The organism is Microcoleus sp. MON1_C5, from assembly GCF_036701875.1.
GTDB lineage: Bacteria > Cyanobacteriota > Cyanobacteriia > Cyanobacteriales > Microcoleaceae > Microcoleus.
The window spans coordinates 1-57,671 of record NZ_JAUBRN010000031.1 but is presented as its reverse complement, the minus strand read 5'-3'; the positions used below and the strand labels follow the sequence as shown (position 1 = coordinate 57,671).

At 46.7% G+C, this 57,671-nt stretch carries 49 protein-coding genes and 1 pseudogene (1 of these 50 running past the window's edge); 24 read left to right on the top strand and 26 right to left on the bottom strand.

Annotation, left to right across the window (positions count from 1 at the left end; translation table 11 throughout):
- Both QUA71_RS16525 and QUA71_RS16520 read left to right on the top strand, forming a co-directional pair.
- Nucleotides 1–678, top strand: partial view of a DUF1995 family protein gene (locus QUA71_RS16525; protein ID WP_333286548.1) — the 3' portion only. It extends 69 nt beyond the left edge of the window; 678 of the gene's 747 nt are visible here — the last part of the coding sequence; its start codon lies off the left edge, out of view; its stop codon occupies nucleotides 676–678.
- Nucleotides 679–1,007: 329 nt separating this feature from the next.
- Complete coding sequence (locus QUA71_RS16520; protein ID WP_190660839.1) at nucleotides 1,008–1,778, top strand: metallophosphoesterase family protein; 771 nt, start codon at nucleotides 1,008–1,010, stop codon at nucleotides 1,776–1,778.
- 187 nt (nucleotides 1,779–1,965) lie between these two features.
- Here QUA71_RS16520 and QUA71_RS16515 read toward each other — a convergent pair whose 3' ends face one another.
- Nucleotides 1,966–2,817, bottom strand: coding sequence for a M48 family metallopeptidase (locus tag QUA71_RS16515; protein WP_190660841.1), 852 nt, complete (start codon nucleotides 2,815–2,817; stop codon nucleotides 1,966–1,968).
- Between the two features lie 372 nt (nucleotides 2,818–3,189).
- Here QUA71_RS16515 and QUA71_RS16510 point away from each other — a divergent pair, with 372 nt between their 5' ends.
- Entirely contained in the window at nucleotides 3,190–3,714 is a 525-nt protein-coding gene (locus QUA71_RS16510; RefSeq protein ID WP_333286546.1) for a DUF4330 domain-containing protein, read from the top strand.
- Between the two features lie 334 nt (nucleotides 3,715–4,048).
- Here QUA71_RS16510 and QUA71_RS16505 read toward each other — a convergent pair whose 3' ends face one another.
- Complete coding sequence (locus tag QUA71_RS16505) at nucleotides 4,049–4,954, bottom strand: alpha/beta hydrolase (protein WP_333286544.1); 906 nt, start codon at nucleotides 4,952–4,954, stop codon at nucleotides 4,049–4,051.
- A gap of 530 nt (nucleotides 4,955–5,484) precedes the next feature.
- On the opposite strand from QUA71_RS16505, the gene QUA71_RS16500 reads away from it, so the two are divergent.
- Nucleotides 5,485–6,099 (top strand): hypothetical protein, encoded by a 615-nt coding sequence (locus QUA71_RS16500; protein ID WP_333286542.1) that lies wholly within the window; start codon nucleotides 5,485–5,487, stop codon nucleotides 6,097–6,099.
- Here the strand turns inward: QUA71_RS16500 and QUA71_RS16495 are convergent.
- Nucleotides 6,067–6,999 carry a hypothetical protein gene (locus QUA71_RS16495; RefSeq protein WP_333286540.1) on the bottom strand — a complete coding sequence of 311 codons (933 nt, stop codon included), beginning with the start codon at nucleotides 6,997–6,999 and terminating at the stop codon, nucleotides 6,067–6,069. The two genes, QUA71_RS16500 and QUA71_RS16495, sit on opposite strands and share 33 nt — an antisense overlap.
- A 1,122-nt stretch (nucleotides 7,000–8,121) precedes the next feature.
- Here QUA71_RS16495 and QUA71_RS16490 point away from each other — a divergent pair.
- From QUA71_RS16490 to QUA71_RS16480, 3 genes are all read left to right on the top strand, one after another.
- On the top strand, nucleotides 8,122–9,024 hold the full coding sequence (locus QUA71_RS16490; RefSeq protein WP_333286538.1) for an MBL fold metallo-hydrolase: 903 nt from the start codon (nucleotides 8,122–8,124) through the stop codon (nucleotides 9,022–9,024).
- 243 nt (nucleotides 9,025–9,267) lie between these two features.
- Nucleotides 9,268–10,482 carry a bifunctional riboflavin kinase/FAD synthetase gene (locus QUA71_RS16485; RefSeq protein ID WP_333286536.1) on the top strand — a complete coding sequence of 405 codons (1,215 nt, stop codon included), beginning with the start codon at nucleotides 9,268–9,270 and terminating at the stop codon, nucleotides 10,480–10,482.
- A gap of 163 nt (nucleotides 10,483–10,645) precedes the next feature.
- On the top strand, nucleotides 10,646–11,554 hold the full coding sequence (locus QUA71_RS16480; protein WP_333286534.1) for a MoxR family ATPase: 909 nt from the start codon (nucleotides 10,646–10,648) through the stop codon (nucleotides 11,552–11,554).
- A 253-nt stretch (nucleotides 11,555–11,807) separates the two neighbouring features.
- Here QUA71_RS16480 and QUA71_RS16475 read toward each other — a convergent pair whose 3' ends face one another.
- Entirely contained in the window at nucleotides 11,808–13,016 is a 1,209-nt protein-coding gene (locus QUA71_RS16475) for a glycosyltransferase (RefSeq protein ID WP_333286532.1), read from the bottom strand.
- Between the two features lie 381 nt (nucleotides 13,017–13,397).
- Complete coding sequence (locus QUA71_RS16470) at nucleotides 13,398–13,604, bottom strand: hypothetical protein (RefSeq protein WP_333286530.1); 207 nt, start codon at nucleotides 13,602–13,604, stop codon at nucleotides 13,398–13,400.
- Between the two features lie 114 nt (nucleotides 13,605–13,718).
- On the opposite strand from QUA71_RS16470, the gene QUA71_RS16465 reads away from it, so the two are divergent.
- Nucleotides 13,719–14,045, top strand: a complete 327-nt coding sequence (locus QUA71_RS16465) for an MgPME-cyclase complex family protein (RefSeq protein ID WP_190656658.1) — start codon at nucleotides 13,719–13,721, stop codon at nucleotides 14,043–14,045.
- Nucleotides 14,042–14,779 carry a hypothetical protein gene (locus tag QUA71_RS16460; RefSeq protein WP_333286527.1) on the top strand — a complete coding sequence of 246 codons (738 nt, stop codon included), beginning with the start codon at nucleotides 14,042–14,044 and terminating at the stop codon, nucleotides 14,777–14,779. Before QUA71_RS16465 ends, QUA71_RS16460 begins: the two co-directional genes overlap by 4 nt.
- Before the next feature lie 84 nt (nucleotides 14,780–14,863).
- On the opposite strand, the gene QUA71_RS16455 is transcribed toward QUA71_RS16460, so the two are convergent.
- Both QUA71_RS16455 and QUA71_RS16450 read right to left on the bottom strand, forming a co-directional pair.
- Complete coding sequence (locus QUA71_RS16455; RefSeq protein WP_333286525.1) at nucleotides 14,864–16,960, bottom strand: tetratricopeptide repeat protein; 2,097 nt, start codon at nucleotides 16,958–16,960, stop codon at nucleotides 14,864–14,866.
- 462 nt (nucleotides 16,961–17,422) lie between these two features.
- Nucleotides 17,423–18,364 (bottom strand): NAD-dependent epimerase/dehydratase family protein, encoded by a 942-nt coding sequence (locus QUA71_RS16450; RefSeq protein WP_333286523.1) that lies wholly within the window; start codon nucleotides 18,362–18,364, stop codon nucleotides 17,423–17,425.
- Between the two features lie 419 nt (nucleotides 18,365–18,783).
- Here QUA71_RS16450 and dnaG point away from each other — a divergent pair, with 419 nt between their 5' ends.
- Complete coding sequence (dnaG, locus tag QUA71_RS16445; RefSeq protein WP_333286521.1) at nucleotides 18,784–20,802, top strand: DNA primase; 2,019 nt, start codon at nucleotides 18,784–18,786, stop codon at nucleotides 20,800–20,802.
- Nucleotides 20,803–20,959: 157 nt separating this feature from the next.
- Here dnaG and QUA71_RS16440 read toward each other — a convergent pair whose 3' ends face one another.
- On the bottom strand, nucleotides 20,960–21,484 hold the full coding sequence (locus tag QUA71_RS16440) for a pentapeptide repeat-containing protein (RefSeq protein WP_333286520.1): 525 nt from the start codon (nucleotides 21,482–21,484) through the stop codon (nucleotides 20,960–20,962).
- A 14-nt stretch (nucleotides 21,485–21,498) separates the two neighbouring features.
- Between QUA71_RS16440 and QUA71_RS16435 the strand changes: the two genes are divergently transcribed.
- Nucleotides 21,499–22,068 carry a YraN family protein gene (locus QUA71_RS16435; protein ID WP_333286518.1) on the top strand — a complete coding sequence of 190 codons (570 nt, stop codon included), beginning with the start codon at nucleotides 21,499–21,501 and terminating at the stop codon, nucleotides 22,066–22,068.
- Nucleotides 22,069–22,266: 198 nt separating this feature from the next.
- Here the strand turns inward: QUA71_RS16435 and QUA71_RS16430 are convergent, their stop codons facing one another.
- Entirely contained in the window at nucleotides 22,267–22,656 is a 390-nt protein-coding gene (locus QUA71_RS16430) for a hypothetical protein (protein WP_006632408.1), read from the bottom strand.
- A gap of 148 nt (nucleotides 22,657–22,804) precedes the next feature.
- Between QUA71_RS16430 and queA the strand changes: the two genes are divergently transcribed.
- Nucleotides 22,805–23,944: a tRNA preQ1(34) S-adenosylmethionine ribosyltransferase-isomerase QueA gene (gene queA / locus QUA71_RS16425; RefSeq protein ID WP_333286516.1), complete on the top strand. Its 1,140-nt coding sequence runs from the start codon at nucleotides 22,805–22,807 to the stop codon at nucleotides 23,942–23,944.
- Nucleotides 23,945–23,986: 42 nt separating this feature from the next.
- Here queA and rpmF read toward each other — a convergent pair whose 3' ends face one another.
- Both rpmF and QUA71_RS16415 read right to left on the bottom strand, forming a co-directional pair.
- On the bottom strand, nucleotides 23,987–24,160 hold the full coding sequence (gene rpmF, locus QUA71_RS16420) for a 50S ribosomal protein L32 (protein WP_006632406.1): 174 nt from the start codon (nucleotides 24,158–24,160) through the stop codon (nucleotides 23,987–23,989).
- Between the two features lie 180 nt (nucleotides 24,161–24,340).
- The gene (locus tag QUA71_RS16415) at nucleotides 24,341–24,817 is read right to left on the bottom strand and encodes a TM2 domain-containing protein (protein WP_190656634.1); all 477 of its coding nucleotides are present in this window, start codon (nucleotides 24,815–24,817) and stop codon (nucleotides 24,341–24,343) included.
- A gap of 404 nt (nucleotides 24,818–25,221) precedes the next feature.
- Here QUA71_RS16415 and acsF point away from each other — a divergent pair, with 404 nt between their 5' ends.
- Nucleotides 25,222–26,298, top strand: coding sequence for a magnesium-protoporphyrin IX monomethyl ester (oxidative) cyclase (acsF, locus tag QUA71_RS16410; protein ID WP_190738830.1), 1,077 nt, complete (start codon nucleotides 25,222–25,224; stop codon nucleotides 26,296–26,298).
- A gap of 263 nt (nucleotides 26,299–26,561) precedes the next feature.
- On the opposite strand, the gene QUA71_RS16405 is transcribed toward acsF, so the two are convergent.
- On the bottom strand, nucleotides 26,562–29,741 hold the full coding sequence (locus tag QUA71_RS16405; protein WP_333286514.1) for a tetratricopeptide repeat protein: 3,180 nt from the start codon (nucleotides 29,739–29,741) through the stop codon (nucleotides 26,562–26,564).
- Nucleotides 29,742–30,021: 280 nt separating this feature from the next.
- Between QUA71_RS16405 and QUA71_RS16400 the strand changes: the two genes are divergently transcribed.
- Nucleotides 30,022–31,536 (top strand): phospholipid carrier-dependent glycosyltransferase, encoded by a 1,515-nt coding sequence (locus tag QUA71_RS16400; protein ID WP_333286512.1) that lies wholly within the window; start codon nucleotides 30,022–30,024, stop codon nucleotides 31,534–31,536.
- A 148-nt stretch (nucleotides 31,537–31,684) separates the two neighbouring features.
- On the opposite strand, the gene trmB is transcribed toward QUA71_RS16400, so the two are convergent.
- From trmB to csaB, 3 genes are all read right to left on the bottom strand, one after another.
- Nucleotides 31,685–32,317 (bottom strand): tRNA (guanosine(46)-N7)-methyltransferase TrmB, encoded by a 633-nt coding sequence (gene trmB, locus QUA71_RS16395; protein WP_333286510.1) that lies wholly within the window; start codon nucleotides 32,315–32,317, stop codon nucleotides 31,685–31,687.
- 159 nt (nucleotides 32,318–32,476) lie between these two features.
- Nucleotides 32,477–33,229 carry a Uma2 family endonuclease gene (locus tag QUA71_RS16390; protein WP_333286508.1) on the bottom strand — a complete coding sequence of 251 codons (753 nt, stop codon included), beginning with the start codon at nucleotides 33,227–33,229 and terminating at the stop codon, nucleotides 32,477–32,479.
- A gap of 31 nt (nucleotides 33,230–33,260) precedes the next feature.
- The gene (csaB, locus tag QUA71_RS16385) at nucleotides 33,261–34,304 is read right to left on the bottom strand and encodes a polysaccharide pyruvyl transferase CsaB (protein ID WP_333286506.1); all 1,044 of its coding nucleotides are present in this window, start codon (nucleotides 34,302–34,304) and stop codon (nucleotides 33,261–33,263) included.
- A 291-nt stretch (nucleotides 34,305–34,595) separates the two neighbouring features.
- On the opposite strand from csaB, the gene QUA71_RS16380 reads away from it, so the two are divergent.
- The 3 genes from QUA71_RS16380 (at nucleotide 34,596) to QUA71_RS16370 (ending at nucleotide 39,435) form a co-directional block, all read left to right on the top strand.
- Nucleotides 34,596–34,910, top strand: coding sequence for a DUF2499 domain-containing protein (locus tag QUA71_RS16380; RefSeq protein ID WP_333286504.1), 315 nt, complete (start codon nucleotides 34,596–34,598; stop codon nucleotides 34,908–34,910).
- A 16-nt stretch (nucleotides 34,911–34,926) separates the two neighbouring features.
- The gene (locus QUA71_RS16375) at nucleotides 34,927–35,346 is read left to right on the top strand and encodes a lysozyme inhibitor LprI family protein (RefSeq protein WP_333286502.1); all 420 of its coding nucleotides are present in this window, start codon (nucleotides 34,927–34,929) and stop codon (nucleotides 35,344–35,346) included.
- 189 nt (nucleotides 35,347–35,535) lie between these two features.
- Complete coding sequence (locus QUA71_RS16370; protein WP_333286500.1) at nucleotides 35,536–39,435, top strand: DNA polymerase III subunit alpha; 3,900 nt, start codon at nucleotides 35,536–35,538, stop codon at nucleotides 39,433–39,435.
- Here the strand turns inward: QUA71_RS16370 and QUA71_RS16365 are convergent.
- The 3 genes from QUA71_RS16365 to QUA71_RS16355 form a co-directional block, all read right to left on the bottom strand.
- Complete coding sequence (locus QUA71_RS16365) at nucleotides 39,412–41,502, bottom strand: protein kinase domain-containing protein (RefSeq protein ID WP_333286498.1); 2,091 nt, start codon at nucleotides 41,500–41,502, stop codon at nucleotides 39,412–39,414. The two genes, QUA71_RS16370 and QUA71_RS16365, sit on opposite strands and share 24 nt — an antisense overlap.
- Before the next feature lie 325 nt (nucleotides 41,503–41,827).
- Nucleotides 41,828–42,166: a DUF3593 domain-containing protein gene (locus QUA71_RS16360; protein ID WP_190656609.1), complete on the bottom strand. Its 339-nt coding sequence runs from the start codon at nucleotides 42,164–42,166 to the stop codon at nucleotides 41,828–41,830.
- 297 nt (nucleotides 42,167–42,463) lie between these two features.
- Complete coding sequence (locus QUA71_RS16355; RefSeq protein ID WP_333286496.1) at nucleotides 42,464–43,114, bottom strand: ATP-binding protein; 651 nt, start codon at nucleotides 43,112–43,114, stop codon at nucleotides 42,464–42,466.
- Between the two features lie 170 nt (nucleotides 43,115–43,284).
- Here QUA71_RS16355 and QUA71_RS16350 point away from each other — a divergent pair, with 170 nt between their 5' ends.
- Both QUA71_RS16350 and QUA71_RS16345 read left to right on the top strand, forming a co-directional pair.
- Nucleotides 43,285–43,494 carry a hypothetical protein gene (locus QUA71_RS16350; RefSeq protein WP_333286494.1) on the top strand — a complete coding sequence of 70 codons (210 nt, stop codon included), beginning with the start codon at nucleotides 43,285–43,287 and terminating at the stop codon, nucleotides 43,492–43,494.
- 244 nt (nucleotides 43,495–43,738) lie between these two features.
- Nucleotides 43,739–44,443, top strand: coding sequence for a pentapeptide repeat-containing protein (locus QUA71_RS16345; RefSeq protein ID WP_333286492.1), 705 nt, complete (start codon nucleotides 43,739–43,741; stop codon nucleotides 44,441–44,443).
- A gap of 104 nt (nucleotides 44,444–44,547) precedes the next feature.
- On the opposite strand, the gene QUA71_RS16340 is transcribed toward QUA71_RS16345, so the two are convergent.
- The 3 genes and pseudogenes from QUA71_RS16340 to QUA71_RS16330 form a co-directional block, all read right to left on the bottom strand.
- Nucleotides 44,548–45,606: an alpha/beta fold hydrolase gene (locus QUA71_RS16340; RefSeq protein WP_333286490.1), complete on the bottom strand. Its 1,059-nt coding sequence runs from the start codon at nucleotides 45,604–45,606 to the stop codon at nucleotides 44,548–44,550.
- A gap of 118 nt (nucleotides 45,607–45,724) precedes the next feature.
- Complete coding sequence (gene gatA, locus QUA71_RS16335; protein WP_333286488.1) at nucleotides 45,725–47,185, bottom strand: Asp-tRNA(Asn)/Glu-tRNA(Gln) amidotransferase subunit GatA; 1,461 nt, start codon at nucleotides 47,183–47,185, stop codon at nucleotides 45,725–45,727.
- Nucleotides 47,186–47,814: 629 nt separating this feature from the next.
- Nucleotides 47,815–48,917, bottom strand: a pseudogene (locus tag QUA71_RS16330) (ISAs1 family transposase).
- Between the two features lie 687 nt (nucleotides 48,918–49,604).
- On the opposite strand from QUA71_RS16330, the gene QUA71_RS16325 reads away from it, so the two are divergent.
- The 3 genes from QUA71_RS16325 (at nucleotide 49,605) to QUA71_RS16315 (ending at nucleotide 52,476) form a co-directional block, all read left to right on the top strand.
- The gene (locus QUA71_RS16325) at nucleotides 49,605–50,060 is read left to right on the top strand and encodes a helix-turn-helix domain-containing protein (RefSeq protein ID WP_039886916.1); all 456 of its coding nucleotides are present in this window, start codon (nucleotides 49,605–49,607) and stop codon (nucleotides 50,058–50,060) included.
- Between the two features lie 221 nt (nucleotides 50,061–50,281).
- Nucleotides 50,282–51,583, top strand: a complete 1,302-nt coding sequence (locus QUA71_RS16320; RefSeq protein WP_333286486.1) for a serine hydrolase — start codon at nucleotides 50,282–50,284, stop codon at nucleotides 51,581–51,583.
- 56 nt (nucleotides 51,584–51,639) lie between these two features.
- Nucleotides 51,640–52,476, top strand: coding sequence for an alpha/beta hydrolase (locus QUA71_RS16315; protein WP_333286484.1), 837 nt, complete (start codon nucleotides 51,640–51,642; stop codon nucleotides 52,474–52,476).
- Between the two features lie 132 nt (nucleotides 52,477–52,608).
- On the opposite strand, the gene QUA71_RS16310 is transcribed toward QUA71_RS16315, so the two are convergent.
- From QUA71_RS16310 to QUA71_RS16300, 3 genes are all read right to left on the bottom strand, one after another.
- Entirely contained in the window at nucleotides 52,609–52,887 is a 279-nt protein-coding gene (locus QUA71_RS16310) for a DUF1816 domain-containing protein (RefSeq protein ID WP_333286482.1), read from the bottom strand.
- A 296-nt stretch (nucleotides 52,888–53,183) separates the two neighbouring features.
- Nucleotides 53,184–54,563: a 23S rRNA (guanosine(2251)-2'-O)-methyltransferase RlmB gene (gene rlmB, locus QUA71_RS16305; protein WP_333286480.1), complete on the bottom strand. Its 1,380-nt coding sequence runs from the start codon at nucleotides 54,561–54,563 to the stop codon at nucleotides 53,184–53,186.
- 263 nt (nucleotides 54,564–54,826) lie between these two features.
- Nucleotides 54,827–55,273: a Mini-ribonuclease 3 gene (locus QUA71_RS16300; RefSeq protein WP_006632383.1), complete on the bottom strand. Its 447-nt coding sequence runs from the start codon at nucleotides 55,271–55,273 to the stop codon at nucleotides 54,827–54,829.
- 100 nt (nucleotides 55,274–55,373) lie between these two features.
- On the opposite strand from QUA71_RS16300, the gene QUA71_RS16295 reads away from it, so the two are divergent.
- Nucleotides 55,374–55,685 carry a hypothetical protein gene (locus tag QUA71_RS16295; protein ID WP_333286478.1) on the top strand — a complete coding sequence of 104 codons (312 nt, stop codon included), beginning with the start codon at nucleotides 55,374–55,376 and terminating at the stop codon, nucleotides 55,683–55,685.
- Here QUA71_RS16295 and QUA71_RS16290 read toward each other — a convergent pair.
- Both QUA71_RS16290 and carA read right to left on the bottom strand, forming a co-directional pair.
- Nucleotides 55,672–56,028, bottom strand: a complete 357-nt coding sequence (locus QUA71_RS16290) for an STAS domain-containing protein (protein ID WP_015176627.1) — start codon at nucleotides 56,026–56,028, stop codon at nucleotides 55,672–55,674. The two genes, QUA71_RS16295 and QUA71_RS16290, sit on opposite strands and share 14 nt — an antisense overlap.
- A 160-nt stretch (nucleotides 56,029–56,188) precedes the next feature.
- On the bottom strand, nucleotides 56,189–57,346 hold the full coding sequence (gene carA / locus QUA71_RS16285) for a glutamine-hydrolyzing carbamoyl-phosphate synthase small subunit (protein ID WP_333286475.1): 1,158 nt from the start codon (nucleotides 57,344–57,346) through the stop codon (nucleotides 56,189–56,191).
- On the opposite strand from carA, the gene QUA71_RS16280 reads away from it, so the two are divergent.
- Entirely contained in the window at nucleotides 57,345–57,611 is a 267-nt protein-coding gene (locus QUA71_RS16280; RefSeq protein WP_333286473.1) for a hypothetical protein, read from the top strand. The two genes, carA and QUA71_RS16280, sit on opposite strands and share 2 nt — an antisense overlap.
- The last annotated feature ends 60 nt before the right edge of the window (nucleotides 57,612–57,671 follow it).

The window sequence follows — 57,671 nt, the reverse complement described above, 5'->3', positions numbered from 1 at the left end:
TCGGACGGCAAAACTCTACTGCAAGTCGAATTAGTATTTCCAGAAATCGCCCTGCAAGCACAGTCTATCACCGAACAATTCCTCCCAGAATTTGAAGAAATCTACCCCGGAGTAAAAGTCTTTTTTCCCGACGCCGGTGCGGCAGCCCTCGCGCGCCGCGACTGGGGAGAAACACCGTTTAAAGTCAGTGATTTGGGTAGCAGTCGCAGCCCTGTTGAAGATAAAATAGCACCCGAAGATCAACTTTTCCTTTTGATCAATCCAGCAGCCGTAGAAGTGGCCCAAGTCGAACAACTTTACATAGCTGCGGCCGGTCGTCCAGTAATTCTACTCAACCCGCGCTTGGAAGATGTTGCCACTATAGGTATAGGCTATGCGGGTCGCCAATTGCGCGATCGATTCCTCAGCAAAATTGAATCCTGCTACTACATCAGACCCCTAGACGCTGCTGCTTTATTCCGCTGCTACCCCCAATCGTGGCAAGTGTGGCTGGAAACAAACAACCAATACGAACTAATTTCTGAAACCGCCCAAAAACCAGTCGGAGACGATTTAGAGCGGATTTTAGCCAAAGCTCTGGGAACCGACGATCCTGACTCCACCACACCTGCCAAACCCTTAAAAAAGAAAGGTTTTTTGGCAGAACTCCAGACATTCCTCAAAGCTTTGACTCAGTGACAATCGTTAAGGCTCGCTCGTATTTTAGGGTGTGTCAGCTAGGATTATTTTCGACTTAATCCGTCGCCTAATCGCTGAAGCACCCTAAAGCGTGAAATAACTCACAGCTTTGCCTCACTAACAGCAGTTGCAGAAGCACAATTAACAGCTTGCCTCTGTTTCTATCAGTAGCTACGCAAACAGGTACTGGCGAGCTTTACAGAATCTTTATACAAAGCAGTATAATGGGTGACACCCCTCCACCGTAAAAGAGGAGAGGCAAATAGCAGCAAAATCAGATGCTATAAGGTAGAGATGGGGCTTTTGAGTCAGGGAAGCGGATAAACACAATGGAGCATCGGCGCATTGTTATCGGGGACGTACACGGGCATTACGATGGCTTAATGACCCTGCTAGAGGCACTTGCCCCCAGCTTGAACGATCGCGTCTATTTTTTGGGAGACTTAATCGATCGTGGTCCCAAAAGCGCTCAGGTATTAGATTTTGTGCAGCAAAGCCCCTACCAAACTCTGTTGGGCAACCACGAACAACTCATGCTGGAAGCTTTGTCGGGGACACCGATGGATATGCGAGCGTGGCAATCTTGGCTCTACAGTGGCGGCGATGCGACAGTAGCGAGCTACAGAGATACAGGGATGATGCCGTACAAACACTTAGAGTGGCTGCGATCGCTCCCCACGCACCGGGACTTAGGGGACATCTGGCTGGTTCACGCCGGCGTTGACCCCCATCTGTCGATCGAGGAACAGTCGATCGAACAACTGTGTTGGATTCGCAGGGAATTTCACACCATGTCGAAACCCTATTTTCCCAATAAATTAATTATCACCGGTCACACGATCACCTTTACCTTTCATGGGGTCAGACCGGGCGAATTAGTCAGGGGCGAAGGGTGGTTGGACATTGACACGGGTGCTTATCACCCCAAAAGCGGCTGGCTGACAGGATTTGACCTCAGCTACCGCAGAGTTTATCAAGTAAATGTATTTAACAATCAAGTCCGAATTTTGCCGTTTGACGAAGTTGTCAGGCAATTGAAGCCGCAGCCGATTGCACCCCCGAAACCTGCGATCGATTCTGTTGTTCAACAGCAGTGTTAAATCAAGTTTTCGTTGTAGGGTATGTCAGCTTAAGTCCGAGCTCTTAAATCGAAATTAACTTGGTGCTGACATACCTTAGTAACTGGATTTGTTTTTTAACGAACCGCGAAGACGCGAAGATCGCGAAGTAAGAAAAGAGAAGGGAAGAGAAGAGAAAATAAGAGAGTGCCTGACTGATTTACGTTTGCTACGAACCTAGAAGTCTGCGGATTTCTAGCCTGTAATCCTCATTATTCAAACCTTCACCGCTAGCAAGATCCGGATCTATAGCCTGCGAAATAGCAGCAATACGATCGCCAGTAGCCGGGTGAGTGCTCAAAATGCTAGGAGGAGAAGGTTTGTCGAGCAACTTTTTCATAAAATCAACCATCCCAGATTGAGCGTAGCCTGCTCGCCCCATAGTTTGCAATCCCAACTGATCGGCTTCATACTCAGCTTGGCGACTGTGGGGGCGCCGCAAAGCCAATTCCACCCCTATCTGAACCGCCTGAGATCGATCGAGTCCAGTTGCCGAAGCTACACCTGAAGCTATGGCCATTTGACGCATTTGTTGAATCGCGTGGCGAGCATTAATGTGAGCGATTTCGTGGGCGATCACACTGGCCAATTCTGCCTCATTGTCCGCCGCTGCCATCAAGCCTTTATTCACATAAACAAAACCGCCCATAGTTGCAAAAGCATTAATCGTGTCGTCGTCAATCACTTGAAAAGTATAAGGAATATTTGGGCGAGTGCTTTCTTGAGCGAGTCGTTGACCGATGCGGTTGATATATTCTGTAGTGTCCCGATCGCGGTCAATCTTAAACTGGCTGTTCGTTAACTGCTGATTAATTTGTCTGCCAATAGCCACCTCTTGGCGATCGGACATATTCGACAATTGAATAACTTGAATGCCTCGAAAAATCAGTTCGGGCAACGAAAATGCTTGAGTCGGTTCCGGGGAAACCACCCAGATACCCGCAGCCACCATCAGGGACAGAAACAGATAAATCCCCCGGCCACAAGTACGCCGGCAAGTCAACCAAAAACTTTTTAACATGAGTGATAGGTGCCAGAAGTTAGATAAAATTTGAGGAAAAACTCGAAAAGTCACTAAATAGGCAGACGTAATTTGAGGCTGCTTAGTTGCTATTCTAGCTTTTTGTCAATTTTTAACGGCGCCATCAGCTTCTGGGCGATCGAGCCAAGGCCAACCAACCGCCGTCAACTGCCTTCTGGGTTAAGTGCCCCAGTCATGCGGATTTTGGGCTATCGTTGTGGTAATATCTTTTAGCTTCAGGACTTACACATCAATAAAGTATGTCATTGGCAGCAGTAGCTCAGCAATAGCAGCATCTGTTTTTCATCGATGTCTGCGTAAGTCCTGAGCTTGTAAACATACTCCTGTCGCTATCAGTATAATAGGCGATTTATGAAAATTTTGGATTCTCAAGGCCGGCTGTTCGGCAAACTCAGCATCCTAGACGTAGGTGCCGTTCTAATCGTACTGCTAGTTGCAGTCGGAATCTTCTTCTTTCCCGGCACTTCTGGCGGTTCCGTCGCCCAAGTCGGCACCAGTGTCAAACCTGTAGAAATTGATGCAATTGCGATCGGTCTCAAAGGAACAAACGTTCAAGATTTGTTCAAACCAGGTGATAAAATCAATGTGGTGATCCGCAATCAACCCTCCGGTCAGATTACCATCAAATCTGTCAAAACTCTCACCAGAACCCTAGCAGTTCCTCAGCCCAACGGCACTCTGAAAGCTCTCCCCGACCCCAGAGAAGAAGAATCCTTCAGCAAAAATATGATGTTTACTTTAGAGGGAAAAGGTCAACTTACTGAAAATGGCCCGGTTTTAGGTAATACGAAAGTCAAAATTGGTACTACGTTAGAGCTTGAAGGCAGCAAGTACATTTTCAACGCCAGCGTGATCGACGTGCGAGTCAAAGAATAATTAGTAGTCAGTTGTCAGTTGACAGTTGACAGTTGTCAGTGGTTATTGGTGTCAAATTCAGACTAAAATTCATGATAAATCTCGCTTCTAGCAGAGTCTAGATCCCCCCTAGCCCCCTTAAGAAAGGGGGGGACAAGATTATTGTCAAAGTCCCCCTTATTAAGGGGGATTTAGGGGGATATAGACTTGGATATAAACGAGAGATACAGCGGTCTTTAGGATTAAGTTGACATCTATGGGTAGTGGGGAATTAATCTTCCTTCTTCCCTCGAACCTGGAACCTCTATCCGTGACATCCGTTTGCATCCGTTAAAAAATCCGTTGCCGAACTTCTTCACCCTTCGGAAAGCAATTTTAAGTATTGCCGAATTAAGCCAATCGTGACAGCGGGAAGTTCTAACTGCGGAGTCAAACCTACGTTTTCCAAAGGTTGAAAAACTTTGATTGCTTCGGGGTTGAGGTTTGCCAACCGCTGGCCGATATCGGGCCCGGTAAACTGCGATTTTTCTCCCCAAATAATCGCGGTCGGCGTTGTTAGCTGAGTGATGTACAGCGACAAATCAAAGCACAAATCTCCCCGCACAAAAGACAGGGCGGCATATTCTGCATTTGGTTCCAAAGCAGATGCGAGGTAAGCATCAACAATTTCTTGATAAACGCGGCGGGAATCGGCAAATTGGCGCTGTTCTAGGAAGCTACGGATGCCACCGTCTGTGGCGATGCCGGTACTGTAGAGCAATTTGTCTAAAATCGGCGTACCCACTAGCTTAGCGAAGAAACTGGTGCCGTAATCTTGTCCGAAGTCCGACAAACCGCTGGGTATGGTCAAAATCAGGGATTTAAAGAGATCCGGCCGTGCGATCGCAGCTCGAATCGCGATCGCCCCTGTCAGCGAAGAAGCAATCACATCTGTCGGACTGCCGCAAGTTTTTTCTAGAAATTCAATCAGAATTGTGATATAATCTTCTACCTGATAATTTCTTGCCGGATGTTCCGATCGCCCCCAACCGATTAAATCAGGTGCTAAAATTCGGTATTCTGCCGCAAAAGCCGGATAAACTTTCGACCATTCGTAGGCACTCGACCCGCCGCCAAAACCGTGAAAAAATACTAAGTTGGGTTGATTTTCCGAAGTTGAGGTCGGCAACCCCATCCAAGGCATTTTTTCAGCAGTGTAGTAAACCATTCTGCCGAGAGAAGTAACTATTGAGCGCTGACCGAAGCCGAGGGGCACAAGCATAAATTAACCTCAATCGCTGTTATATTTTAGATTCTTTTGAGCCGCCCCGTCTTTGTTTAAAAAACTTGCAAAGCTGGTGGCGTTTTTGTAAAGATTGAGTAATGATTTAAATCTATTTTAGTACAGGTGAAGCGTGAAACTACAGACAGCAAGTAAGTTTTGCGATTTGGGCAATTTGCCTGTGTAGTTATCCTTAGCCTTGCAAACTACCGCCGATCGGAGATAATAGCAAAATGATGGGTAAGACCCCTCAACGAAATAGAGTCTGTTCGCCAAGCCGGAAAGCAGACGCTCGGAAAGGAGGAGTATTAGAACTCGCTTTCAGGCAGGAGGCAGGTTGGCCGACGCTCGCCAATCACAAATCATTAATCACGATATTTTGCGGAGCAGTGGCTTTTGAGGTCGAAAGTCTTTGTTGGAGGGCGGGCGATGGGGTTTCGATTCCTAATTGCAGGTTTGGCAATCACGGGCCTCGCCGTTATCAATTCCAAAACACAAGAAACAACTAATCTCAGGGAGGTCTACTAAAAATGCAACTGCTCAGGAAACGGGATCGCGAGGGTTTTATGGTTGATGCGAAAAGTCTTCTATCTGACGGGTTTGCAGAATTTGATACAGCCTGTCGAAGCATGGATTTAAACGGCAAAAAGTCTTTTGTTGCCATTCCAGAACGCTCAGGCGCAGGGTCAGAGGTGCGATCGCGCGCCACGGTACCGGCGATAGTCCGCGTAGCTTTAGAAGACTTGAAATGCTTTGAAGTAGTAGAACATCAGTTTGCACATTGGGGGGTGACTTTTAGCAATGCCGTCGCCATCCAACCTTCAAACCCAGCATTTTTTACGGGATCTGCGGCAACAGTGTTAATGGGGGCCCCCAAAAGCGGACTGATAGAAGTAAGTTTTAAGTATCCAGTTCGCAGCGTGTCAGGACTGGTCACCAGTTCGCGACGAACTGTTTTATCTGCTTGTGACATTGACGGCAACGCAATTGTTCAGGATGAAATGCCGGCGCCCAATCTAGTCGGGTCTAATTCTCCGATCGCCCCTAGAGCTCCCCTGCGCGTAAAAGCTCCGAATATTCATCGAATTACTTTTTACGCTTTTGACGGTCAGCTAGTAGTCGATGACTTGATTTTTGGATTTTAGAGCAAAGCCATAAGTAGCGTCCCAAGTCTGCAAACCTTCGAGAAGGGCATTGCGGACTAAAGCTTCTGGTTCCCGACTCAGCATCAGGCGAAAGCACTCGGCAGCGCGGGAACGGGCGATCGAACTTTTGACAGAGCTCACAGGGCCAAACCCACCCCGATTCACCAAATCGGTCATTTGCCGCACTGCAATTAAACGCTTCACGGGGTCAGCATCAGTCAAATCCGCCAAGATGCGATCGAGCGCCACTTCATCTTTTGCGGCCCCCAGACTCAACCCTTGCCGCAGCAACAGCCCTGCAATAGCGATCGTGCCCAAATTCTGCAAAATCAGGTTCAAAGCCATCCAGTGGCTCTCGGAGTCAGCCCAAATCGCAAAACTCATGTAAGCGCCCAAGGTAGCAATGCCGCCCGTACCCACCGCTAAAACAAATCGGCGGTTCGGGCCCTCCCAAAATTGTTCGCCTTTTGCTCGCAGCAATTGCCAGTCCCACGACTGCCCTCGGTAAACCAGCATCATCGCTGCTATCCCCAGGCCTGTGGAAAACAGTAACTCACTGTTCCACAACCCCCAAACTCCTGCCAGCGTGACAACTGCCAGCCAACCTTTCGATCGAGTCAAACTCTCTAGCAGCCACTTGAGAAACGCAGTAGAAACCACAGGCGATCGGGCCGACTCGCTCTTGCCCTCTGCCCTCCGGCGCATTGTTTCGGCAGTCCGGTCTGTGGCTGTTGGGGTTCCCGGCGAGCGATCGTCCGAACTAAATTGGCTCAAAGCTTGACCATCAGTCATTTCTACAGACAGGTCGCTCAAGGGGAGATTACCGAGTTCCAAAGTGCGATCGGACACTTTCACAGGCGATCTATTCAGCTTGGTTGTAGTTTTTTTAACTTGATTCATACTGACTTTTTTGAAAAATAACTTAAAGTTATCCAGGCGTTTTTAGCACTGATTTAGATTCTCGGCAAACAAGAGTCTAAGACTCTATGATACCGGAAATTTCAACCCGTGGCGAGTACCGCAACGGCGCCCAATTCCAAGAAATCATTACCAAAAATAGAGCTATTGAAGATTTTGGAGAAAAGCACGACAGGTTAACAGCAAATATTTTTGCATCACTCTTGAGACAGAAGGTCGCTCGGAGTTAACCTGATGGCAGCAAAAAAACTAATTTTTTTAATTTCACTCAGAAAATAGGTGAATTTTGAGTAATTCAGTTCGTCCGCCAAGAAATGCACGACGAAAATTTAGCCTTTTGCCCCCAGGCCCGGACTCTCGCTGCTACCGCAGTGTCAGATGAGGCTGGGTTCAGCTTGACCGCTAGCGGGACGAACCGCAGCCTCTGGGCGGGTCGAGAATCCAGACAGTATTGGTTGATAATTAATAGCAGAAGCCTTCTTAAACTGCTAAGATTTTTGAATTAATGGGAGTTGAGTTAATTCAACCGGGTTCTGGTAAAAAGGAGTCCCTGATGCTCTTGGGCAGGGGTTAAATGGCGGGAGCATCTCAAGTCGGGTAAATTAACCGTCATTATTGTAGAGGCGCCTTTACGCCCGATCGGCAAGATCGGCCAGATCTCGGGGTAAAACAGCCCCGCCACCTGCATATTATTGTCCCTCAACCCGACTAGATAGCAGGAAGGCCCTCATCCGGGTTCAAACCCGTAAAGCAGTAAGGCAAGCAACCGACCGCGCGATCGTGTTCGGCAAGTGCGGAGGCTGGAAAAACAGCGGCTTTTGACCAAACTCATACAGAACTTCGGCCCCAAAGTGTGTCTGCGAAGGTTAGGCTAGTGGAGAGAGGAAAAGAATAGTTACGATCGAGACTTGATTAGTCTACCTTGTAATTTATTGCTCAGTTGTCAAGCCCAACAGTTTTGCATTCTCGCGATGAGCGAGACTCTGGGCACTTCCAACAAGTGGGGAACTCGACCGTCAAAGAACTTGGGTTTGATGGTAAAGCCCTGACTAATATGTAAACACCTTACCGATAACTCGCCGGAACAATCTTGCAAGAAAACCCATGTCTAGTATGCAAAACCAATTCACGGTTCACTTCTGGGGCGTTAGAGGTAGCATAGCGTCTCCCGGGGCAGAAACAGTACGTTACGGGGGCAACACGCCCTGTGTAGAAATGCGAGTGGGTGACAGTCGCCTAATTTTCGATGGTGGTACTGGATTGCGGGTTTTGGGACAAACTCTCCTTTCCCAGATGCCCGTAAAAGCTCATATGTTTTTTACGCACTCTCACTGGGATCACATTCAAGGATTCCCATTTTTTGTCCCAGCTTTTATTCCGGGCAATTGTTTTCACATCTATGGGGCTATTGCTCCTAATAAGGCTACTATCCAGCAGCGGCTCCACGACCAGATGCTGCACCCCAATTTTCCGGTGCCCCTGCAAATTATGGGGGCAGATCTGAAATTTAACGATATAGAAGTGGGCCAACCGCTGGAACTCGGAGAGATTAAGGTGGAAACTGCTTTGCTGAACCATCCGGGGGAAGCTATAGGCTACCGCGTCAACTGGCGGGGGTATTCGGCTGCTTATGTGACTGATACCGAACATTTTCCCGATCGTTTAGACGAAAATGTGGTGTATTTGGCTCAGGATGCTGACGTGCTGATCTACGACGCTACTTATACCGATGAGGAGTATTATGCGGAGAAAAGCAGCAAGGTCGGCTGGGGACATTCGACTTGGCAGGAAGCGGTGAAGGTGGCAAAGGCTGCTAATGTCAAAAAGTTGGTGATTTTTCACCACGACCCGCTGCACAATGACGAGTTTTTAGACAGGGTGGGAGAACAAGTGGCTCAAAGGTTCCCGAATAGTTTGATGGCGCGGGAAGGTTTGTCGTTACAATTGCTGCCTCCTGATAACGATTTGTCTGAAGCGTCGGTGCAAGCGCCTCAAGTGTCTGTCTGAGGGATTTGAGCTTGTCAGATGGTTCTGAAATCTCGATGATCTGTGAAATCTGAAATTTAAGCGAGGGCTGACCTCACTCAAGGACGGATACCGTGCCACGTACTCCTGTCGTGGAAAACCAAAAAGTTTAGACCCTAGTTCGAGCTTCCAGATTTTTCTGGGGAGTCAATTCTAAAATCTAAAATCTAAAATCTAACATCGACTGGCGATCGCAATCTGGCTAAGTATGTCAAAATTTTAAGCGTGTGGGTAACTTCTTCTTGTACCGCTGCTCTGACTCCTACTTCTGTTGCCTTGGGAAACTTTGATGGTTTGCACCTAGGGCATCGACAAGTCGTGCAGCCAATTTTAAATCGATCGCCTGAGCAAAATTCTGCGACGATTCTTGCGTCGGGGCCAAACTTGCGCTCCAACGCTGGCAGAGATGAAAATTTGGAAAGCGAACCTCCGGCGACCTGCTACAACGACTCAGCAGCACCGCCCGATCGAGCTGGCAGCAGCCATAATTTCGATGGTTTGATAGGCCCCAAGGCAGAGGGCAACAGCTTCTCTGGTCGCGATTCTGATGGGGTCGATCGGCTTTACGGCACTGTGGTGACATTCGATCCCCACCCGCAAGAATTCTTTACGGGTCAACAGAAAAAACTGCTGACACCTCTGGCAGAAAAGGTAGAATTGCTCGCAGCAATGGGCGTCGAGCAACTTGTGCTGCTGCCGTTCGATCGAGAATTGGCGGCTTTGACTGCTTGTGAGTTTGTCGAGGAAATTTTGGTGCGGCAACTAAAAGCGAGTCGAATTAGTGTGGGGGTTGATTTTCGGTTTGGACGGGGACGCGCTGGAACGGCTGTGGATTTACAGTCGATCGCGTCGGGTTACGGTATTGATGTTGCTCTTGTACCCCTGCACAATTGCGGTGAGGGCGATCGGATCAGCAGTTCTGCAATCCGCGAAGGTCTGGCATCCGGCGACCTCAGAAGAGCGAATCAGTTGCTGGGGCGACCTTACAGTTTGGTGGGATCTGTGGTTGGCGGACAGCGGCTGGGCAGGACGATCGGATTTCCTACTGCTAATATCGAACTGCCGCCGGAAAAATTTTTGCCACGTTTTGGCGTTTACGCGGTGCGAGTCTCGCTGAAGCATGGATGGGAAAAGATGAAAGAGGAAAGTTCTTCCTATCAGCGGGAAAATCCCAAATCTCTAATTCCCGGCGCAGCATCAAATTTATCTTTTGTCAATGGGGTGATGAATGTTGGCTGCCGCCCGACGGTAGACGGCCTGCAACCCACTGTGGAAGTTCACCTGTTAGATTGGTCTGGGGATTTGTACGGTCAAACCTTGAGTGCGAGTTTGGTAGAGTTTTTGCGACCCGAACAAAAATTCGCTTCTCTGGATGCTCTCAAAACTCAAATTCAGGCAGATTGCGATATTGCTAGAAGCGTATTAACTGCTAAAGTCTAATAATTATGTGATCTAGAACGGGCGATCGGTTTTAAAAATGGTGCAAGATGAGTCAGACTAAATTCTAGTTGTACAAATCCGCAGTCCGCAAGGCAAAGACTCAAGATTTTGGCAATTTGATGTTTGATCCACAATTAGCAATTAGCAATTAGCAATCAGGGATATGAGACAACATATTGAGCGACTCAAACAAAATCTAGGCAAAACTATGGTCGGCAAAGCGGATGCTATTCGCTTGGTGCTGGTAGCCGTGCTTTCGGGGGGGCACGCGCTGCTGGAAGACGTGCCGGGTGTGGGAAAAACGCTGCTGGCGAAGTCTTTGGCGCGATCGCTCGATGGGAAGTTTCAGCGGATTCAGTGTACTCCCGATTTGTTGCCGACGGATATCACCGGTACTAATATTTGGAATCCGCGCAGCGGAGAGTTTGAGTTTTTGCCCGGGCCAGTTTTTGCTAATGTTTTGCTTGCCGATGAAATCAATCGGGCGACGCCGCGAACTCAGTCAGCTTTGCTGGAGGTAATGGAAGAAAAGCAGGTGACAGTAGATGGAGTTTCTCGGAATGTTCCGACGCCGTTTTTTGTGATTGCGACTCAGAACCCGATCGAATATCAAGGCACTTTTCCGCTACCGGAAGCCCAGATGGATCGGTTTACTTTGTCTTTGACTTTGGGGTATCCCGCTGCGTTGGAAGAGTTGCAAATGTTGGAACGGCTTTCTGATACTTTTGCTGTTGAAGATTTGCAGCCTTGTATTTCTTTGGAAGAAGTGCAGGAATTGCGTCGGTTGTGCGCTGCTGTGAAGGTGGAAGGCTCGTTGAAACAGTATATTGTAGATTTGGTGCGATCGACGCGGGAAGATGAGGAGATTACTCTCGGGGTGAGTCCCCGGGGTGCGGTGGCTTTGCACCGGGCGTCCCAGGCTTTGGCATTTATGGAGGGCCGGGATTTTGCTACTGATGATGATGTTAAGTATGTGGCGCCGCACGTACTGTCTCACCGTTTGATTCCGGCGGGCGGAAGGAGGGCTAAGGCAATTGTCGATCGATTATTGCGGTCTGTTCCTATTCCTTAAAAACTTTGTAAGTAGGTCGTTTTAATTAAACAAACAGGCAAGATGCCTGTTCCACAAAGAATGAATTTTATTATGGGATAGGCATCATGCTCGCCCTTGTTATATCAAATCCGGTGGCATCGGAATTAATATTACCCACAGTCAGGAAACGGCACTGCCGTTTCCCTACCATTAATAGGGCGAGAGTTACATCCGAGGGGGTCTAATGATTATTTTGGGGTAGGGAAACAGCATTGCCTTACTACTTTTTTAATCACGGCTTAATAGCACTCTCAAACAGCGCGACTAATTTTTTGGCCTCTAAATCAACATTGTGTTGTTGAGCAACTCTCTCGGCTCCTGTTTTCCCCATTTGTTCTAGCTTTTCTAAAGGTGCTTCCAATACCGCGCGCATCGCTACCGCTAATGCTTCTGCGGAACCGGGAGGAACTAACCAACCGCAAACACCGGGTTCTACGAGCTCGGGGATGCCAGCAACATAAGTGCTAATTACGGGCCGATTGAGAGCGAGGGCTTCCATAATTACGACGGGCAAACCTTCAGCAAAACTCGGCAATACCATTGCCCGTGAAGCTAAAATCTCTTGTTGAACTCGATCGCCACTGGCCCAGCCGGTAATTTCTATATGATTTTGCAGGCCGAGTTGCAGAATCTGCTTTTCAATATCCGATCGCAGCGGCCCGTCTCCTACCAGTACCAACTTAAACTCTAAGCCTTGAACTGCTAGCAAGTTAGCAGCTTCTAGCAATAACAAATGACCTTTTTGTTCGCTGAGCCGCCCAATACAAGCTAAGCGGGGTGCTGCGGGTATGGGGACGTAAGGTGCAGCTAAAAATGCAGCATCTACGCCGCAGTGTATGACGTGAATTTTTGACCAAAAAGTGCGATCGCACCACCGAAAAAGCTGACTTTTACCGAAGGAACTAACTGCGGCTACAAAGGTCGATCGTTTAATTTTTTCGTCTAAAGAAAGAAGTGTCGCTTTATCAAATTCTTCAGGGCCGTGAACGGTGAAACTGTAAGTGGGGCCGCCAAGCACGCGGCACAGCATTGCGACTGTTGTCGAATTTGTCCCGAAGTGAGCGTGAACGTGTGCTGTACCGGATTCTGCAAACCAATTTAAAAGAATGCAAGCTTCTGCTAAATAAGCTAGATGCAGCAAAATCCCCCGTTCCGAGTGCCAGCCAACTTTGAACATTAACCGCACAGCTTCGATGAATCGAATGGGTCTAGTTGCGGCAACGCGCAGCAAACCCCACGCTAACCCCTGTACACCAACTCCTAAGATTACTTTAGTCACTTCTTGCTCTAGTTTGTCGGCCCCATCAACGAGTTCAGACTCGCAGGATCGGATGGAATAACGTGCGACTTTCATGCCGCAATTTTCAACGGCTAGCACTTCTCTGCGGACAAAGCTGTGGCTGACTTTGGGATATTGGTTGACTAAATAAGCGATGTTCATGAAGGGGAGAAAATTTTATGGTAAAGCTTAGATTAGTTTAGCCTTTGGCTGCAATAGGTGGGCAACAAATTTAGCTGATTTGTTGAGCTTATTGGATCACGGGTGGAGGGCGATCGCTTTTGGTGGATGGGGGAAGTGCCAGCGGGGCGATGGCTATTCCGGCGAGAGGAAATCAATCCACACATTTTACATTTTTAATACAATAGTTAGGACAGTTTTTAGGTAGTAGCCACAAACCCCTGATTTTCCCGCGAGCACATTGATCACCATGAAAGCCTTTTTTTAGGGTTCGCAATCAAAAACTGTCCGAAGTGTTTTCATCTGCCAATCACTCTCAATCAGGTTTAACAGCCCCAGATTGCCTCAATAATTGGTAATTATTCAACCTGCAATTCCATCTAATTTCCTATTGTCACCTAAATTTCCCCGAAAATCACCAGCCCGAAAAATAATCGCCCAAATCCCCAAAAAACCAGCAACTCTCGCAACTCTCACAACTCCCCCAACTCTCACCACCAACAATTTTTCTGAGGCGACTTGCTCTGCATCTACCCAAGATGACAGCAAATAAGGTAAAGTAAACGGCACAAGAGTCTAGAACTCTCGAACGACCGCAACTAGGCAAACCCGCCCCTGACCAGCAAAACTGGCCGGTACAGGCGGCATTAACCACTAACCGTCAACCTCTAACAACCGAGAAAAATGCAAACCTACTACTACGTTTTAGCCAGCCAACGCTTTTTGCTAGAAGAAGAAGCCCTAGATGAAGTGTTTAAAGAAAGAACTCGCAACTACAACGAACAAGAAAAACAAATAGACTTCTGGTTGGTCAAACAGCCGGCTTTCCTAGAAGCACCAACAATGGCAGAAGTTAAAGCAAAATGCCCTCAGCCAGCCGCCGCTATTATTTCTACCGATCCTGTCTTCATCACCTGGTTGAAACTGCGATTAGAATATGTACTGACAGGTGAATTTCAAGCACCATCACCAACTATTCCCGATGCCCTCGCATCCCTACAGCCCGCATGAAAAAAGTAGCCAAATATTCGACAACAAAACTAACAACAATTAGGGGTAAATTGTACAAATATATTTTGTCCCTCCCCCTATTTTCTGCTACTTCGATCGCCCTTTTGGTATTGACAATTTTATCGAGTTCTGTTAAAGCTCAGTCGAGCTGCCAACCGCCCCAGTCCGATGAATATCTACTGTTAATTGTCACCCCAACACCCGAACAGCAAGAAAGAGCAAAACGCTCTTTCCCCGGAAATACTAACAACACAGTTTGTCGGTACATCAACGACACGGTGACGCGAGTTGGCGGCTTTCGGGACTCGCAAATCGCCAGCGATTGGGTTAAATACATCGAAGATGTTGTCGGATTGCAAGCTTACGTAGTACGATCGCCCGCAGCGGCACTACCCCAAAATTTGCCAGTCTACAACCCTCAGCCAGCACCAGGTTCTGAACCAATCACCAATCCTTCAACGGGCAATCTTGCCTTCAATCCCCAACCCCTGGGCCCTGGTTATGCAGTGTTAGTAGATTACTTCAACCAACCGGAATTAGCTGCCCAAGTCAGGCAAGCATTAGGCACGCAAGTAGGCTTAGCTTCCTACGGCCAGCGTCCCTTTTTATTCGTTGCTTATACAACGGATCAAAACGCCGCTACTGCTGCTGTAAAAGCATTGAGCGATCGAGGTTTTTGGCCGATGTTAGTAGACAGCCGCCGAGTTACCGTAATTGCTCCCGCTGTTCGCTAAAAGATAACCTACCCCACGATCGTTCGGATCGTGAAATCGCTACTACACTTGCCTCTCGTCCTAGCAGAGGGGGACTAATAACAATTATTGTTGTGGTTGGGATTCTAGCGGGCTGCTTCCTAGCTGACTTTCTGCCCGCTTTTTTGCTTCCATTGCCGCTCCGTAATCCGGTTTGTAGCGAATTGCTTTGTCATAGGAGGCGATCGCATCTTCGTATCTTTTTACCGCCACAAGTGCATTGCCGCGACTATACCAGGCTTCGGAGTAATCTTGCTTAACATAAACGGCTTCATTGTAAGAGACGATCGCATCTTCATACCGTTTCAAATTGTACTGGGCATTGCCTCTATTGTACCACGCTTGATATTCTTTCGGGTTTAAGTCTAAGGCTCTGTTGTAACACTCAATTGCTTGTTCGTACTTGCGTAATTCGTGATATGACCAACCTAAATTGTACCACGCTTGATAATAATCCGGTTTTAATTTAACAGCTTTTTCGTAAGCTTCTACCGCTTCTTCAGGCCTCCGCATTTTCAGCAAAGCGATGCCTTTACTGTACCAGGCTTGATAAAATTTTGGCTGAAACCGCACGGCTTTTTCGTAGGCTTCAAAAGCTTCTTGATTTTTGTTCACTTCTAGGAAAACATTGCCTAAATTGTACCAAGCTTCATAATTGTCGAATTTGATTTCAACTGCTTTTTGATAGGATTCGACGGCTCGATCGTACTGTTTTAATTTTTGGTAAGCTTGTCCGCGATTGTACCAAGCACGGTACAAGTTAGGCTGAAATTCTACGGCTTTTTCGTAGGAAGCGATCGCTTCTTCGTACCGCTGCGAATCTAATAGAACATCGCCTCTACCTTCCCAGGCTGCGGCATAGTCGGGCTGGATTTTCAAAGCGTTATCAAAAGAGGCGATCGCCTCTTGAGGTTGTTGCAACTTATCCAAAGCATAACCGCGTCCCGTCCAAGCTTCCAAGTATTCCGGCTTTAATTCTATGGCTTTATCATAAGCTGACTGCGATTCTTGGTATTTTTTCAATTCATATAAAGTTTTGGCCTTTTCCTGCCAAACTTCCGCGTAGTCCGGTCTGAGATTTATAGCTCCCTCGTAAGCGGCCAGAGCTTCTTCAAATCGACTTAAATTGTAAAGAGTATTGCCTCGGTTGTAGAGGTCAGTTGCATTGGCAGAATTAAAAGTGTTTACACCATAAATAGATGCTATAATACTGATGCCAATTAAACTGGCGATCGACAATATTTTTAAATACAGTTTTTTTCGGGATTTTACAGGCCCCTTCGCAGCAGCAACCGGAGGCCATACAGGAACTGTACCGCTGAAAGAATTTTTCAATTCTTTAATAGCTTGCAGCGTTTCGCCGGCACTAGAATAACGTTGCCGAAAATCGTACTTTACCATCTTGTCTAAAATCTTCGCAAATTCAGGACTGACTGATGTTTTGTCCTGCCATATAATTTCCTCTGTATCGGGGTTTTTTGGCATTTGGTGAGGATTTATGCCAGTGAGGAACTGAATTGCGATCGCACCTGCGGCATAGATATCGCTGCTGAGTTTCGGGTTGCCGTGAGCTTGTTCGCTGGGCATATAACCGGGAGTACCGATGCTCACACTCAAGCTATTCTTGGGCTGAGGAGTGGTGATTTGAGTAGTAATTTCTTTGACTGCGCCGAAGTCAATTAAAACTAATTTTTCGTCTCTATCTCGGCGGAGAATATTACGGGGATTGACATCGCGGTGAATCACATTTTGCTGGTGTACAAAGTCTAAAATTTCGAGAATTTCTTGCAATATACAAATGACTTGCTCTTCCTGCATGACTCCCGCATTTCCCGGAGAAGCGGGCGTAATTTCTTGACTTAAATCGTGACCTTCTATAAATTCTTGAACTAGATAAAACTCTTGATTTTCTTCAAAGTAAGCAAAAAGTCGGGGAATGCGATCGTGATTTCCCAACTTGTACAAAACTTGTGCTTCAGTATCGAATAAACGTCTTGCTACCTTTAGAGTTTCGGGATCTGTTGCGTGAGGTTTAAGCTGCTTGACGACGCAGAGGTGATTGCCTGGTAGCTGCTTATCTTCAGCTAAATAAGTTTGAGCAAATCCGCCGCCTCCCAAGTGACGGATAATACTGTAGCGATTGCCGAGTGTTATTCCAAGCATGAAATTCACCTAATGTTTCCTAATCGTTTGGAGAATTAGCTTTCAACCAAGCTGTCACATCTTCCGCATTTGAAAATTCTAACATGGGCTCTCTAAATTTTTTAATGGGTTGAACCGCAAGTGGGGAGTTTGAATTTCAATAAAATCAATTTTAGGGTGAAATCCCTTGTGCAGTTCTTCAATGATTAATTTAGTTCCATTAGTTTTTGCTGTATTGTACAAAGTTAGCTGGTCTAATGCCGATCGATTTAGAACTTGAATTTCAATAATTAAAACAGACGTGTCATTGTTGAGTTTTGCGATCGCCTTTAAGTAGCTATCTTTGGTTTTGATGTAAGGTGCGCGGTGCGAACTTTACTGTGACAGTCTGTTTGCTTTCTTTCTTGTTCCCTCCCCTTAGTAAGGGGAGGGTTAGGGTGGGGTTCTAGATTTTTGCTGGCATGGGGATGCTCCCACTCTAACTTAACTTTGAACCGATTTCAAAATTTCATCATCGACTGAAAAATCTATCTCAGCTTTGTCCCGCCCCGAAACTACATAATCATTCTGAAAAGAATCTTTCAATCCAGAAAGTAAGTCAAATTCCGGCTGCCAGTTAAGATCGGTGACAGCTTTATTAACTGAAGCAAAAAAGTGCTGCAATCGCATCGGAAAAGCTTTCTTTTTGCCGAAGTCAAATTGTTTCGGATCGTAGTGTACAATCTTAATAGCATCAGGGGATTGGCCTGCAGCTTGAATGCAGGCGCGGGCTAAACCGTCAAAGGTGACAAATCGATCGCCCGAAACGTTGTAAATTTGCCCGATCGCCCTAGAGTTGCCCAAAACCGCCGCCATTGCTTTAGCCAAATCCTGACAGTGCCCTAACTGGGTGAAGTGCATTCCGTTACCGGGAATCGGAATCGGTCGATCGCGCACAATGCGATCGAAAAACCAAGCCTCTAAATCGTTATAATTTTGGGGGCCGTAAATGTAAGTCGGGCGAATCGAAGTCCAAGGCAAACCCGATGCGGCCAAGTAATTTTCGGTTTCGCATTTACCCAAGTGCCGGCTTTTAGGATCGGTAGCGTCCCCTTCGATATGAGGCATTTGATCCGACTTCAAATAAACCCCCGCAGAGCTCATGTAAACAAAGTGCTGCACCCGCCCTTTAAATATTTCAGCTAAAGGCTTTGTATCGCTGAGTTCGCGACCGTTGTTGTCAAAAACAGCGTCAAACTCGACCGTCGATAACTTTTCTTGCAGTTGTTCGACATTAGTGCGATCGCCCTGAATCTGTTTTACGCCCGCAACTGGTACCGGCTTGTTGCCCCGGTTAAACAACACCACTTCATGCCCTTGTGCTGCTAAAATCTTAGTAAGATAAACCCCGATAAACCGAGTACCGCCCATCATTAAAATTCGCATTATTTTCGATGCTCCTTACAGTTAGTGTAAATATCTTACAATAAAGTTATGCCTTACGGAGAAACCGTTTTTTTAAGAAAACACATATTAACAGCGAGCAGCCCTGGTACAAAAAACCGGAACGATTGAGTTTTTATGTGCAAGTCCTGAAAGTCAGTTTTGTGCTTTACTAAAGTGCGATCGCTCCCAATAAACATATAGCAATCCCTAGGACGATTCACACTTTCTCACTTGCTAAAACCCTAGCTTTTCTTCCTTCTTCCTTCTGTTTATCCTATCGCCAAGCTGAAGGGTCTTTTTACTTCTTCCTTCTTCCTGACATCCGTTACATCCGTTACATCCGTTACATCCGTTACAGAATCCGTTGCCGAACTTCCTTCTTCCTTCCGCTATACTTTCAATTTCCCTAAAATCGCCCTATGCAAGTTCCTCGGCTGCATCCAGAAACAATCGAAGAAGTTAAACAAAGAGCCGACATAGTAGATGTCATTTCCGGCCGCGTCGTGTTGCGAAAACGCGGCAAAGAATTTGTAGGTTTGTGTCCTTTTCACGACGAAAAATCTCCCAGCTTTACAGTCAGTCCCGGCAAACAAATGTATTATTGTTTCGGCTGCGGTGCAGGCGGCAATGCTTTTAAGTTCCTCATGGAATTGGAGAAACGCCCTTTCAGCGAAGTAGTATTAGAATTAGCTAAAAATTATCAAGTTCCCGTCAAAACTGTCGAACCAGAACACCGACAAGAATTGCAGCGCCAAATTTCTCTGAGGGAACAACTCTATGAAATCTCAGCACTAACAGCCAACTTTTACGAACACGCTTTGCGGCAAACCCAAGGAGAAGAACCGTTAGCATATCTCAAATCAGAGCGCCAGCTCAGCGAAGAAACTATCCAACAATTTCAATTAGGTTATGCACCCCAAGGTTGGGAAGCACTTTACAGTTATTTAGTAGAACAGAAAAACTATCCGGCGCAATTAGTAGAACAAGCTGGATTAATTGTACCCCGAAAAAATGGCGGCAGCGGTTATTACGATCGCTTCCGCAATCGCATTATGATTCCCATTCGCGACACCCAAGGCAGAGTCATCGGTTTCGGCGGCAGAGCTCTCGGCGACGAACAGCCGAAATACCTCAATTCTCCCGAAACAGAACTGTTCGACAAAGGCAAAACTTTATTCGCCTTAGATACAGCGAAAACAGCCATTAGCAAAGCCGATCGCGCAGTGGTTGTAGAGGGGTACTTTGATGCGATCGCACTTCACGCCGCCGGCATCTCCAACGCCGTCGCTTCCCTCGGCACAGCCTTAAGTTTAAACCAAGTGCGGCAGTTATTGCGGTACACTGACTCCAAACAAATTATCCTCAACTTCGACGCCGACAAAGCAGGAACTCAAGCTGCAGAACGCGCAATTGGAGAAATAGAAAAACTCGCTTATCAAGGAGAAGTGCAACTGCGGGTACTCAACATTCCCGACGGCAAAGATGCCGACGAATATCTCAAAACTTACTCCCCAGAACAATATCGAGAATTGCTGGAAAATGCTCCGTTGTGGCTAGACTGGCAATTGCAACAAATGCTCGTCAATCAAGATTTGAAGCAAGCCGATACTTCCCAGCAAGTCACAAAAAAAATCATTAATTTATTAACCAATATCACTGACGACAATCAGCTAGCACATTACCTGCAAAAGTGCGCCGAGATTCTCAGTAAAGGAGATTTTAGACTCACAAAAATGATCGCTGAAAACTTGCTCAATCAAGTAGTCAGCGATTGGGCAAAGCGGCAGAGTCAAGACGAATCTTTAACAATGCCCCTGTTAATTAGAAACAAGCTGAAGCCGAACAAACAATATAAAAAGCAGCGTGCAACCGGCGAAAACAAAAACTCACAATCCACCTTATCTGCCGTAGCCCGCAGTCTTTTAGAAGAAGCAGAAGCGCAATTATTGCAGATTTATTTGCACTGTCCCGAATATCGCCAAGATGTCAGAGAAGCAATAGAAGCTAGAGATCTGCAGTTTAGCCTTTCTCACCACAGATTTTTGTGGCACCAGATTGTGAATTCAGAAATATTGCACAAAATGTCTTTACAAGTAGCGCCTTCAGAGTTAATCTTGAAATTGCAAGATAGCTTCATTGAATATCCCAATCAACTAAATCAAATCTCGCATTTATTTCACTTAAATGAGTTCTCAGAAAGAAACGTTTATCGCGCACCTCTAGTCATTAGATCTGCCCTCGCCTGTATCGAGCAAATTATCAGCATGAAGCGCCGCCGAATTGCACTCAATATGTGGGAAAAAGCCAAGGCCGCTAGCAGTGGCGAAGAGGCTATAGAGTATCACCAACTATTCTGTGCCGAACAAGAATGGCTCAAGGAATTAGAGCGGCTGCGTCAAGTTAATTTTTACGATTTAACATCTGTGCCTTGGGGCTAATACCCTTTTAGATTTTAGATTGTAGATTGGGGATGACTCCTTCGATATAGGTTGGAAGCTTGCCTGCAGTTACATTTTTTTAACTGATATAAGTAATAAAGTCCTTACTACAATCCTGTTTGTACTAAGGACTTTATTCCTTTATCCAACGACCCTTTTAATAATCGCAAAAAAGAGTTTCGCGAGTATCTCTACCCGTCACGGGATTAGTACCTTTTGCCACTTTACAAAGTTTTTCTATCATATCGTCTCGCAGCAGTGTATCAGTAAAATCTGCACCGTCAATGACTGCTCCTTCGAGTCTGGTATTGTAAGCGAAAGCACCCTCAAGGATAGCATTAGTTAAATTCGCTTTCATCATGCGAGCCAAATCTAAAGTAGCACCCGTGAAATTAGCGCCTTCTAAATTTGCTTCTTCCATATTGGCAGCAAAAAAGCTGACGCCGCGCAAATCTGCATTAGTAAAATTGCTATTGCGAAGATTGGCTTTATTAAAACTGTCGTCAGTCAGAACTTGGCCAGTAAAATCAGCGCCGACTAGGATTTCTTTGTCGTGATCCAAAGCGAAAGCAGGTGCGGGATTAATACCGATCGCCCCAGCGGCAATTACTGCTAAAATAACAAAACTCAGCAAGAAAGTATAAATATTTTTGCGATGTTGGCGAATTCGAGAAATCATCATACAAGTTCAAGCTAATGGGCAGTCGTGACAGTTCAGAATTGAATTCTACCAGAAAGCGCGATCGCCCGTTAGCGACGGCTGACTCCAATTGCCGCCAATCCCCAAACTCTCGGGATATCGGCACATTGGGAGAAAACTTAGTCGCCGACTGGTTGCAGCAGCAAGGTTGGGAAATCCTGCACCGGCAGTGGCACTGTCGCTGGGGAGAGATTGACATCATCGCACTCGGAAGAGATGAAGAAAGCGCAAAAAACCGAGGTCTTCCCAATCACACATCCCGAACATTAGCATTTGTAGAGGTAAAAACTCGCCGCCGGGGAAATTGGGATGCTGGTGGAATGTTGGCTGTTACTACCACAAAACAAGCCAAACTTTGGCAAACAGCAGAAATATTTTTAAGCACTTATCCAGATTTAGCCAATAATTATTGTCGCTTTGATGTCGCTTTAGTCAGGTGCGAACCTTCACAAAAAAACACTAACCAAATATTACCACCATTAACAGCAGCGAACCCTCAATCCGCCGTTGCAGGAAACTACCGACTCACCCTGCAAGAATACATTCGCTCGGCTTTTAGCAATTAAAAATATATAATTAAAATTTAGAGGGTAAAATCTCAAAGCAATGCCACTAGGTAATTTTTAATTATTAACTTGCCTAGGCTGTCGCGCATTTCTCTCTTGAGCTTTAACGGATCTGAAAAAAGCGTTAAATCTTCTCCCGCTTTCTCCTTCTCTCCCTCTCCTGTTCTGTCATCACAGTTAATTTATATGCGTAGCAATCTAGGCGAGAGTTTCCGGGCAATATCCCAGACCCTTGACAAACTGCTGGCGAAACGCTTCAATTTCTTTGCGGTCAGGGCTGCCGTGACAAACCACTGCCACCTGGTAGCGGCGCATCACGCTAAGCGGCGACTGTCCGGTTTCCAAGCTCCAAAGCGCCATTTGCAAGCGAATTTCAGGATCGTAAGGAATCCCGAGTTCGTTCATAAAAGCCCGAAAATCCCCGTGCATTTCTGGAGTTAAATATTGGCTCATTTTCACCTTTACCACCCAGCCGTCAATTTGGTGAATAACAGTGATAAATTGCAAAGGAAGATGATGAGCCGTGCGTAGGTAATCCACGACTCTCAGAGTAAGGCTAGTATTGGCGATGTAGTAGAGGTATTCCATAACGATCCTTATGAGCAAAGCTGATGCTACACCTCTATCCTCGCGGGCTATACCCGCGACCACAAGGGGAAAAGCACCCGACTTTGGATGGGGGTTTTTACCCAATTTGTTACCCAGTTGACAGATCGATCGCACAGGAATTCACTTGATGACAGAGATGGACTGGTCTTTGGACGGCTACGACTACGAACTTCCGCCCTCACGCATTGCCCAAAATCCCGTAGTGCCGAGGGACAGTTCTCGCTTGCTGGCTGTAGATTCTCCCAGCAGCCACCAACACCGGATTTTTAGGGATTTACCCGATTTGCTGCAACCAGGCGACTTGCTGGTACTGAACAACACCCGCGTGCTGCCAGCGAGGCTCTACGGGCACAAACCCAACGGCCCGGCTGTGGAGATATTGTTGATGGAAGAACGGCAGCACAACTGTTGGCTGGCTTTGGTTAAACCGGGGAAACGCTTAAAGTTGGGAGCAAAAATTGAGTTTGAGCCCATCGCCCGTGCCTGTGAGGACTCGACCACAGCTTCTTGCTGTTGCCTTCCCGATGCCACGATGCCGCATCGTCGTCGATTGACTGCAACAGTTATAGAGAGGGACGACGCAACAGGGGGACGGCTGTTAGAGTTTGACATCCCCACAGATGAGAATCTGGCGAAGTTTTTGGACGAATACGGCCACATACCCCTGCCGCCCTACATCGAAAATTCCCAAGCTTCAGCGGAACAGTACCAGACTGTTTATGCCGAGAGGCTTGGGGCCGTGGCTGCCCCCACAGCAGGCCTGCACTTCACCGAAGAATTGTTCAGCCGCTTGGAACAGCGGGGAATAGAAAAAACTTTTGTCACCTTACACGTCGGAGTAGGGACGTTTCGCCCCGTGGAGGTGGCAGACGTGACGGCTCACAAAATGCACGGGGAATGGGTGGAAGTACCCCCCGTCACCGTTGAGAAAATCCGGGAAACTCAAGCCAGAGGCGGGCGGATCATTGCCGTGGGTACCACAGCAGTGCGAGCTTTAGAGGGAGCGGCCGCCGCCAGTGGCGATTTTTCCTTGCAACCTTTTTGCGGCCCGACCAATTTGTTTATCTACCCGGGCTACAAGTGGCGGGTTGTAGAGGGGATGATTACCAATTTTCACTTGCCCCGCTCTACTTTGATGATGATGATAAGTGCGATGATTGGAAGGCCTCGGCTGTTGGATTTGTACCGAGAAGCGATCGAGCAACAGTACCGCTTTTATTCCTTTGGCGATGCCATGCTGATTTTACCAACAGCAAAAAAGGATTGATCGATCGGGCATCGGGTTCGCCCTATGCCCGGTATTCCGTTTCTATTCTTCCTCCTCTTCTTCATTGCCGGGATACACGAAGCTGTTGGAACGCCCAGTCAGAACTGATTTGCCCAGAGACAGAGCTTTCTGAGCTGCCACTACAGCTTTGCGCTTCCATGTGGCCTTACGCATATTCTTCTTGGATTTGGAGGTTTTCTTCTTAGGGACTGCCATGACGCTAAATACTTTCTGCTTGCTTATAGAGACAAACAAACATTCTAGCCGATTTTGTCGGCAATGCTTACTCGAAAAACCGCAACAACTGCTCGGTAAGCAATATCAAGTAGTAGGGTGCGTCAGCGATTAGCTTCTGGAAAAATAGACAAAATCCCCTAGGTAACGCACCCGCAGCAGCTAAAGTTCGTGAAAGTGGTAGATCACGACGCCAGTTACGGCATCGTTCTCGATACTCACATAACCGGTTTTGAGCATTGCCGTGAAAGCCTCTTCCACTTCGGCAAAAGTAGCGCCGGTTGCCATCACCCCTTGGGTGACAGATAATCTTCCGTTCTTGGTATAAGCTGCCTTCAGGAGTTTAACCCCTAACTGGTCTGGAGTTGGCTTGGGGTATGTCGCGGCGATCGCCCCGCTGCTGGGATATAGCGGTATACCTTCGCGAGATACGCCGAGTTTGCCCCTGAGACTGGCATGGTGTTCGTCCACCATGTTCGGCAGCAGCAGCAAGTCAAACAATTGCCCAAACCCAAACAAACCAAAGGTAAACAGCCACAGCAAACCCGTACCAATTTTGCCGTTGTAGAGGCGGTGGAGTCCGAAGGGGCCGAAAAAACAAGCTGCCCATAAAAGGTAACTAACACCTAAATTGCTCATTTTCTGACCGTCCTGCCTGATTATTCTAGAATTGGAGTCCCTCTATACATTTTGTACTTTCTATGCGGTGTTTAAACAGCTTGACATGGGAATTTATTTGTGTGGTAGCCTAATAAACTGACAAAAGGCAGAATTTGGTTTCCCAATACCTTCTGTCTGGAAGCCCATGAGTAATTTTGCGTAGCAATTCTTAACGCCAGCAACATATTTGCGCGGGCGAGAGCTTGGTAAACTGGAGGGCGTGGAAATTACAGCAGCTTAGACCTGGATTCCACAGGGAGCGCCAAACCGAGCGCCAAAGCAAGCGCGCCGCCAGCGCTGGCCGGACATACACGAGCGCGATCGCCCGCAGTACCCGACAATGGAAACAAGCGAGTAGTTATAAGCAGAAATCCAATAAAAATATGGTAGATTCCCTCAAAAAACCCACTTTTGAAGAACTGCGGCCGGGAGTGAAAGCCCCAGCCAAAGAAACTATTCTCACGCCGAGATTTTACACAACAGACTTTGACGAGATGGCCAAAATGGACATCTCGGTAAATGAAGCCGAACTAGAAGCAATTATCCAAGAGTTCCGCGTTGACTACAACAAAAACCACTTTGTGCGGGATGAGGAGTTCGCTCAATCTTGGGATCACATTGACGGCGAAAAACGCCAGTTGTTCATTGAGTTTCTAGAACGTTCATGCACCGCTGAGTTTTCTGGGTTCTTGCTTTACAAAGAATTGGGACGCAGGCTCAAGGACAAAAATCCAGTGCTCGCCGAGGGTTTCAACCTGATGTCGCGGGACGAAGCGCGGCACGCCGGATTCCTTAACAAAGCTCTCTCGGACTTTAATTTGTCCCTGGATTTGGGTTTCTTGACAAAGAGCCGCAGTTACACATTCTTTAAGCCGAAGTTTATTTTCTACGCGACTTACTTGTCTGAAAAGATCGGTTATTGGCGCTACATCACGATTTACCAGCACTTAAAAGCGCATCCTGAAGACCAGATTTATCCGATTTTCCGATTCTTTGAAAATTGGTGCCAAGATGAAAACCGCCACGGAGATTTCTTTGATGCGGTGATGAGAGCTCAGCCTCAGATGTTGAACGATTGGCGCGCTAAGCTTTGGTGCCGTTTCTTCTTGCTGTCGGTGTTCGCGACAATGTATCTCAATGATATCCAGCGCGCCGGTTTTTATCGATCGCTCGGTCTCGATGCTCGGGAATACGACATTGAAGTGATTAAAAAGACCAACGAAACAGCAGGCCGCGTATTCCCCGTCATGCTGGACGTGAACAATCCAGAATTTTATGAACGGCTGGATATTTGCCTCAAGAACAATCAGCAGTTGACTGCAATTGTTGCTTCTAATACTCCGAAATTCTTGCAGTTCTTCCAAAAATTGCCTTTGTATTTGTCGAACGGCTGGCAATTAGTGAAGCTGTACTTCATGAAAACAATTGAATCACCTTCAGTACAGGGCGCTGTGCGTTAAGTTTTGATTTTTCATCCTCTGTGACGGCGGTTCTGCGACAAGCGGAGCCGCTTTTTTTTATAATTGCTCCTTTCGGGGCCGAAGAATTAGTATTATTGAACCGCGAAGACGCGAAGGACACGAAGGAAGAAGGAAGAAGGAAGAAGGAAGACAGTTGACTGTTGGCTGTTGGCTGTTGTTCATGGCAAGCCCGATGCCCGATGCCCGTATAGGTTTTATCAGCAATTAATCGGACTTGATATCATAACGGTTTTTCATAAAATTTATCGCCATTCGCCCTGAAGGGTAAAAGCCGCCCAATAATAAGGAGAACGCCACTCTTCGTGCTTCCACATTTCCAGTTGTGCCGCCCTCAATGCTGCTGCTGGCGTTAACCCTTTTTGCAGCATTCCCTGATAGAAACTAGACATTAACTTAGCCGTTCCTTCATCGTCCACACTCCACAAACTCACCACCACTCGCTGAGCCCCTGCATACATAAATCCCCGTGTTAATCCTACCATGCCCTCGCCTTGAATGTTCTGCCCCATTCCGGTTTGACAGGCACTTAACACGACTAAATCTGCTGCTAATTTGAGATTGAAAATATCAGTAAGTCGCAGGAATCCGTTTAAGGGATTGCCCTTTTCATCTACCAGTGACAAGATGAGTCCCGATAGTTCCGGGTTAGTGCTATTCGCTAAACCGTGAGTGGCAAAATGAATGATTTTATATTGGCTTAAGTTCTGACTGGTTGCGACGGCGCGGCTGGCTTCAAAATCCAAAGATTCGGTGCGAAAATTGGAAGGAATTAACGCTTGAATGATTTGAGCTTCTTGGCGAGTGAAGTTTAAACGGCTCAACTGTAAGTTATTGTCGCGACCAGAGCGGCTTAAACCCAGATTTACTGATTCTATTGCTTGCAGATTGGTGGCGGTTGACTGGTTTTTGACTCGTTCATCTTCCGGGCTAAAAACTGGATCGGCGAGAATCGCTAAAGTCCGAGTAGGAGGTTGTCTGTCATTGTAGTTTTGTCTTAAGATTCCCAAGGTGGAAGCGGAAGGCAGCAGCACGATTTCATGGTCTACTATTAAAGGCGGATTGCCATTTTCACCAGATTTTCCCGGGAGGGAAAGGGCAGCAAAGGGGAGGTAATTGAGAATGCCATCGCCAACAATCAGCAGGCGCTTTTGACCGAGTTGGGCAGCAACTGGCTGTAAGATAATTTGACTGATAGCATCGTTGGCTTGGGCGATTTGATTGGGGCTGTTTCGGGAACTTGGAGCTGTGACAGCATCGCGGAATTTTCTGGCAGTTGTCTCGATGTAGGCAGCTTTTGGTAATTCATAAGTGGTGATGCTGGTTTTGGTGACAGCCCAGAGATAGCTGCGCTCTTTCCCTAGAGAATACTGGAGTAAAATTGTATTCTCATCGATGATTTGTTGTTGAATTTGTGCAAGCGTTAGAGGTTGCGGTTGGGTGAGGGCTGCGTACCGGGGGCTAGTAGCGCGGATTTGTGTTTGAATGTCCTGATATTGTGCGATTAAAGTTTGCCGTTGTTGTTTTAATTCTGCTTCTTGGGTGGGAGTGTAGTTGGGGCGATTGAGAACTTCGACGCGCCGTTTTTCAAGGGCATCGAGTTGCTGTTGCACACTGCGTTCTCGCTGCAATAATTCAGGGGCGACACTTTGGCGAATATCGGCATTTGCTTCTTGCAGAAGTTCGAGGAGACTGCGGGCGCGGGAACGTTCGCTGGCTTCAAAGGCTTTGGTATCATAACCAGATTTGGGTTGCGTTTTGTGCAGTTGCATTAACAGGTCAATGTAGAACTGGTAATAGTTTTGTACGGTGGCAAAGTATGAGGTGCGGAGTTCTGGGCTGGCAATTTTGGTGCGGAGGCTTTCAATAATTTTGAGGGAGGCTTCAATCTCAGTTAGAGCTTCGTTAAGATTACCAGAGTCACGTTTGATAGTAGCAATACTATAGAGGGTAAGAGCTTCTAAGGAGCGATCGAGGGTGGCTTGACTCAGAGGAAGGGATTGATTGAAATACTCTAATGCTTTCTCTTTGTTTCCTAATTCTGCGTAGCTCCTGCCGATACCTATAAGGCTGTAGGCTTCTCTTTGGCGATCGCTTGCTTCCCGGCTCAAAGAAAGAGACTGATTGTAATAGTTTAGGGCTTTTTGTTGGTCTTCTAATTCTGCGTATATGTTACCAATGCCAGTGAGGGTGCGAGCTTCTCCAGAGCGATCGCCTACTATTCGCTTGAGGATAAGGGATTGGTTAAAATATTCTAAGGCTTTCTCTTTGTCTCCTAATTCTGAGTAGGCAATGCCAATGCTGGTGAGAGTGGTTGCTGCTGAGGAGCGATCGCCTAGAGTCTGGAAAATTGCAAGGGACTGGCTGTAATACTCTAAAGCTTTCTGTTGGTCTCCCAATTCTGAGTAGACATGGCCAATGCTGATTAGAGTAACAGCTTGCCCAGAGCGATCGCCCACAGCTTGGCTGAGGGGAAGAGACTGGCCGTAATGCTCTAGGGCTTTCTGTTTTTCTCCCAAATCTGAATAGACAATACCTATGTAGTTAAGGGTACGAGCTTCTTGTTCGCGTTCACCTATAGCCCGGAACAATTTAAGGGACTGGTTGTAAGAGTCTAAGGCTGTTTGTTTCTCTCCCAATTCTGAGTAGACTCTACCAGCACAAATCAGGGCGAAGGCTTCAACAGAGCGATCGCCTATTTCTCGACTGAGGGGAAGAGATTGGTTGTAATAATCTAGGGCTTTCTGTTTCTCTCCCAAACCTGAATAGACATTGCCAACGACGATCGAGGTGAAAGCTTGCCAACGGCGATCGCCTATTTCCTGGCTCAAAGAAAAGGACTGATTGTAATACTCTAGCGCTTTCTGCTGTTCTCCAAATTCTGCGTAGATCATGCCAATACCTAGAAGGTTGTAGGCTTCTTTTTGGCGATCGCCTATTACCCGGCTCAAAGAAAGGGACTGATTGTAATAGTCTAGGGCTTTCTGTTTTTCTCCTAAAACTGAGTAGACTCTGCCGATGTTGGTGAGGGTGACAGCTTCCCCTGAACGATCGCCTATTGCCCGACTCACGCTAAGGGACTGGCTGTAATACTCTAGCGCTTTCTGTTTTTCTCCCAAATCTGAGTATACTTTGCCGATGCTGTGGAGGGTGGTAGCCTCCCCAGCGCGATCGCCCGCTTGCCGATACAGCTTTAATAGTTCTTCAAACTTGGCGATCGCTTTTCTTAAAGATTCCGCCGTCCCCTGCTGGTAAAGTTGATCCCCTTCTGTCAAGGCTCTTTGAGCATCCGCCGCCGGGTTTCCCCCTCCCTGCTGCGATACCCCTTGGCTAATTTTTATAACACTGGGTGCAGCTACCGCCGGGACTCCTAGCAGGATACTCGCACCTACAGCGATCCCCCAAACCCACAGCCTGAGATTCATAAACACCTGCTCAAACAAGACCTGGTTAACCGCTATCATAGTCGATCGCAGCTTGTCAGGTGCGCTTTCCCAGACTGCGTGCCGGTTACATCGGGGGCATATTGTGCCATCGCACCCGCCGCGGCACGTAGTGCCGCATCCTCCAAGCGCGATCGCCCGCATCGGATTTGCCTCCGGGAAAGTTAAAAGTCATAATTGTAATTTTTACGCTATTCTCAACTCAGTATTTTTAAATTAGCGATCGCCCTCAAATCTAGCATTTACTATTTACTGCTGTTTTATGAAAATCAACAAAAAACAATTCAACAGATCTACTTTAGTTTTTTGCTTAGGAATGTTCGCTGTGTTCCTCCTATCCTTAACCCTACGCTTTTGGGAACTGGAGCGATTTAACACCTTAGTATTTGACGAGGTTTACTACGCTAAATTTGCCAACAATTATCTCACCAAAACTCCCTTTTTCAACGCTCACCCGCCTCTGAGCCAGTACATAATTGCGATCGGCATTTGGATAGGCACTCATCTTCCCTTCGGCAAAACTGCCGTCAACAGTATGGCAGGTTCCATGCTTTCCCCTTGGGATTACCGCTGGCTGAATGCTCTCACAGGTTCCTTTATTCCCCTAGTTGTGGGAGCGCTAGCTTATCAGCTAGTTCGGCGCCACAGTTACGCTTTTCTTGCTGCTTTTTTTGCCGCCTGCGACGGTCTGTTTTTAGTTGAGTCTCGCTACGCGCTGAACAACATTTATCTGGTTTTATTTGGAATTTTAGGTCAGTTATTTATTTTAAAAGCCGTAGAAGCAGAAGGCAAAAAGCGCTGGCTTTGGCTGGTACTCGCCGGAATAGGTTTCGGCGCATCTGCGGCTATTAAATGGAACGGATTATGGTTTCTTTTCGGTACTTATCTAATTTTAATCTGTGCTTGGGCAGTTCGTTTTATCCAGGGTAACAGAGGAAATGAAGAACAAAGCCGCGAGGTAGATTCACCTCTAATTCCTGCCGAAAGTCCAGTACAAAAACTGACTAAACTCAATTTTATAGAACTCTGCTTGAGTCTAGCTATTATTCCTATTCTAGTTTACAGCATCTCTTGGATTCCTCACCTGTACTTCAATCCAAGTCCCAATTTCTGGCAGATGCAAACGGAGATTTTGACTTATCACCAGCGGATTAAAAGCGGCCCTGATGTACATCCTTATTGTTCCACGTGGTACAGTTGGCCTTTGATGCTGCGCCCCATAGTTTACTTCTACAAAACTGCTAGCAGCAATGCCCAACCAGATCCGGTTTTGCCACCTTTACCTGAAGGTGCAACTCAGGCAATTTTTGACGTTCACGCAATGGGAAACCCATTGCTTTGGTGGCTGTCAACCTTAGCTTTACTGCTAGTAATAGGAGTTTTAGTTCACCGGATTTTGGTGTGGCTGCAAACGCGCAGCGAGGCTTCTGTTGACACGATAGAACAGCAGCGGCCGATTTTGTTTCCGCCGACTGCTGAAATGTGGCTGGGGTTATATTTAATAGTTAATTGGGCCGCTAATTTGCTGCCTTGGGTGAAGGTGACTCGCTGCATATTTTTGTACCATTATATGGGCTGTTCTGTGTTTGCAGCCTTAGCACTTGCTTGGTGGGTTGACAGGTGGCTGCACAGCCCTCAAACTCGACTCCGAGGGATGGGGGTAACAATTATTTTTCTGATTTTGGGTGCTTTTATTTTCTGGATGCCTATGTATTTGGGACTGCCTTTGTCGCAACTGGAATGGAAAATTCGGATGTGGCTGCCGTCTTGGGTTTAAGCTAGAAATAATTCTTCTCTTAACGGGCAAGATGCCCGTTCCACAAGAAAATTAAGTTGTGTGGAACAGGCATCTTGCCTGTTCCTAACCAAGGTGCAAGATGTAAGTTATAACATTTATGACAAAGGTGAGTTTGGAAAAGCGAGAATTATTTTTGATAGAGTGCTCGATAAACTGGTTCGCCCCGTTTCAGAGTAGCAATTTCTCTTTCAGTAGGAACAGGCAGGGGATTTTCGGCTAACCATTCGCCACCATTTTGACGTTTAAAACTAGGGTGAGATGAAAAGCGATCGCACATTTCCCTTTCTACTTCTTCAATATCTGACTGAATAAAGACTTCGCCGCCAATTGCCAGATAAGTTGCCAATTCGTTGACTAATTCCTGCTGCACCACCCGCCGTTTGTGGTGCTTTTTCTTGAACCAGGGATCGGGAAACTGAATGCTAACCCGCTGCAAAATACCGGCGGGTAAAGTTTCTAAAATTGGTTTGAGAGAACTATTCGCATTGCAAAACAAATAGTGCAAATTTGTCAAGCCTTTTTCGTCCCGCCAAAGATTCGCCTCTTCTACCAGAGGTTCCCGAATTTCTAATCCTAGAAAATTCCAGTCAGGTTGGATTTGCGCCATGTGCCACAAAAACCGTCCTCTGCCGCAGCCGATATCTAAATGCAGCGGTAAATTTAAGTCGGCATAAATTTTAGTCCAATCCGGGGGACTTGCAGATGCTTGATATCTAATTGATAGGGGATTGACGTGTTCCCGCACTCTTACTCTTGCCAATTTTGCTGTCTCCTGAATGTATTTTTTAACCGCTGATGAGGGCAGATGAACGTAGATTTACGCAGATAAATATTGATTTTTGCGATGTTGTCTAATACTTTTTAGTTAATGAGCAATTAAAAAATTTCCCTCTGCAATTTTTAGTAGCTCATTATTGCATTAGGCTTCTGGTTCAATGCCTGCTGCTCTTAATTGCGCGGCTAATCTTTCCGAGCGTTCTCGTTCTTGTTCGGCTTGCTGTTGAGCGAGATCCCTTTGCTGCCGTTCCCTTTCTACCATTTCTGCTCCCCACAATAACATCTCTCCGCTCTCATCCCACCACCGCAACCAATATCCGGTTCTTTCGGCTTTTGTTCCCTGCCAAACACCCAGAAATAATCCAATTCCTTCAATCCAATAACGATTGTTTGAATCCGGCTGCTGTACTTGATATCTTTCTGACGAATTCAACTGATTGACTTCGAGAACTCCGGCGGCCGGTTCAAAAAGTGCATAGATTGGCACTCGCAATACTTGCTCGTAAAAAAAACATTTGCCGGGGGGATAAGTTGGTTTTATTGAATATTCATCGTTGGGAGTAGCTGACAAAAATTCCATGACAATCGCCGGGACTTCCCCTTCTAAGTTGGGAGTGTAACTGCGACGAATTTCTTGACTAGAAAGCGGCTGTACGTTGCGGGCATAAAACCAATCTGGAGCTTTGATAACTAGCTTGCTGTCTACTGTTGCACAAATTCCCATGTTTGGGGCAACTAATATTCCTGTTACAATTAGCCCTGCGATTTCTAAGATTTCCCGCAAGGCGGCAGCGAGTAAGGGCTGGTCTATATTTTGCAGAGGTTGCTCGTCTAAAATGAAGTCATCTGGCAATTTTTCCCAGGTAATTTTTAAGTCTACTGTACTGACTGCCACGGTATTTTACCTCTTATTGAGACTGCTATTACTAAGACTGCTGGAGCGCGGCTCGCAATACTTCGCGGTGAAAGAGCGATCGCTCTACTATAAATTTTATCCTGTCTGGAGATAAGGCGTCGCCGTTAGCATAGTGTTCCATCCAGGTTTTGCTAATTAAATAAGGATCGTCTGGCAATTCTGATAATAAATATCCCGGCATTTCTAACTCGTCCATCAATTGACTAACTTTCGGATCGTAGCTGAGGGCAAAACAGCGGCATTCTTCGGATGCTGCCATAATTAAACTGTGGTAGCGCATCCCGATCGCCATTTCGACTCCCCGGAACACTCCTTTCAATTTTCTGGGGTCTTCTAAACTGAGAATGCGGCTCGTTTTGGGCAGGGCTTCGTGCAAATGTTTCGCAATTTCTAAGTCGTGAGACTCTTGAAAAGGCAGCAGCAAAATTAAGGTGCGAGTTGCTTTTTGAAAGTCAACTAAAGCTTGAGTTAAGATTGACAAACGAGCGGGAGTTAGTGTAGGATGAGAACGCAAACAAACAGCAACTCTGGGCGCCGGTAAATCCCACAAACCCGACACGGGAGAATTCTCCAAAGCCCACACGGGATCGGGCGCTAAAGTAAAGGGAATTTGCCAATCTGCAAGTAAAGTAGCTGAGCCTTTATCGCGCACGCTGACGGCGGTGCATCCAGCAAAACAGCGCTGAGATAACTTGCGAGTCATTTCGCGCTTCAAAGGCCCAATTCCCTGGGCCCAGGCAACCGTTTTTAAGCCCATCCGCTGCGCTAATCCCATCAAACCCCCATAATAGAAAGGGCTCGCAATGCTAGTAGCGTCTTGGATTAAACTACCGCCGCCCCAGATTAGGGCGTCGGAGGTGCGGAGTGCTTCGAGAACTTGGAACGCATTCATGCGATCGCGCGCAGCTACCCCGTAACGCTGATTTGTCTCGACAGGATTGCCAGACAGGACGATCGGCGTCACCCCATCTGGTAACATTTGCAGTAGCGATGCCAACAGCGCCTCGTCGCCGCCGTTGCCTTTACCGTAATAGCCGCACAAAATTGCTCGCATTTCTACTCTTTTCTTGGTTTGTGATGGGGAATCTAACTATTTTAGATTTTAGATTTTAGATTTTTTTGATATTTGAGATTTGATCCTACTACCAAAAAAATGCTACTCTCAGCAAGCTTCAAGGCTTTACGTCATCAGTCAGCTCAAATCGCAAATCTAATAAAATCTCAAATCGCTAATCTAAAATTGTATGACGCATCATACTTTATATGACAGTTTCGTAAGTCCCGATAGATAAATCTTTTATCTTCGTTATCGATAAATTTTTCATCTTCGTTCACAATACAAAAAATGCACGCTTTGTCAATTCCCACCTGGATTATTCACATCTCTAGCGTCATCGAGTGGATTGCCGCCATCTGGTTAATTTGGACTTACGGCGAAGTCACTCAAAACCGAGCTTGGTGGGCCCTTTCCGCCGCAATGCTGCCCGCTCTCGTCAGCGCGATGTGTGCCTGTACATGGCACTATTTTGACAACTCCCCAGCCCTACAATGGATTGTTACCCTGCAAGCGGGGATGACTCTCATCGGCAATTTTACTCTGTGGGCGGCGGCTTGGTGGATTTGGCGATCGTTTCAGCCAGCCGAGAAAATTAAAGATTAAAAAAGGGAGAAACTTAGTGAAAAGTAGCACTATTTGGGTAAAATTTGCGGCGAGTTTGCTTTTGTTGACAGCCGGATTTTTGCTTCCCAGCAAAGCCAGCAACATTCCCGTACAAGTCGCCCAACAGCCTAACTGCAAAAGTCCTCAAACCACGCTAGAGATGAATGTCTGTTCCAGTCAAGAGTTTCAGGCCGCAGACAGAAAGCTCAATCAAGTATATCAGCAACTGCAAGCAAAAATCAGCAGTAGACAAAAGCAGAGATTGACTGCGGCACAGGGTACTTGGATCGCATTTCGAGATCAAAATTGTGATTATGCAAAAGGGCAGTTTGAAGGCGGTTCTTTGGCTGCTTCTACCTACGGTTATTGCAGGGCCAGAGTGACGCAAGAACGGATTAAAGATTTGGAAGGTTATTTGAAACAAGCAAATTTGTAAAAGTTCGATCGCGATCGAGAATAATTTACCCATTCCATCATCAATAGCGCGACAACCTCATCTTTTGCACTTTTAGAAGCCCCAGCGCAAACCAGCTCAAGAGTGATATAAAGCTTTGTTTTTTATTTTACGCTTTGACACGCCAATGGTGTAAAATCTAAATTCTCAAATCTTATATTTTAAATCCCTATGTCCTTCGTTGGTTTGCACATTCACAGCGATTATAGCTTACTAGATGGGGCGTCTCAGCTACAACAGCTCGCAGAACGGGCGGTGGAATTGGGGATGCCCGCGATCGCCCTTACAGACCACGGGGTGATGTACGGCGCGATCGAGCTAATCAAAGTTTGCCGAAATAAAAATATTAAGCCGATTATTGGCAACGAAATGTATGTCGTCAACGGCGACATAGAAGTAAAAGTTCGAGGTAGAAGAAAATACCATCAAGTTGTTTTAGCTAAAAATACCCAAGGTTATAAAAACCTTGTCAAGCTAACCACTATTTCCCACTTAAAGGGAATGCCTGAAAGAGGTATTTTTGCCCGACCTTGCATCAACAAGGAACTGCTAAAACAATACTCCGAAGGTTTAATTGTCACCAGTGCTTGTTTGGGGGGGGAAGTTCCCCAAATGATTCTGCAAAACAAACTAGATACTGCCCGCGAAGTAGCCACATGGTATAAAGAAGTATTTGGAGAAGATTACTATTTAGAAATTCAAGACCACGGCTCCCCGGAAGATCGGATTGTTAATGTTGAAATCGTCAAAATTGCCCGCGAACTCAAAATTAAAATAATTGCAACCAATGATTCTCACTATATTTCCTGCAACGACGTAGAAGCACACGATGCTTTGCTGTGCATTAACACCAACAAACTGATTGAAGAAGACAAGCGGATGCGCTACAGCGGCACTGAGTATTTGAAGTCTGCAGACGAGATGGCGCAACTGTTTCGAGACCATTTGGACGATGAAACAATCAAAGAGGCGATCGAAAATACCCTAGAGGTCGCAAATAAAGTATCGAGATACGAGCTCACAGGAGAAGCTCGCATTCCCACAATTCCAATTCCCCCAGAACATACAGCCGATACTTATGTAGAAGAAATATCCTGGCAGGGACTGTTAGAACGCCTCAAAGCCCGCACCAGAAATGAAATCCCCCCCGTCTACAAACAAAGACTAGAATACGAACTGAAAATGCTTCAGCAGATGGGCTTTTCGGAATACTTTTTAGTAGTTTGGGACTACATAAAATATGCTAGAGACAATCATATTCCAGTAGGACCAGGACGCGGTTCGGCCGCAGGTTCTCTAGTTGCCTATGTCCTCAAAATTACCAATATAGACCCCGTACACCACGGACTACTATTCGAGCGATTTCTCAATCCCGAACGCAAATCCATGCCAGATATTGATAGCGATTTCTGCATAGAAAGGCGGGACGACATGATTAAATACGTTACGGAAAAATATGGTAGCGACCGCGTAGCGCAAATTATTACTTTCAACAGAATGACATCAAAAGCTGTCTTGAAAGATGTTGGCAGGGTGTTAGGTATTCCCTACAAAAAAGCCGACGAAATGGCAAAATTAATTCCCGTGTCCCGGGGAAAACCGGAAAAACTTAAAGTGATGATTTCCGATGACACACCTGCACAGGAATTTAAAGACAACTATGAAAATACAATTTGCATCAATGAAGAAACAGGGACAGAAGTCCCTGTTCGTCAGTGGATTGACATGGCAATTCGCATTGAAGGAACTAACAAAACCTATGGCGTTCACGCAGCAGGTGTGGTAATTTCTTCAGAGCCGTTGGATGAACTTGTACCGCTGCAAAAAAATAATGAGGGTGCTGTAATTACCCAATATTTCATGGAAGATTTGGAATTTTTGGGTCTGCTGAAAATGGACTTTTTGGGCTTGAAAAATTTAACAACGCTCCAGAAAACAGTTGATTATATTAAGCACACCCAAAATCTAATTGTAGATCCAGAAATGCTACCTTCTGATATAGAGCGCAGAGCTCAAGAGACTTTTGCCCGAATCAAAAAGTTACCAAATGATGTAGATAAAACTTATAGACTTTTAGAAAGAGGAGATTTAGAAGGTATTTTTCAGTTAGAATCCTCTGGAATGCTGGATGTAGTGAAAAAACTCAAACCTTCCTGTCTGGATGATATTTCTTCTATTTTGGCACTTTACCGACCTGGGCCGCTGGATGCAGGTTTGATTCCTCAGTTTATTGACTGCAAGCACGGTAAAACAGTTGAGTACGATCATCCGCTATTAGAACCGATTTTAAAAGAGACTTACGGAACGCTTTGCTTTCAAGAGCAAATTATGCGGATGGCTCAAGATTTGGCGGGCTATTCTTTGGGTCAAGCTGACTTGCTGCGGCGTGCAATGGGCAAGAAGAAAGCTGATGAAATGCAGAAGCAAAAAGAAACGTTTATCGACGGCGCAACTAAGAATGGAGTCAGTCAAAGAATTGCTGAGAAACTGTTCGCGCAGATGCTGCAATTCGCTGAATACTGTTTTAATAAATCCCATTCAATGGCCTATGCCTATATCACTTATCAAACTGCCTATTTAAAGGCGAATTATCCTCTAGAATACATGGCTGCACTGCTGACTGCTAACAGGGGCGATCAGGATAAAGTACAGAAATATATTGCCAATTGTCTCAAGCTGGGTATTGAGGTGGAGCCGCCCGATGTTAATAGCTCGGAACTTACTTTTACACCAATGCCCAAACAGATGACGGGCTCGGCAAAAGATAAAATTTTGTTTGGAATTTCTGCTGTTAAAAATGTGGGAGAAGCGGCAATTGAAAATATTTTGGCGGCGCGGCAGGAAGGGGGTAAGTTTAAATCATTGGCTGATTTGTGCGATCGCGTAAATCTCCATTCTGTCAACCGCCGCGCTTTAGAAGCATTAATTCAATGCGGTGCTTTTGATCAAATTGAAAACAACCGCAAGCAATTAGTAAACGACCTCGAAGGAGTGATGAAATGGGCGCAAGAGCGCAAAAGAGATAGAGAAAGCGGGCAAGGTAATCTCTTTGACTTGTTAGGTACGAATAGCTTCGGGAAGTCGGTCAATACCTATGAGTCTGCGCCCAAATCTAAATTGGTACAAGATTATGACAAACAGGAAAAATTGCGTTTAGAAAAAGAATTGCTTGGCTTTTATGTATCAGAACATCCCCTGAAGTTTCTCATGCAACTAAACCCAGATCCCGATGTGGTGACTCTCGAACAGCTAGCAGATAAAAAGGGTAAAGTATCAGTTATTGTCATGCTCAACGCTATCAAAATGGTAGTGACAAAAAAAGGCGATGCCATGGCAATTTTGCAATTAGAAGATTTGACACATCAAATAAAAGCTGTTGTGTTCCCCAAGGCTTACGAACAAGTGAAGCCTTACATTGTAGAGAATGCTATCTTACAGATTAGTGGAAAAATTGAGAAAGATGGGGAGGAAATTCAGATAATTGTAGACACTGCAAAGCCGGTGGAAACAGTACAGGTTACAGAGGAAATCGAGAGGGTTCAACCGGAAACACAAAACTCTTGGGCGACGGAACCGGAAACACAAAACTCTTGGGCGGCGCAACCGGAAACACAAAATTCTTGGGCGGCGCAACCGGTCAACATTGTACGATCGACAAAACCTGTCGAAGTTTTAGAAATGGTGATTGTCAAGCTGACACCGCAGCAAGTACAAGACGGCAAAAAACTCAATTCCCTCAAAGCTATTTTGCAAGAACTTTCCAATCGGGGAGAAGGTGCTAGCGTTTCTGTCGGAGGAATCGTTGTCGGTGAATATTCCTGTCAACCCGTTCGCATTAACCCTCAATTGTGGGTGCAAGATGGCGAGGGAACTGTTAGCCGTCTTAAGTCGGCTGGATTTGATGCTTGGGTTTTTCCTCTAGACAATCGCGGGGATGCTGCGGTGTTTCGAGAAATGCGATCGCAACTTAATGTACATTCTTGGGCCAGTCGTTTACTTGACACTGACACCGATCGCCTTCACAAGTATGTCAGTTATCTCGCCCAACTAAACAGACGCGCGCCAAATTAACACTTCGCCGCCATCCCCACCGGTGACTAAAGTTTGACCGTCAGGACTAAAAGCCACCGGATTGCACCCAGCAAGAGAGCACAAACATTCTCCTGTTTCCAGGTTCCAGAGTTTAACCGTACCGTCTCGACTGCCGCTAGCCATAATTTCGCGCTCTGGACTAATCGCCACCGAAATCACCGCATCCGAATGCCCGCTCAAAGTATTAATCAATTCCCCTGTATCGGCATTCCACAATTTAACAGTAGCGTCGGCACTTCCACTGACAATCGTCTTGCCATCTTGACTAAATGCGATCGCATAAACCCAATCTGAATGACCGACAAAAGTCCGTACACTCTCCCCAATACCTACAAGCCACATCTTGATAGTTTTGTCAGCACTACCGCTGGCAAGCATCATACTTTGAGGGCGAAAACTAACAGATAAAACCTTATCAGAATGTCCCGAAAGTTTTTGAACCAATTCTCCGTTGCGCTGGTTCCACAATTTAATACTCTGGTCGCCGCTGCCACTCGCAATCGCCCCAGAGTCGCAACTAAAAGCCACCGAGTACACGGAGCCGTAGCGGTGACTGTACGGCGAACCAAAATCGCTATAAAATTCGCGAATCATCGCCTTTTTATCCAGCTTCCACTCAATAACTTTTCTGTCAAAACTGCCGCTAACCAGCATTCTCCCGTCTGGGCTAATTGCCACAGCATCAACCGTTGCGGAATGGCCGAAAAAAGTATGGATGAATTCACCTGTTTGCAGGTTCCAGAGCTTAATTGTTTTATCGTCGCTGGCGCTCGCGAGAATATTGCCTTGAGGATTAATAACCACAGCATTAACCGGGGCTGAATGGCCCTGGAGAATGCGCTCGCACCGCCAGTTATTAGACGACAATAATCTCGGATTGCCAGCGGATGGCACAACATGAATCTTCTGGGGCGGCGCGGTCGAGACGGCGGTTGCTGTATGTGGCTGCGAGTTAGTTACTGGCGAATTAATAGCGATTTTGGTGGGCGAATTATAACTGATTTGAGAGCGGGGGTATTGCCCAAAATTTACCAAGTCTTGCAACACTTCAGCAGCGGATTGATATCGCTCTCGTACCGAATCTTTGAGCAATTTATTCAAAATAGTTGCTAATTTTTGGCTGACTTTTATGCCTTTTTGCGCCAAGTGCGATCGCCAAATCCATTTGCATTCCAAAGCATCGAACAAATCCTTCAATACCGCCCCAGTTAGCAGGTGAATGCAGGTAACGCCCAAACTGTAAAGGTCGCTCGCCGGATAGGCCTTGCCGCTGCGAATTTGTTCGATCGGCGCATAGCCTGCAGTTCCAGTTATCGTCCCTGTTTGCGCCTCAGAAAGGCCGGTAATGTGCTTAGCAACTCCAAAATCTACTAGCACAAACTGACCCCCCCTGGCCTTCCCCTGTACAGCAGGAGATTCAGCGACAATTAGCCCTTTCATACCAGCAGAAGATTGAGGTAAATTTGCCCCTCCTTTTCCTTTACCAGGAGTTGAGGTGCTATATCCCGCCGCAGCCCACAAGGTTTGGGGAGTTCTCCGCACAATATTTTCCGGCTTAATATCTCGATGAATCACCTGCTGCTCGTGCACAAATTGCAAAACAGGCAACAAATTGATTAACAATTCCCAAATCTGTTCCTCGCTAAAAGCTCCCCGCTGCTGCAACTCCTGAAACAAATTATTTCCCTCGATTAACTCTTCCACAAGATACAGACGTTTGCCTTGTTCAAAAGAAGCCAGCAAACTTGGAATCTGCGGGTGCTCTCCGAGTTCGTGCAACCGATGAGCTTCTTGTTTGAACAGTGCAGTTGCCTTTTCTAATTCAGCTTTTTCTTGAACTTGGGGGAAAAATTGTTTGATGGCGCAGGGAGTTTTCAACCTATCTTCATCGACAGCTAAAAAAGTTCTGCCAAATGTTCCTTCACCGATAGGTTGAATGGCGCGGTAACGCTCTTTCAGTAGCAATTTAGAGCCGCACGCCAGACAAAAATTGGTTGAGTCAGCATTCTGCGGCTTTTGGCAATGGGGATTGAGGCAATAGCTCATCTTTTTTCCGGCCTGGAGATTCCCACCACAGCTAAACTTAGCAACATGGTAGTCTGTTTCCACTCACGCCCAGAGCACCATTCTCGATAATACCTGAGAAACTTGCTTTCTTAACCCAAAATCTCGGCTCTCAGGTTGAGCCCGTGGCAAGAAACCAAGGTGAGGACACTAGAAGTGCTTGATGTGAGTTTCCATATATTCTAATGCTTTCCTAAAATTTTGCCGTTTGGCGGCTCACAAACTGGTATGTCAACAGTTAACTGTTAACTACGGCTATTCTGGAGCATTTATGCGGAGAGTAAATACAAAACTGAGATGAGCTCGGCTATTCTCCCCCATCTAAAAGACACTCTGGCTCCTCGCCGCCCTTCTGTGACGATGCTTTGGCTTTAATCACCGCTTCTCTAAAGCCTAAAACTAATAAAATATTGGCAATTGTTAAGAATAGTTCTGCAGAACCGTGCAGCCAATCGACATTTGCTAGCGACTCGTTGTAGGCAACTTTTGCGTAAATTGCGGCGGGAATAGTCACAGCCACAAAAACGAGAGTGCCGTAAAATCCCATCAGAGCTAAACGGGGTGTTTTTCCCGAGCGAGTCAGAAACCAGAGAAATCCCAAGTAGGGAAATAGAGACAGAACAAATAAAGTTTCTTTGGAAATCATTAGTAATTGGCGAGCGACCAGATACTATGATAAATTAAAAGCTCAAAAATTAGTGTGAATAATTTTTAACTTTTGATATTTAGTTTTTAATATTTAATTAGACAGATGCACCCGTTTCTATCGAACCGCTATAGAGTCACCCAAGACCATAGCTCTTAAACCAAGCCGCAGCAGGTCGGCAGTATTCAAAACCCCTCACCCACGCGGAGACAAAACCCGTAACTTTTCCCCTAACACCGTTTTTAGCATAACACATTTTTCACCGTGCCAGTCTGTTAATTGTCCCTCACTCCCAAGCTATCCAGCAATTAGAAATAGAGACTGTTCCACAGTTTTCTGTCTGGTAGGCATCAAGCAAGTATCGTTCACAACCTCTAAATCCAAGCCGTTATTTCTATCTGCTGCCAGAATTTCCTTCAGCTTAGCATCAAAATCAAAACACGGGCCGCAATCCCAAACTTTGAGTTCCAACCGTCCCTTAAATACCCTAATTTCCAGTTGAACAGGAGTTTCTACTGGCAGATTTTTGTGAGCGTGGCGAACTGCATTAGTGAAACCTTCGGCTAAAGCCAACTGAAAGTTCCACCACACTTCATTGGGGAGCGATAGATCTTTCAACTGTTCAAACCACAACAAAACTTGGGTTAAAGCATTGACATCTGTGTTGACTTGCAGGCTAATATGTTGAATACAAGTTTCATGCAGATCTTCTTCCTGCTGTTTTTCAGTCTGCCAATCCCAGGTGTTTAATAAATTCATTAACCCATCTAAAACGCTAGCTTTTTTTATATTTTGGGAGCGATTGCGATTTTCTACTTCGTAAGTTTTGGTCAGCGACAAACAATTTCGATTGTCGAGAGTCCGGGTGTAACTTAGCTCGTCTGCAATCTGCCACATGAGTTTGATCCCCCTGCCGCCTTCTGCAAGTTGATCTATGCTGTTGGACATCTATTTTCCTCGTATGAAAGTATTAGCTGTACCCAATTTTCCCACCCGCCGAGACACCAGGTATTTTTTTTATACTTGCTTGCTCGGTATTCTTTCGGGGATCATACAAAAATGCTATCTTTTTTAGAGAAGGCAGCGCATCAGCAATATGTCTTAAGAGTCTAAGCCAATTGGCTTATTTACCTATCGCCTGTACGGAGAACGATCGCCCTCGGCAGCAAAATCCAACTGCATCCCTTACAAATACTTATCCGTTGTCCGAGTCGGCCACTTGTCGCCGCCGTCGCACGCTCCCCAATCCCTGGCATTTAGCGCCTCCGGCCGTTCGCCGCTCGCTGCCGCGGAGCCTTGATGTGCGGGCTTTCATCCCCAACGCGTAAGTAATATCCGTGAGCGCGATCGAACCTTACACCGTCGATTCACGTCCATCCACTAGACTAGGACTTACGCAAACAACCCTGTTTCTGCTTAGAATATTGGGTTTGACAGCGAGGAACTAACGAGGAAACCGGGTTTTTGGTCCCCCGCACGTAAGTCCAGCAGACAAATCGGTGATGAAAGGCAGTTACAGGACTTACCCAGACTATGACCAAAATCAAACTGAAAATTCTGACTGCAGCGATAATGCTACTCCCATTTTGCGCCGCACTTCCCTTACAAGCTCAAAATCTGTCTCTAGTCAAGCGGCTGCTAGAAACCAGAGGATGTCCCGGATGCGACTTATTTGGCGCTTCCTTGAGCCGTGCAGATTTGTTTGGCGCTTCCTTGAGCCGCGCCACTCTCAGCAGGGCCGACTTAGTTGATGCCGACTTGACTGCGGCTGACTTAATGGAAGCTAATTTAAACAACGCCAACATGAGAAACGCCTTTTTGGCTGACGCCGACCTCAGCAAAGCCGACCTGAGCAGGGCCGACATCAGGGGAGCTAACTTAGAAAATGCTAACCTCAGCGAGAGTTTTCTGCGAGACGCATCCCTCCAGTTGGCTAATTTAAAATGCAGTAATTTGAGCGCCGCTAAACTAAGTAGAACCGACCTGAGAAATGCCGATTTAAGCGGTGCAAATCTCAGCGGTGCCGACCTCCAAGAAGCCGATTTAAGCGGTGCAAATCTCAGCGGTGCCGACCTTAGATCGGCGGACTTGAGGGATGCGAGATTGAACAAAGCTAATCTCACAGATGCCAATCTCTGCGGCGCCCGGATGCCAGACCAAAAAACATCTCGGCGAGGCTGCGGAGTTAAGAAAGAACAAGTTATAAGCACGAACAATTACTGCAATTACTGCTATGCCTTGACTGACTGGTGGCTGAATGTATTAAGGTTGCAGTAAGCGGTATCATCGGGATAACTGCTCCGCTTTAGATATGTACTGTTAGAAGTGCCAGCAGGCGGTACAGATATCAAACTTAACCTGTTACCGCCAATAGCTTTTATCTACTTTGAAGAACCTAAAAATTGGCTCAGTATTTGCAGATATTCTGCGCCCCCGATCTGTGCCACATTAGTGTGACCTCCCTCAGGAACTATGTAAAGCTGTTTGGGCTCAGGTGCTGCATCAAACAGTTTTTTGCTCATTTCTACAGGAACTACATTGTCAGCAGTCCCGTGAATAAACAGCACGGGCATTTGCAGGCGATCGACTTTTGAAAGAGAATCAAACCGCTGTGTCAGCAAAAGATCGATCGGAAACATCCAAAACAGCCCTTTTTGGAAATTAACCATCGCCCGCGTCGAAGTAAAAGAGCCTTCTACGATTAACCCTGCCGCCTCCGGGTGGCGCACGGCTAGATCGATCGCGATCGCCCCTCCCAAAGAATGACCGTAGAGATAAATTTGATTCGGGTTAATCCCCCGCTGTTTCACCAAATAATCCCAAGCAAGTTGAGCATCCTCATAAACCTGAGATTCACTCGGAAAATCGCCCTGGCTTTTTCCATAACCGCGATAATCCATCACAAATACCGAAAAACCTAATCGATGAAATCGATAAGCGTGTTCGACATTTGCTCCCACATTTGAAGCATTGCCGTGCAGGTACAAAACTACCCCCCCTAACCCCCCCTTGTTAAGGGCGGGAACCGGAGCGAATGCCGGTCTCTCACTTTGCGGGGACGTTCCGACTCCTCTAGCTGCCCCCCTTGGCAAGGGGGGGCTGGGGGGGGTATCCGAGTCTCCGGTGTTAACAGAGGGAACAGCCTCCCCCTTTCTTGCTCCACCCCTTGCTAGGGGCGGGCTGGGGGGATTTTCCGAGGCAGGAATCCACCACCCGTGCACGCTGTCCACCGCGCCTGTTTTAGTTGGAATTGGCAGCGAGACATCTTGATATTTCAACTGAAAATCATCTGGCGTAGTTTCGATCGCCCGCGCAGGAAAAAAGATAAACTTACCTTGCGCTACAAATAGGAATACACAAGCAGCAGAATAAGCAACGGCAAAAACTATCCCAAAAGCTATTAGCGATTTAGACAAAAGGAATACTAGCAAATTGTTCATAGATAGAGCACGCGGGAAAGTAGAGATCGCTCAAAAGCTAATGGCAAATGATTAATTCAGACAATTAGCCAAGATCGATTACTAACTTCCGCCGCAGCATTCCGCCGATTTTCAAAAATTAATGCAATTCCGGGTGGTGTAAGTGCCAATTCGTAGACTGTTCGTAAGCGTGAGCCACTTGAAACAACCGAGATTCTTGCAAAACATTACTAATCAGTTGTATACCCACGGGCAGTCCTTTATCATCAAATCCGCAGGGCAAATTCAAAGCTGGCAAACCAGCAAGATTCACGGGAATAGTCATCAAATCTGACAAATACATACTCAGGGGGTCGTTGAATTTTTCGCCTGCCTTAAATGCGGTAGTAGGAGCAGTGGGACAGACTAAAACATCAACTTGAGAAAAAGCTTTTTCAAAGTCTTCTTTAATCAAAGTCCGAACTTTTTGAGCTTTTAGATAATAGGCATCGTAATATCCAGCCGACAATACGTAAGTGCCGATCGCAATCCGGCGTTTAACTTCCGCACCGAACCCTTGAGAGCGGGTTTTGGCATACATATCCAAAAGATTATCGGGATCTGGAGACCGGAAACCGTATTTGACTCCATCATATCGCGCCAAATTTGCCGAAGCTTCCGAGGGAGCAATGATGTAGTAAGTGGGCAAACCGTAGCGGAACCGGGGACAAGAAATGACTTGAATTTCTGCGCCCAATTGTTGAAATTGCTCGATCGCCTTAGTAACCGCTTCTTTAACCCCCGAGTCGAGCCCTACACCAAAAGTTTCTTTAATTACACCAATTCTAATCTGACCCTTCGGTCGCAAACTTGGTCTTAAAGCTTGAGCGTAGTCAGGAATTGGGACATTAAGACTCGTGGAATCTCTCGGATCGTAACCGGCGATCGCCCCCAACAAAATCGCCGTATCCTCAACAGTCCGGCCAAAGGGCCCGATTTGATCGAGAGAAGAAGCATAGGCCACCAAACCGTAGCGAGAAACCAACCCATAAGTCGGTTTCAGCCCCACCAACCCGCAAAAAGCAGCAGGTTGGCGGATCGAGCCCCCTGTATCCGAACCCAAACTCACGACGCATTCTCCAGCGGCCACTGCTGCGGCAGAACCGCCAGAAGACCCTCCGGGCACGCGCTCCAAGTCCCAAGGATTCGCGGTAACTTGATAGGCAGAAGTTTCTGTCGAGCTCCCCATTGCAAACTCGTCCATATTCGCCTTACCCACAATCACCGCACCGGCTGCTTGGAGTTTGGAGACGACGGTTGCATCGTAGGGAGGAACAAAATTCTCCAAAATTCGAGAGGCGCAGGTTGTGGGAACGCCCTCGGTACACATATTATCTTTAACGGCGATCGGGATGCCGGCCAACAGGCCAATTTGCTCTCCGGCTGCGATTTGGGCATCCACTTTATGGGCCTGCGCCAATGCGCTGTCTGCCGTCACGCACAGAAAGCTTTTCAACTTCGGCTCTAGCTGGGTAATTCGGTCTAATGTTTCTTGAGTAATTTCCACAGCAGAGCGTTCTTTATTGACCAGTTGTCGGTGCAACTCGCGGATGGATGCCATGCTCGTACCTTTATCATTTCTACTTTGAGACAATACAGTTAATATAGCTGGCAATTGCACGCACTTACAGCCCGAAGGCAAAGTCCGCTATTTTTGTGGCGAAAGTTCGAGCGCGCGATCGGTCATTTTATCCACAATAGATTAAATTCCCAAAATCCCACCGGACACAAAATAGCGAGCAAGTTTTTTACCTAATCTTTTAAAAAACCATGAATGCAACTGTATCAGGACTTAGGCAAAAAGTGGTTTGATGCGAAATTTATATGAGTAAGGGGCAAGGTGTGCAGTGCGGTCCTACATAATTAGGTTCTGCGTCCAAGAATGTGTATGCAAGATCGCAATCATTAGGAAATCAGTCAATCGATTTTAGATTTTAGATTTTAGATTTTAGATTGAAGCATTGAAGCATCGACCGCACGGATAAATTCGAGGGGAAGTTTCATCGGATACAGGTTTTTTATTTCTCGACGGATGAATCCGGGGGCTTGTATCCTGGATGCTTTCGGTCATTCCCAATTCTGTAATCTAAATTCTAAAATATTAGAACCCAGCTTTTCTTCGACGCAACCCAGGATTTACGGTAGAAAAAGAGGGCATAAAAAATAAACTAATCCCGGTCATAACCAGGGCTATTTCATTCTAAATAATTCCTTAAGTAGGTTAAGACTAAATCCCGCACGACGCTGGGCTTGAGCCATATTGGCAAATCCATAGTCCCGATATATGTTGAGTGCAAAATTGCGGGCTACGGCCCAAATTTGGATCAAAGGTGGTGTCCGAATACGAGAGGCGTCTTCACCTTGGGTTACATCTCGCACATAATGAACTTTGTTTTCTACCCCCCAATAACCTCGAATCCGCTCTGCAAATTCTTGGGCCTTCTCAATCAAGGAAGCAACGTAATAACGAGTTTCAAAACTTAATTCAATAATATTGGCCCGATACACCTGGCGCTCTGACTCAATACGAATCAGGGTTTGCAGTCCCGGAAACTTGGGAATTTTATCTAATTGATGACTAATACTGACAGTACGTTTTTCAATTCGACCATGCCCCGAATTTATCTGTTGATGTGTCTCTTGAGCCTCGAAGTTGGCGCATACTGCTGCAAGTAGGCCTGATTGGTTGCCTTTGAGCGCCCCAATATAGTCATTGCCACTCTCTACAATAACTTGAGCGGTTTTTTTTGGGTACTGATGGCATCAAAAGCGAACACCACACCCTTGAGGGCCATTTGTTTGATAAAGGCTGGTAATGCCGTGATTTCATTGGTTTTTGAATCTACCTCGTAGGGTTCAAGAATTAACCCTCGTTCTACGATGTACGCACTCACTAACATAATCGCCGGATGAGACTCCACTGATGGGTCATCATTAATTGCTTCATAAGACCCTCGCAAAACTTTGCCGTCTACCGCAATGGTTTCTCCGGCGATCGGTTCAATCCCAAAAAAACGGGACAGGCAGGCACAATAGCGTTGCTCATCAATTCGTAGCAATGTTCGTCGGATCGTGCTGTACGAGGGTAAGCGTCTTTTTGGAGGGGTGAATAATTCTAAGAGTTCCTCATGGTAAGCTTTTATCCAATCTCCAATGGCCAAAAAGCCCCGATTTCCTGCTGCAACGGCGAGGGTAAACAAGGCTAGGCTTAAGCTTTGAGTATGACGCACTCCTGCTTGACGGCGAGAATCTTCAAGAGCTACAAATGCTTCAACAATGGCAATCTGTGACATTTTGAGCCGAAGGATTGGTAAGATTACTCTCTTATTTTATCAAGTCATTAATTAGAATGAAATAGCCCTGCGGTCATAACTGCTTTTTTTTGGCGATTATTCAGATATTAATAAAATATTTACTTACAAATAAAAATCTCAAATTTTTCAAAACTAATTTCCTTGAAAAGCCGATACTGAAACATTTAAAGCTGATTCCTTACGAAATTAATAGCTCCTAAAACTTCAGAAACAAATGAACTAAAAATAGAAATTATGATAATAAAATATTAGATTATGGCGGCCCATGCCCTAATAATTAGGGTCAGATTGTGAAAAGCACTTTTTTAGTCAAAAATGACTGAAAGTTATCAGTCATCCAAGTGAATTAATGGCGGCTGCGCGATGGTCGAAGAAAATAGCGATCGACCTTTTCCGATCCACGCCCCTTGTGCCAGAGGTCAAAAAGCCTGTCAGAAATCTGGGGTTCACAAAAAAGCTCGGAACGCTCACCGCCACGCCGAGGTCTCCTGTTGCGCGCACCTGCAAAAAAACAGCAGTCTTTCCTCAACAGTGTCTAGCTGCGTGCATCTGGGGTAAAAAAAGCTACTTATTTGCCCGAACGATCCCCAGGAAAATAATTTCATCCGGAATTATCCCCAAAACCAAAGATATATGGTAAGAAGTTCCCGATGCCCCGTTGGAGGAATGCCACCTAAAGCTCACTTAGAATCCCACCTGACGGCAGAGGAACTCAAAATTCGCTACCGGCAGGCACAAAACACCACAGAGTCGCGCCGCTGGCACTTGCTGCTGTTAGTTTCCAGAAATTGGACTATCAAACAAGCAGCGCAAGTCGTAGGGCTCAACTACGACTACGCCAAAGAAATTGTCCAGCGCTACAACCGAGAAGGGCCTAACTCTGTGAGAAATCGCAGCGGAGACCGCCAGCCCCCTCCTGCGAAATCCTTGCTGAATCCCGAACAGCAAGAAGAACTGCGACAAGCGCTGCAAGGCCCTGCCCCCGACGGCGGAGACTGGACAGGCCCCAAAGTAGCTCGCTGGATTGCCGAAAAAATCGGTAGCGATCATGTCTGGCCCCAACGCGGCTGGGATTACCTCAAGCGGTTGGGTGCTGACTGGCGACGGCGGCGCAAAAAGTAGATAGTTCCCAATATTTAAAGGGGGTTGATTGCTTTGGTGCGATCGCTCCCTTTATCTTGATTATTTTGCCACATTGGCACGATTAAAACCATTTGAGATTTGAGATTTGAGATTTGAGATTTGTTCTTCAATCTAAAATCTCCCATCTAAAATCTCAAACCGTTTGACTGATGTAACAATAGCTGCTTATATTGAATGTGGTGGTGTTGAGGATGTTAAGTATGCGAGATATCAGGTGTTTTTTGTCGATCGCCAACAAGATGGCGGCAGTAGTAGCCGGCATTGGACTGGTTCAGATGTTAACCATCGCAAGTTCATTCTCTCAATCATCTAACCCGCGTTCCCTAGACGAACTCTACAAAATTCGCGATCGGCTCGTCACCGAATTAGAACAACCCCCCTCTCCCTCCCCAGAACCAACCCTGCTATCGCGCTTAGTTCCCGTTGCCGCCAATCCTCAAGAACAACTGCTACAGCAGTTGCAAGCGGTGGAAGCTCAAATATTAGTAGAACAGAGGGCTAAGGACGACTTACAGCAAGCAGTCCGTTTAGCCAACCGAGCCGTAGAAACTCAACGGCAGCAAAATAAGTCGATCGAATCTTCGCAGCAAACTCAATTTTTCTGGCATCAGGCGCTCAACAACTTGCAGGAAGTTCCTCAAAATTCATTTGTAGCTTCCCTCACTGCTTCAAAAACTCAAGAATACCGGGAAAATTTAACAGCAGCAACCTTTCAAGTGCAGCAAGCAAAATCAGATTTTTTGGGTGCGCTTGCCCGGGAAAGCGGTTTGTCGGCTCAAGCTTCGATCGGTGTTTGCAACCTTTCTAGAGAGTGCGTAAACCTCCGGGGCGATGTGCCTCCTGCCAGTCCGGCCAGCTTAATTAAATTGCCGATTGCTGTCGCCCTGATGCAAAAAGTCGAAAAAGAAAAAATTAGTCTGAACCAGGAAGTATTAGTCAGTCGCGGTAATTTCACCGAAGACGCATCAGCAAAGATTAGGTCCAATCGCAATTACCCGCTACAGCTACTGTTAGAAGAAATGATCTATCGCAGCAGCAATATCGCCACCAATCAACTAATCGATTATTTGGGATCGGATTACATCAATCAATATTTAGATAACAGCGGCTACGAAGTCACCCGCGTCAACTTCAAGTTGATGGGGGCAAAAATTATGCCTTCCAACCCCGGTTCGGGTCGCAACCGCCTGACTGCTAACGAACTCACCGAAATGATGGTGCAAATTTACAACGGCGAAACACCCGGTGCTAAACTATTAATAGAAACTCTCAATCGCCAGTACGATCACGCTCTGGGATTTGCCGCCTTGGAAGGAACTAAAGCTCAATGGTTGGGCGAAAAAACTGGTCAAAATTCTAGGGTACTCGGCACAACTTTAGCGCTGAGCGTTGACGACGAAGCCTATGTGATTACTGTGATTGACAGCCGCAGCGGCGAGCTACAAATGCGCCAGTCTATTTCTAAAATTGCCGATTACATTGTCCGAAACCCCAACTTTTAATCGCTGGAATATACAATTTATAGCGGGGGACAACGCACCGCCCAAACAGTTAAAAAATGCCGCATCAACAACTCAGCGTTTCCGTCAAAGGCAAAGGATTTCCCATTCTCTGCTTGCACGGCCATCCAGGTTCCGGCGATTGTATGTCGGTATTCACAGAACACCTATCAAAACGCTTCCAAACGATCGCCCCCGACTTGCGCGGCTACGGCAACAGCCGCACCTCAACTTTCTTTGAAATGACCGATCATCTGGTCGATTTAGAAGCACTATTAGACAGATTAGGAGTCGATCGGTGTTTGGTGATCGGATGGTCTTTGGGAGGGATTTTAGCCCTGGAATTAGCCATGAAATATCCCCAGCGAGTCACCGGTTTGATTCTACTTGCATCAGCAGCCAAACCGCGAGGAAGTCACCCTCCCATCTCTTGGCAAGATAACCTTTACACCGGTTTAGCCGGAATTATCAATTGGGCCCTACCCGGTTGGCAGTGGAATATTGATACTTTTGCGAGGCGATCGCTCTTTCGCTATTTGATACAGCAGCATAACGCCACCCCTTACCGCTACTTAGCAAAGGCAGGTACCCCCGCCTACCTCAAGACTTCCAACACGGCCACCAAGGCGTTAAATACCGCTCTGAGGGCTGGATACGATCGACTGATCCACCTCGGCGACATTCAATGTCCCTGCTTGGTGTTGGCCGGAGAGGCCGATCGGCACATCACCTCAGCATCCAGTTTAGAAACCGCCCGCCACCTGCACGACTGTCAGTGGCAGTGCTATCCCAATACAGCCCACTTGTTTCCCTGGGAAATTCCCGATCGGGTAGTCGCAGACATCGATCGCTGGATTGAGAGTCACCCCGAAGCAGTTGGCAATTGCGAGTGTTGAGTTTTGAGTTTGTCACAAGCAATTTATTACCCAACACTCTTGAGTGTGGAAGTTACAACAACTCACCACTCAAAACCGCACAGCGTTGCGAGGGAAGCGTAGCCCTCTCAAAACTCAAAATTCCCCCTGCTTCTACTGACCGCTCAAAACCGGCCACAGCCCTCCATCACCAAGCTTTCCCAAATCTTCTGCAACCGTTAAAGTAATAGGTTTGCAGCGCTGAATCGAAACACTAACACCTTCTGCGCCTTCATTTTCTATGTCTTCTACATATCCTGCTTTTGCAGCTTCCGCCTCTCCATTGGTTAAGAACGGGCCAAAATAGTAAATGCACCGCGGCGCTGAAGTTTTCACTTCAACCCACCAAGCCAATCCGAAAAAGTTGAGCAAGCTAATCAAGAATTCTTTCATCTGCTTTTCTAATGTATTTGACGGTGTTTTCAGGGTGCTGCGAACACGCCTAGGCTTCTGTTATTTACACGTGGCTGACTGCTGCCAAGAACCGCTCCAAACCTATTTAAAGCTGATATCTAAATAAATTGGTGTCGAATTCCTGTTTGAACCTAGGGGCAAAGCCCCTTCTACTTTCGCCTGAACAAGTAACGACAGTCGATCGGCTACCCTTACTTGTTCAGGGTGTGGTGCCACTCCATTGTGAGTGGCATTCACAATAAACTACTCTGTTGTGTTCTTTTTTTCAACCACCTTTACGATCCGTGTACGTGAAACTTTTTGGGCCCGCGCTGACGGTAAATTTCGTATAAAGCCATCCCCGTTGCTACCGAGACATTCAGGCTAGGAGTATTGCCCCTTAAAGGAATTGAAACTAATCCGTCACATCCGCGCTGTATCAAAAGGCTCAAACCATCAGCTTCACCACCTACCACTAAAACAGTGGGCCCAGAGAACTTGACTGTCTCTACAGATTGACCGACGCCTGCTGCAGTGCCATAAATCCAGAATCCAGCCTCTTTGAGTTCTTCCAGCGCCCGGTTAAGATTGACAACCCTCGCCACGGGCAGGCTTTCCAATGCCCCTGCTGCCACTTTTCTCACTGCCGAGGTAACCCCAACAGCTCGTCGCTGCGGAATCACCATGCCCTGAGATCCCAATGCTTCTGCGGTGCGAATGATCGCCCCTAGATTGTGCGGGTCGTTGAGTCCTTCGGCTACCACAATTACTGGATCTTCGCAAGCCGACTTAGCCTTTGCTATCAGTTCGCTCAAATCAAGGTATTCGTGGGCTGATACTTGAGCCGCTACGCCTTGGTGGTTTGCCTTGCGCGTGATGTAGTCGAGGCGCAAATCGTCAACTTCATCAATGATGCTGCCGTTGGCCTTGGCTTCGGTTAGCAAGCTGTGAAAGCGGGGATCGTAGCGCAGGTGGGGGACAACCCAAATCCGGTTGAGCACTTGGTTTGTTTCTAAAGCTGCTTGCACCGCATGGCGGCCGTAAATCATGTCGTCTGTGTCTGCGTCTGGTTGCACGACTGTATTTGAGGCACTGTCAACAGGGCGAGTGTCTCTGTCCTTGTCTCTGTCTCTGAAATGGTTGCCCCGGAATTCCTGCGGGCTATTGTCTTTGTCTCTGTCTTTGTAATAATTGCCCCTGGATTCCTGCGGTCTGCTGTCTCTGTCTCTGTCTCGGAAATTGTTGCGGGCCGGCTGCGGGCTGCTGTCTCTGTCTCTGTCTCGGAAATTGTTGCGGGCCGGCTGCGGGCTGCTGTCTCTGTCTCTGTCTCGGAAATTGTTGCGGGCCGGCTGCGGGCTGCTGTCTCTGTCTTGGTAATAATTGCCCCGGGATTCCTGCGGGCTGCTGTCTCTGTCTTGGAAAGTATTATTTCTGCGAAGGGATGGTTGGCTGTCGGAATCGGCTCTCCGTTTGAAAATTGCTCTCACGGGCATTTCTCGCGATTGCGGAGCGAAGGTCGATCGCTTTTGAGGCGCGTCTACTCCGCGAGTTTCGGGACGGGGCTTGCGTTCAAAGCGGGCAGAGGATGGTTCTGAGTCCTGACGGCGGCCTTCGCTTTTGAATGGCTTGCTGTCGGAATTCGATCGCGAGGAGTTTGGTCTGGTAAATTTTCTCATTGGTTTCTTGTGGTCAAAACGTTTTAGCTAAAGGCTAATGGATTGTAGATTGTAGACTTGAGATTCTTGATTGAGGGAGCAATCTTGGGGCTTTGAGATTTTAGATATTCTAGGGAGGGAGCAAGGATTTTGCTGTGTTCAAATTGCTAGTTAATAACTGATAAATCCTGTTTTGCCGATCGAGATTTTTGCGGTTGTATGTTAGCCGTGCAAGGATGGTTAATTAATCCTTCCCCATTCCCAACTCTTAACTGCTTAATCCTTTAAGTCTCAAGATCTAAAAGTCCCAGAAGTTCGGTCAATCTTTCGGGATCGGTGAGATACAAATATCCGACCAAGGTTTCTAAGCTGCTGGCTTGTTGGTATATCTCTGGATCTGCTCGTTTAGAACGACCCGCTGCAGCATTGCGGCCGCGCTTGACAATTGCTAATTCTGTACTGTTCAAGTAAGGAGAGAGCGATCGCAAGTGACGCGCTTGAGTTTCGGCTCGTACTTGCCCCACCACCAATTCGTGATAAGCTTGCAATTTTTTGGGTGGGACTAAGTACGAACTGCGAACGTAGAGTTCGTACACTGCATCTCCCAAATATGCCCAGGCTGCGGGCGAAATCCTTTCTATTTCTGCTGGTGTAGCCCTCGCAGGATGCACTCGATTTAAACTGATATCCGTCAGACTCAGTTTGAGCCCGTCATCTGCGATCGGCGACATACTTTTTTAAATAAAACTTCCGCACAGCTTGGTTTTTCTAGTCACTTACTTATTTCGTCTTTCGTTACTTCAGCAATTATAGCTTTCACAGGAGTGTTCGTTGTCAGATCACGAAGCGAGATATATAGACAAAGCTTGGCGCAAAGACGATCGCACTCCTAATCGCACTCCTAAAAAAGGCTTTTTACCAAATCGGGATGCTCTAATTTTTATACCATTTTTCCGCGTGTTTGCCACACATATTTTACTGCCCATCCACCGAAACTCTAAGCATCGGGGAAATAGCGGCTGGCGCGTGTCACAGCTTCTGGCTAAATCCGTATTGTCTTACCCGCAAAAAAATAAAAATTTGCTATCCAGCGTTGAGAACCGGATAGCTAATTTAATCCACTTTGGCGTCAAGCATCCTTGACGTTTTTTACCGCCTCATCAACCGAAGGCTGCAAAGACAAAAATTTCTCTAAGCGAACCAGTTTAACAGTCTGAGTTACGCGGGGATTTGAGACAATTTGCAATGTCCCCTCCAAGGTTTGGGCTTTTTTGACAAGTTGCACAAGTGCGCCCAAGCCTGAACTATCCACAAAGTCTATCTGAGACAAGTCCAAAATTACGTGTTTTGGGCCCTCGTCAATACATTTGCTTATTACCTTCCGAAAAGTTGCCTCAGAAAAAGCGTCCAGCAGGCCCGTCAGGCGAAATAACTGACAGTTATTCCTGACTTCGCGAGTGCCTCTGAGGCTAACGGTCAGGGTCAATGACTCAGGAATGACACCCTCCTAGCTAGATATGGCTTAAAGTCGAGGCTTCATTATAGGAGTTTTTTGGTCTTTTGTCTACACTTTTTTTTGGTCAGTGGTTTTTAGTTTTTTTGAGGCAGCAGTCATTAGCGGTTGACTGCTGACTGCTGACTGCTGACTACTTACTGCTGGCTACTTTCTGATTGTCTCGCATTGACTGCACGAATCGATCGAATAAATAATCGGCGTCGTGCGGGCCCGGACTGGCTTCTGGGTGGTACTGCACTGAGAACAGTGGCAGAGTTTTATGCTTCAATCCGGCTACGGTGCGATCGTTCAAATTGAGATGAGTAATTTCTACTTCGGGGACTAGGGAATCGGGGTTAATGGCAAAACCGTGATTTTGGCTAGTAATTTCTACTTGCTGAGTTAAACCCGCTGGATGATTCAATCCCCGGTGGCCGAACTTAAGTTTAAAAGTTTCTGCACCCAAGGAAAGTCCCAAAATTTGGTGTCCCATGCAGATGCCGAATACGGGTTTGTCCGACTTTAACAAAGCTTTCGCAGTCGCGATCCCTTCCGTTACCGCCGCCGGATCTCCAGGGCCGTTGGACAGAAAAATGCCGTCCGGGTTGTATTTGAGGATTTCCTCCGGCGACGTGTCAGCCGGGACAACGATGACCCGACACCCGTAACTCGCCAGACGCCGCAGGATGTTGCGCTTGATCCCAAAGTCTAGCGCTACCACCGTCCACATTTCGCCGCTAGCAGGTTTGACTGTAGGACTGAACTCCCAAATCGAGTCCGTGCCTTCAGACCACTCGTAAACCTCGCGAGTGGTGACTTCCTGGACTAGATTCAGCCCGTCCATGCTGGGGGCGTCCTGTACTAGCTCCAAAAGCTCTGCCTGGTCGAGAATCGTGGTAGAAATGCCACCGTTGATCGCTCCCACCGTGCGAATTTTGCGAGTGAGGGCGCGGGTGTCGATCCCGTAAATGCCGGGGATATCGTACTGTTTCAGGTAGTCTTGCAGAGATTGCGAGCAGCGCCAGTTGCTGGGGCGGCTGCATACGTTGCGGGCGATCGCACCTCGAATTTGCGGGCGCGAGGATTCTTCGTCTTCGAGATTTACCCCGGTATTGCCCAATTCTGGATAAGTAAAAGTTACAATTTGACCGCAATAGCTGGGATCGGTCAATACTTCTTGGTAGCCCGTCATTCCCGTATTAAATACTACCTCGCCAACGACGGTGGCGTCAGCGCCAAACGACCAGCCGCGGTAAGCAGTACCGTCAGCCAGGACTAGGAGAGCGGGTTGTGCAGTTGAAAGTGACATGGCATCCTTAATTACTTTCGTTTGGTTTAATTCTTACCACTGCCAGCGATTTGATGCTAGTCGGCAATATACAGATATTATTTTAATTTGTGCAAGGGTTCGGCAAAGCAAGGCACCTATGCCCGAGGCAGAAGCAACAGGTAATCAAAAAGCAGCAACAGGTGCAAATTCTCCCACTCCCCACCCTCGGCATCTCCTAGTCTCTCCATCTCCCTCTGGGGCAGCAATTTATCTGCCAGCAGCTTATGACTGTAGTTTAGACTAAAAAATGATTGCAGCCAAAAGTAGCTGCCTTTGAATATCCGGCAAGCTGTTACTCAAAAAC

Bases quoted from the DNA above. Each gene is read 5' to 3' on its own strand.
- QUA71_RS16520 (WP_190660839.1), top strand. From the start codon at position 1,008: ATGGAGCATCGGCGCATTGTTATCGGGGACGTACACGGGCATTACGAT.
- QUA71_RS16515 (WP_190660841.1), bottom strand. From the start codon at position 2,817: ATGTTAAAAAGTTTTTGGTTGACTTGCCGGCGTACTTGTGGCCGGGGG.
- QUA71_RS16510 (WP_333286546.1), top strand. From the start codon at position 3,190: ATGAAAATTTTGGATTCTCAAGGCCGGCTGTTCGGCAAACTCAGCATC.
- QUA71_RS16505 (WP_333286544.1), bottom strand. From the start codon at position 4,954: ATGCTTGTGCCCCTCGGCTTCGGTCAGCGCTCAATAGTTACTTCTCTC.
- QUA71_RS16500 (WP_333286542.1), top strand. From the start codon at position 5,485: ATGCAACTGCTCAGGAAACGGGATCGCGAGGGTTTTATGGTTGATGCG.
- QUA71_RS16495 (WP_333286540.1), bottom strand. From the start codon at position 6,999: ATGAATCAAGTTAAAAAAACTACAACCAAGCTGAATAGATCGCCTGTG.
- QUA71_RS16490 (WP_333286538.1), top strand. From the start codon at position 8,122: ATGTCTAGTATGCAAAACCAATTCACGGTTCACTTCTGGGGCGTTAGA.
- QUA71_RS16480 (WP_333286534.1), top strand. From the start codon at position 10,646: ATGAGACAACATATTGAGCGACTCAAACAAAATCTAGGCAAAACTATG.
- QUA71_RS16475 (WP_333286532.1), bottom strand. From the start codon at position 13,016: ATGAACATCGCTTATTTAGTCAACCAATATCCCAAAGTCAGCCACAGC.
- QUA71_RS16465 (WP_190656658.1), top strand. From the start codon at position 13,719: ATGCAAACCTACTACTACGTTTTAGCCAGCCAACGCTTTTTGCTAGAA.
- QUA71_RS16460 (WP_333286527.1), top strand. From the start codon at position 14,042: ATGAAAAAAGTAGCCAAATATTCGACAACAAAACTAACAACAATTAGG.
- QUA71_RS16455 (WP_333286525.1), bottom strand. From the start codon at position 16,960: ATGCTTGGAATAACACTCGGCAATCGCTACAGTATTATCCGTCACTTG.
- QUA71_RS16450 (WP_333286523.1), bottom strand. From the start codon at position 18,364: ATGCGAATTTTAATGATGGGCGGTACTCGGTTTATCGGGGTTTATCTT.
- dnaG (WP_333286521.1), top strand. From the start codon at position 18,784: ATGCAAGTTCCTCGGCTGCATCCAGAAACAATCGAAGAAGTTAAACAA.
- QUA71_RS16440 (WP_333286520.1), bottom strand. From the start codon at position 21,484: ATGATGATTTCTCGAATTCGCCAACATCGCAAAAATATTTATACTTTC.
- QUA71_RS16435 (WP_333286518.1), top strand. From the start codon at position 21,499: ATGGGCAGTCGTGACAGTTCAGAATTGAATTCTACCAGAAAGCGCGAT.
- QUA71_RS16430 (WP_006632408.1), bottom strand. From the start codon at position 22,656: ATGGAATACCTCTACTACATCGCCAATACTAGCCTTACTCTGAGAGTC.
- queA (WP_333286516.1), top strand. From the start codon at position 22,805: ATGACAGAGATGGACTGGTCTTTGGACGGCTACGACTACGAACTTCCG.
- rpmF (WP_006632406.1), bottom strand. From the start codon at position 24,160: ATGGCAGTCCCTAAGAAGAAAACCTCCAAATCCAAGAAGAATATGCGT.
- QUA71_RS16415 (WP_190656634.1), bottom strand. From the start codon at position 24,817: ATGAGCAATTTAGGTGTTAGTTACCTTTTATGGGCAGCTTGTTTTTTC.
- acsF (WP_190738830.1), top strand. From the start codon at position 25,222: ATGGTAGATTCCCTCAAAAAACCCACTTTTGAAGAACTGCGGCCGGGA.
- QUA71_RS16405 (WP_333286514.1), bottom strand. From the start codon at position 29,741: ATGAATCTCAGGCTGTGGGTTTGGGGGATCGCTGTAGGTGCGAGTATC.
- QUA71_RS16400 (WP_333286512.1), top strand. From the start codon at position 30,022: ATGAAAATCAACAAAAAACAATTCAACAGATCTACTTTAGTTTTTTGC.
- csaB (WP_333286506.1), bottom strand. From the start codon at position 34,304: ATGCGAGCAATTTTGTGCGGCTATTACGGTAAAGGCAACGGCGGCGAC.
- QUA71_RS16380 (WP_333286504.1), top strand. From the start codon at position 34,596: ATGCACGCTTTGTCAATTCCCACCTGGATTATTCACATCTCTAGCGTC.
- QUA71_RS16370 (WP_333286500.1), top strand. From the start codon at position 35,536: ATGTCCTTCGTTGGTTTGCACATTCACAGCGATTATAGCTTACTAGAT.
- QUA71_RS16365 (WP_333286498.1), bottom strand. From the start codon at position 41,502: ATGAGCTATTGCCTCAATCCCCATTGCCAAAAGCCGCAGAATGCTGAC.
- QUA71_RS16360 (WP_190656609.1), bottom strand. From the start codon at position 42,166: ATGATTTCCAAAGAAACTTTATTTGTTCTGTCTCTATTTCCCTACTTG.
- QUA71_RS16355 (WP_333286496.1), bottom strand. From the start codon at position 43,114: ATGTCCAACAGCATAGATCAACTTGCAGAAGGCGGCAGGGGGATCAAA.
- QUA71_RS16345 (WP_333286492.1), top strand. From the start codon at position 43,739: ATGCTACTCCCATTTTGCGCCGCACTTCCCTTACAAGCTCAAAATCTG.
- QUA71_RS16340 (WP_333286490.1), bottom strand. From the start codon at position 45,606: ATGAACAATTTGCTAGTATTCCTTTTGTCTAAATCGCTAATAGCTTTT.
- gatA (WP_333286488.1), bottom strand. From the start codon at position 47,185: ATGGCATCCATCCGCGAGTTGCACCGACAACTGGTCAATAAAGAACGC.
- QUA71_RS16325 (WP_039886916.1), top strand. From the start codon at position 49,605: ATGCCACCTAAAGCTCACTTAGAATCCCACCTGACGGCAGAGGAACTC.
- QUA71_RS16320 (WP_333286486.1), top strand. From the start codon at position 50,282: ATGCGAGATATCAGGTGTTTTTTGTCGATCGCCAACAAGATGGCGGCA.
- QUA71_RS16315 (WP_333286484.1), top strand. From the start codon at position 51,640: ATGCCGCATCAACAACTCAGCGTTTCCGTCAAAGGCAAAGGATTTCCC.
- QUA71_RS16310 (WP_333286482.1), bottom strand. From the start codon at position 52,887: ATGAAAGAATTCTTGATTAGCTTGCTCAACTTTTTCGGATTGGCTTGG.
- rlmB (WP_333286480.1), bottom strand. From the start codon at position 54,563: ATGAGAAAATTTACCAGACCAAACTCCTCGCGATCGAATTCCGACAGC.
- QUA71_RS16300 (WP_006632383.1), bottom strand. From the start codon at position 55,273: ATGTCGCCGATCGCAGATGACGGGCTCAAACTGAGTCTGACGGATATC.
- QUA71_RS16280 (WP_333286473.1), top strand. From the start codon at position 57,345: ATGGCATCCTTAATTACTTTCGTTTGGTTTAATTCTTACCACTGCCAG.
- carA (WP_333286475.1), bottom strand. From the start codon at position 57,346: ATGTCACTTTCAACTGCACAACCCGCTCTCCTAGTCCTGGCTGACGGT.